Here is a 57,671-nt window from a genome sequence, read left to right as displayed (position 1 = left end):
GTACGGCGCGAGGTGTCCGTGCTGCCGCTCGGCGCTCCCCTGCTGCTCGCGCTGCCGCCCGTCTGGGACTTCGCGACCTCGGGCCTCGAGACGGGGCTCGCCACGTGCTGGCTCGCGGGCGGCTGGCTGCTGCTCGTGGTGCGGCCCGCGTCCGTGGGGACCAGTGCGGTGCTCGGACTCGGGCCGCTGGTCAGGCCGGATCTGGGCCTGGTGTCCGCGGTGTTCCTCGGCGCGCAGTGGCTGATGGTGCGCCCGTCCTGGCGCCGGGCGCTCGCGGGGCTGGGCGCGGCGGTCGCGCTGCCGGCGGCGTACGAGGTGTTCCGCGCCGGGTACTACGGGCATCTCGTGCCGCTGCCCGCCGTCACGAAGGAGGCCTCGCAGAGCCTGTGGGGGCGCGGGTTCACGTATCTCGGGGACTTCGCAGGACCGTATCTGCTGTGGGTGCCCGCGCTGTTCGTGCTCGCGGCCGTGCTGCCGGTGCGGGCCGGGCGGTCCGGCGCGCTGGTGCCGGTGCTCGCGCCGGTGGTCGCCGGGGCGCTGTGCTGGGCGTATGTCATCAAGGTGGGCGGGGACTTCATGCACGGGCGGATGCTGCTGCCCGGTCTGTTCCTGATGCTGCTTCCGGTGTTCCTCGTGCCCGCGCGGCGCGCCACCGCGCTGGCCTCCGTCGGGATCGCGGTGTGGGCGGCGCTGTGCGCGGGCGCGCTGCGCACCGACTACGAGGGGCAGGTCGGGCCCGGCGGGATCGCCGACGAGCGGGGCGTGTACGTGCAGCAGAACGCCGATCCGCACCCGCTGCACCACACCTTCGCGGGCGCCGACTGGCATGCACGGTACGGGAGTTCGGCACGCTCGGCCGAGCCACCGGCGCTGCTGCTCGGCGGTCCGCGGCGGCTCGGGGCCTCGGCTCCGGTCGTGACCGGGGTGTATCCGGTACTCGGGCACAACGGCACGGTGATCCCGCTGGACGGGGCCGCGCTGGACCCGATCGGGCTCGCGTATCCGCTGGCCGCCCACTCGGAGCGGGTCGAGGGCGGGCGGGTCGGTCACGACAAGCACCTGCCGGACGCGTGGGTGCTTGCGGACCGGGGCGCCGGTGAACTGCCGGAAGGGGTCGATCCGTTGCAGGTCGCGGCCGCGCGGCGGGCGCTGGAGTGCGGGCCGCTCGCCGAGCTGCGCGCGGCCACGCGGGAGCCGCTCACCGTCCGCCGGTTTCTCGCCAATCTCGCCGGGTCCGTGGAGCGCACTTCGTTCCGGTTTCCCACCGATCCGGCCGTTGCGGCACGGGAGTTGTGCGCCAAGCCCTGACCTCTGAGAGGTGGGCGCGGACCCGGACTGTATGTTTGGCATGCACAGGGCCACGCCATGAATACCTCGGGCAGCCCCGCACCGCTCCGGGGCGGTCCCGACGCACCACGCACACCTCATTGCCCGTCCCCACCCGGGCTCATACGTACGCCGCCATCCCAGGCGTACGTGGCTCCGGTCGGTCAACGAAAGGTCAGGTGCTCCACTCATGAGATCCACTTCGCGCCGGCTCGGCGTGCTCTTCGTGCCCGTGCTGCTCGCCGCCGGAATCCAGTTCGCGGGTGCGCCCGCGAGCGCCGCCGAAGGCGATGTCCGCTACGCGCCCGCGTCGACGGCCGTCGAGGGCAGCTGGATCGTCGTGCTCAAGGACGGCACGGCCACGCGCGCCGAGACGGCTTCGGCCGCGCGGTCCCTCGCCGGTGAGTACGAGGGCAGCCTCACGCATGTGTACGGCAGCGCGGTGAAGGGCTTCGCCGCGAAGCTCTCGGAGGCCGAGGCGAAGTCGCTGGCCAAGGATCCGGCCGTCGCGTACGTGGAGCAGAACGCGCGGGTGCGGATCAGTGAGACGCAGCCGAACGCCACCTGGGGCATCGACCGGATAGACCAGCGGGACCTCCCGCTCTCCACGACGTACACGTACAACACGAGCGCCTCGAACGTCACCGCGTACATCATCGACACCGGGATCCGCACCTCGCACGCGGACTTCGGCGGGCGCGCGAGCATCGGCACGGACACCGTGGGCGGCGGCCAGAACGGGCAGGACTGCAACGGGCACGGCACGCATGTGGCGGGCACGGTCGGCGGCAAGAACCACGGCGTGGCCAAGGGCGTCAAGCTGGTGGGCGTCCGGGTCCTGGACTGCAACGGCTCCGGTACGAACGCCGGGGTGATCGCGGGTGTGGACTGGGTGACGGCCAACGCCGTGAAGCCCGCGGTGGCCAACATGAGCCTGGGCGGCGGCGCGAACACCTCGCTGGACAACGCCGTGAAGCGCTCCATCGCCTCCGGCGTGACCTACGCGGTCGCGGCCGGCAACGGCAACTTCCTCGGCTGGCCGCAGAACGCCTGCAACTACTCGCCGGCCCGGGTGCCCGAGGCGATCACGGTGGGCGCGACCGACCGCAACGACCGGCGCGGGTCCTTCTCGAACTTCGGCACGTGCCTCGATGTGTTCGCGCCGGGTGTCTCGGTGACGTCGGCATGGATCACGAACGACACCGCGACGAACACGATCAGCGGCACGTCGATGGCCTCCCCGCACGCCGCGGGCGTGGCGGCCCTGTACCTCGCTTCGAACCCGGGGGCGGCGCCTGCGCAGGTGCGCGATGCGCTGGTGAACGGGGCGACGAGCGGGAAGGTGCAGGATCCTCGGACTGGGTCGCCGAACAAGTTGTTGTACTCGCTGTTCTGACAGCCGGGCGATTGCATGATCCACAGAGCCCGGGACGGCTGCCGTCCCGGGCTCTGATCTGCGACGATGTCCCGAGTATGGCGGCCGCAGGGGGCGGCCGCACGATCACGGGGGACCTACGTGGAAATCGCCTTCTTCTCCGGCCTGCTCGCGCTCGTCGTCTTCGGCCTGGTGTGCATCGTGTGGGCCCAGCTCGGCGGCCCGCGCTGGGTGCGGGTCATCGCAGCCATCACCCAGGGCGCGGGCGCGATGGCACGGGCGGCGAGCAAGAGCGGCAGGAGCGGCGGCAACGGATCGAGCAGCAGCACGAGCGACGACTGACCCCGCCGGCCGCATCCCTACAGCTCGCCCTCCGGCTCCCCCGGCCCGTCGCCCTTCTCAGGCGCCGCTTCGAGGCCCAGGAGGCGGCAGGCCTGGGTGAGGGAGTTCGCGAGGTCACGTACTGCCGAGTCGCCGGTGGATGTGGCCAACCGGTGCGCCTGGGTGCGTAGTTGCGGGAGGGACGGGGCGCCCGGAAGCGTGCCGTCCGGGGTGGCCGGCTGCGTACCTTCGTCGCCCTCCGTGCAGGTGTACTCGGACTCGCAGGGCCGGTAGCCGGACTCGGTGCGCAGGCCGTCGGCGAAGTATCCGGCCACGGCGGCGACTTGGAGCGACTCGTCGGTGTCGCTCCCCCACAGCGGCCTGTTCAGGGCGGAGGCCTCGATCCGTGCCGACTCCTCGTGCGGAGCGCGGTTGTCGGGGTCGAGCCAGCGGACGCTCGCGGTGGCCACGTGCCCGAGGTCGCCGCCGTCGCGCAGCCGTACGGCATAGAGCGCCGTCACGGTGTGGCCGGGGCCGACTTCGCCGCCGTCCACGCTGTCGTCGCGGAAGTCCTCGTCGGCGACCTTGCGGTTCTCGTAGCCGATGAGCTTGAACTGCTTGACCGTGTTCGGGTCGAAGGCCACCTGCGCCTTGGCGTCGCGGGCGCGCAGCTCGATGTGGGCGGGCAGGTCCTCGCAGAACACCCGCTCGGCCTCGGCGAGTTCGGAGACGTAGGTGGTGTGGCCGTCGCCCTTGTTGGTGAGCCGCTCCATCAGCTGGTCGCCGTAGTCGCTGCCCACGCCCACCCCGAACAGGGTGATGCCGTGTTCCTTGCGTGCGTCCTCGATGCGCTCGAGGATCGCGTCCGCGTCGGTCTCGCCGGTGTTGGCGAGGGCGTCCGAGAGCAGGACGACGCGGTTGGTGGAGCCGGGCACCTTGCCGTCGACCGCGGTGTCGTAGCCCTCCTGCACCCCGGCCGCGACGTTCGTCGAGTCGGTGGGCTCCAGGTCGTCGATCACGTCGTGGATGCGGTCCTCGTTGCCGCCGATCCGGGTCATCTCCAGTACGGTCTCGGCCTCGTCGCTGAAGGTCACGATGGCCACGCGGTCGTCGGAGCGCAGCCGGTCGGTCATGAGATCGAGCGAGTCGCGGACGAGGTCGAGCCGGCCGGGCTCGGACATGGAGCCGGAGATGTCCACGACGAAGGTGAGGGCCGCGGGCGGGCGGCGCTCCTCGTCGCTGCCGCGGGTGGCGAGGCCGACCCGCAGCAGCGACCAGTCGGGGTCGCTGGTGCGTGCGCCGTCCACGGTCACCGAGAAGCCGTCCCCGTCCGGGCGTTCGTAGTCCTGGCGGAAGCTGTTGACGAACTCCTCGGGCCGCACGTTCGCCGGGTCCGGGATCCGGCCCTCTTCGAGCGAGCGGCGGGCATAGCCGTACGAGGCGGTGTCCACGTCGAGCGCGAAGGTGGACAGGTAGTCCGGCTCGGGCGCGATCTCGCGGCTCTCGTCGTCCTTCTGCGCCCCTTCGGTGCCGCGCGGCTGGTCGGGCGCGGGCATGGGCGCGCTGTCCGCCTTGCCACCGCCCTCCCGCGCGCGGTTGCCGTCGCTGCTGCCCCCGGCTCCGCATCCGGTGGCGAGCATCGCCCCGGCCATCACCAGGGCCAGCGCCCCGGTCCGTATCCCTGCGCGTCCCATCAAGTACCCCCTCGGTCAGCGGTCTTGTGACTGTGACGCGGGAGGTCCCGGGAACGTGCGGCCCAGGTGGTTGCGGAAGGGTTGCGATGCGGCAACGCCGGTCGCGGGGCGATAACAGCGGTCGCGAGGCGGTCACGGGCCGGGTTCGGGGTGATCAACGCGGTCGCGGAACCATAACGTCCGGGCCCCGGTGGGGACTTGAGGTCGGCCGGGCCGACCAGGCCGCGCGGGCCTCAGGGCACCGTGCCCCTGCCAGGCAAGCTCGCCTCAGGACACGATGTCCTTCCGCGAGAACGCCCGGAACGCCAGCGCGATGAGCACCACGCCGTACGTCACCGACACCGCCGCCCCCTGCACCATCCCGCCCCACTCCAGGTTCGGCTGGAGAGCGTCCACCCAGGCGAACTGCCAGTGCGCGGGCAGCACGTCGCGCCAGTCGCCGAGGGCGGTGACGGCGTCGAGGACATTGCCCACGATGGTCAGGCCCACCGCGCCGCCGACCGCGCCGAGCGGTGCGTCGGTCTTCACGGAGAGCCAGAACGCGAGGCCGGCGGTGACCAGTTGGGAGAGGAAGACGTAGGCCGTGACGATCAGGAGGCGGCCCGCCGCGTCGGCCGCGCCGAGTCCGCCGCCGGTCGGCAGCTGCAAGGGGCCCCAGCCGTACGCCGCCGTGCCCACGACCAGTGCGACCAGCGGGAGCAGCACCATGGCCGCCGCGCTGAACGCGAGCGCCACCGCCAGTTTCGACCACAGCAGCCGGGCACGCGGCACGGGCGCGGCGAGCAGATAGCGCAGCGAGGACCAACTGGCCTCGGAGGCCACGGTGTCGCCGTGGAAGAGGGCGACGGGCACGACGAGCAGGAATCCGGCCGAGACGAACAGGCAGGTCGCCGCGAAGTTCGCGCCGGATTCTGTGGCCGTCTGCATCAGGGTCGGGCCGCGGTCGCCGTCCCCGTCGGGGGTGCCGCCGATCGCGAAGGCCGCGACCAGGATGAACGGCAGGGCGGTCAGGATCCCGGCCATCACCATCGTGCGGCGCCGCTTGAGCTGGCGCAGCGCCTCCACGCGGAAGGGCAGGGTGCGCCGGGCGCGGTAGCCGGGGGCCGCGGCGCTCGCGTCGGCCGCCGCGGTGCGGGGCGCGTCCGTCTTCGTGATCACGCCGAGCCTCCGATCAGGTTCAGGAACGCGTCCTCGAGGCGGCGGTGCGGGCCCACCCCGGTCACCGGCACTTCGAGGCGCAGGAGTTCGGCCAGCAGGCCGGGCACGCTCGCGCCGTCGAGCCGGACGAGCAGACCGCCCTCGGTGAGCGCCGCGGAGCCGATGCCGGGCAGGGCGTCGATCTTCTCGGCGACCGCTTCGGTGACGGGCTCCTCGGTGGACACGAGCAGCGTCTCGCCCGAGCCGACGATCTCCCCGACGGGCCCGGCCTGCACGAGCTGTCCGCGGTCCATCACTACGAGATGGGTGCAGGACTGCTCGACCTCGGCGAGGAGATGGCTGGAGACGATGACGGTGCGCCCGCCCGCCGCGTACCGGATCATCACCTCGCGCATCTCGCGGATCTGCGGCGGGTCGAGTCCGTTGGTCGGCTCGTCGAGGATCAGCAGGTCCGGCAGGCCGAGCATGGCCTGGGCGATGGCCAGGCGCTGGCGCATGCCCTGGGAGTAGGTGCGCACGGCGCGGGCGAGGGCGTCGCCGAGGCCGGCGATCTCCAGCGCCTCGTCGATGTGGGCGTCCTCGGCGGGGCGGCCGGTCGCGGCCCAGTACAGCTCCAGGTTCTCCCGGCCGCTCAGGTGCGGCAGGAACCCGGCGCCCTCGACGAACGCGCCCACGCGGGACAGGACCGGGGCGCCCGGCCGGATGGCGTGGCCGAAGACGCGGATCTCGCCGCCGTCGGGGGTGATGAGGCCCATGAGCATGCGCAGGGTGGTGGTCTTGCCCGCGCCGTTGGGCCCGAGCAGGCCGAGCACCTGGCCCTTCTCGACGCGGAAGCTGAGGTCCCGTACGGAATAGCGGTCGGACTTGCCGTACTTCTTGCTCAAGTCCGTGATCTGGAGCGGCACTTCGGCCAGCGCGGGGTCCGCGGGCGGTGCGGCCGCGCGGCGCCGCGCGGTGAACAGCAGGCCCGCGGCGAGCAGCACGCCCGCGAGCGGCAGCGCCCAGACCCAGGCGGGGAGCGAGGCGGCCTGCGTCCGCACGCCGGGGGCGGTGGGCACGCTCAGGTCGTCGAGCAGCGTCACCTTGTACGTGGCCGGCTCGACCGGTGAGGCGTAGCCGAGGTCGGTGGAGGAGAGCGCGAGGCGCAGCTTGTGGCCGGAGCGCACCTCGTAGTCGATGGCGGGCAGCGTGAGGTCGACCTCCCGGCCGTCCTTCGCGTCGGTCACCCGGACCGGCGTGACCAGCTGGGAGGGCAGCACCTCGCGCCGCCCGTCGGGCCCGACGTCGTACACCTTCGCGAAGAGCACCGCCTCGCCGCTGTCGGACTGCACCCGGACGCGGGCCGTGGGCGAGCCGGTGATGCGCAGGTCCTCGGTGAGCGGCTTCGAGTCGAAGCGCGCGAACTGGCCGGGGAAGTCCACGGAGAGTCCGCCGACGCCGAGCGAGGAGAGCTGGGTGAGGCCGCCGCCGATCCCCGGCACGTTGGAGATCGCGGGCGGGTTCGCACCCGCCGGGTTCTCCACGGACTTGGTGCCCTTGGTCAGCTCGATCCTCTTCAGGCCGCTCTCCAGGCCGGGGTAGGTGCCGTCGGTGGCGCCGCGCAGCTGCGCGCGGCCGTCGGTGGAGTCCACTCCCCCGGTGCGCGTGACGCGGAAGGCGGGGCCAGTGTCGGCACCCTCGTCCTCCTTGAGGTAGCGGTCGAACCAGTCCTCCACGCGGGCCTGCGCGCGGCCCGCCTCCATGTCGCCGCCGTCGTGGCCGCCCGCGATCCAGTCCACGGAGACCGGCGCCCCGTTGTCCCCGATGGCCTTGGCCATCGCGTCGGCGTGGCCGAGCGGGAAGAGCGAGTCGGTCTGCCCCTGGAGGATCAGCGCGGGCACCTTGATCTTGTCGCCGACCGCGGCCGGGCTGCGCTCCGCGAGCAGCTTGCGCGCGGCCTCGTCCGGCTTCCCGGCGACCGCGACCCGGTTGTACATCTCGCACACGGTGGGCTCGAAGCGGTCGCAGCCGCCGCCGGTGGACAGGAAGTAGCCCGCCCACAGCTTCTTGAACACCCCGTTCGGGAACAGGGCGTCCGCGAGGTTCCAATACGTGATCATCGGCGCGATCGCGTCCACGCGCGCGTCATGGCCCGCCGCGAGCAGCGAGACCGCGCCCCCGTACGAGGCGCCGGTGACGCCCACGCGCGGGTCACCCTTCTTGTCGAGCCGCACCTCGGGCCGGTCCGCGAGCCAGTCGATCAGATACGAGACATCGCCGACCTCGGTCTGCGGATTGTTCAGCCCGATCTTGCCGGTGGACTTGCCGAAGCCGCGCGCGGACCAGGTCAGGACCGCGTACCCGTCGCGGGCCAGGTCCTCGGCCTGGGCCCGTACGTCGTTCTTGCTGCCGCCGAAGCCGTGGCCGATGAGCACGGCGGGGCGCTTCTTCGCGGGGTCGCCCGCGGTGAAGTACGAGGTGTCGATCCGCGCCCCGTTCGTGGCGATCACGCGGTCGCTGCGGTGCACGGCGGGTCCGTCGTCGGCGGCCACCGCCGTCCAAGTGCCGGCGCCCGCGAGCACCGCGAGCGCGGCCACGGCGGCGGCGAGGCGGCGCCGGCGCGGCCGGGTGCGGGCACGCGTCAGCCGGGGCAGTCGAAGATCCATGCCTACGAGCGTAAGCGGGCGGTGTGACAACCGCGGCCCCCGCCGGACGGAAACCCCCGGCCTCCCGGAGAGGTACGGAACGTGCCCGGCGTACCGCAGACGCAGTACGTGTCCCTCCTGCGGATACAGGCCGGGTTAAGCGCACCTTACTGCCGACATCACGGACGTATCCGACTACTGACGCTTTCTGACCTGACGGGTCGTCATATGCACTCTGCAGCCGTCTTCACATGTCATTGACATCTCGTGCACCTGGCGCGCTAATGCGACCACCGCACCACAGCAAGCGAAGCGCACACGAAAACCGGCCACCCTTTCCCGCGCCAACAGGTCAAGGGTGGCCGGTCCGTCGGCACAGGAGTGCCGGTTCCAATGTAAGCGCCATCGCCTTGGGCCGACACCTCCTGTGATCACTTACGGCTGCCCAACTGCCGTATCGCATCAGAGGATCACGACCCGAGGGGGCACCACCCAGTGAGAACCACCCGTAAGCGAAGTCTGGCCTGCGTGGGAGCGCTGGCCCTTGCCGTGGGGGCGGGAGTCGTGGGGCTCGCGGCCCCCGCGAGCGCCGTGACGGGCACCGCCACGGCCAGCATGCACTGCACCTTGCCGCCGGGATCACCGGCGCCGAACCCGCGTGACATGAACGCCACGTACACGGTCGAGGTGCCGGACGAGGTGCAGCCCGGTGACGTGCTGCCGGCCGGTTCGGTCAAGGTGACGCCCACCGCGACGGGCATCACGGTGCCGCTGGCCCTGACCCTGACCATGACACCCTCGCTCACGTTCGAGCTCGACAACGCGGGCATCCCGGACGGGACGAAGGTCACGGTCCAGGGCGACGTACAGGCCTCGCAGAACGTCCCGGCGAACGGCGAGCCGAAGATCGACCCCTGGACCAACAACGCGCCGATCACCATCCCGGCGAGCGCGACCCCGGGCGCGATCAACTGGCTGATCGACTCGTCGAAGACGGTCACCACGATCACCAACCCGCCGCTCGGCGCGCAGGAGACCGTCTGCACGGCGAACGCGCCCAAGGTCTCCGCGGTGGCCAACCAGATCCCCGTGCCGACCGTGCCGACCACGACCAAGCTGACCCCGAACAACGGCGGTCCGGGCACGGCCGTGACGGTGTCGGGCGTCAACTTCGCGCCCGGACCGGTGACCTGCACGGCCTCGCTCGCGGGCGTGGACACCGACACCGGGACCGGTACGGCGGACGCGGCGGGCAACGCGACCTGCACGCTGACCGTGACGACGAAGGCGGACAGCATCCGCATCGGCAGTACGCCGGGCAAGGCCTTCGTGTGGGTGACGCCCATCGAGGGCGTGCCGCACCCCGTCGACATCGAGGTGCTGCCGGGCGCCCTGGCGATCGGACCCGCGGGCGGTCTGCCGACCCTCGACCTGGGCTCGGTCACCATCAACGGCAAGTCCCAGACGGTGACCGGCACGTTCAACGCGGCCGCCGTGCAGGACTTCCGCGGCGGCAGCCTCGGCTGGGACGTCACCGTGACGAGGACGCCGTTCCTCAACGCGGAGACCGGCCACGCCATGAACACGGCGGCGCTCTCCATCGCGCCGACCTGCACCGTGACCAACCCGGACAGCCCGAGCGCCTGCGCGGTGGGTGCGGCCGGCGCGATCACGGACACGCCCAAGCAGGTCGCCTCCCAGGCGCCCGGTGGTGAGGAGCTGACCGGTGGCGAGTTCGCGGTCGGCGGCGGAGCGTCCCTGAAGCTCCCGCCGTTCATGTTCGCGGACGCCTACCAGTCGGTCGTCACGTTCTCGATGGCGTAACCGGCACGGGAGCGGGGTGCGCCCCGGCTCGCTCGGCGGGCGCACCCTGCTCCGACACACCTTCCCCGTACATGACTTGGAGCAGGCATGCCCAGACCGTACGCGTTGATCGTGGCCGCCGTGGTCGGCCTGCTCGTGACCCTCGCCGGGCCTCTCCCGGCCGCCCGCGCGGCGGACAACGGCACCTGGGCCGTCTTCCCCACCCCGCCCGTGGGTTCGGAGAAGAACACCCGCGAGTACTTCGCGCACGAGGCGGACCCGGGCGCGGAGATCGAGGACAGCGCGACCATCGCGAACACCTCGGACGAGGCCCTCACCTTCCGGGTGTTCGCGACGGACGCCGTGAACACCCCGCAGGGCGGCGCCTTCGCGCTGCTTCCGGTGGAGCGCGAGCCGAAGGACGTCGGTACGTGGATCCGCCTGGGCAGGAAGGACGCGGCCCGCGACACCACGCTCACGGTCGAGGCCCGGCAGCGCGTCGACATCCCGTTCCGTATGAAGGTGCCCGCCGACGCGAGCCCGGGCGACCACATCGGCGGCATCGTGGCGCTCAACACCAAGGTGGAAAGCGTCCGCAAGAAGGACAAGGTGCAGGTGGGCGTGCAGCGTTCGGTGGGCGCGCGGATGTATCTGCGGGTCAACGGGCCGGTGGCGCCCGACCTCGCCGTCGAGTCCGTGTCCGTGGCCCGCAGCGCGCCCCTGATCCCCTGGATCTCCGACGCACGGGCCGACGTGACGTACGTCCTGGTCAACCGCGGCAACGTGCGGCTGCGCCCGACCGTCCAGCTGTCCGCCGAAGGGCTCTTCGGGCGCGACGTCCTGACGCAGCGGCCGCGCGCGCTGAAGCTGGAGCTGCTGCCGGGCCAGCGGGTGGAGTTCACCGAACGCTGGGCGGACGCGCCCCAGTTGGACTGGGTCACGCTCAAGGCGACCGCGGGCGCCTTCGACGAGCCGAAGGTGGCGCGGAGCACCGCCGAGACCTCCTTCGTGGCGGCGCCCTGGCGCGTGCTGCTCGCCCTGCTCGGGCTCCTCGTCCTGGTGTTCACCGCGCGAAGGATCCGCCGCGGGGGCGGTCTGCGCGCCCTCGGACGCCGCCTGCGCACGCGCCTGAAAAGAGGGACCGTTCCGCCCAACTCCCGTGATACGGATGAGGAATGGACATCCGCCGCGCAACCGACGCCGACCAGGTGACAGCCGCCGCCCACCTCTTCGACGGGCCGCCCCGCGAGGAGGCCACGCGCCGCTTCCTCGCCGCCGGCGGCCACCACATGTTCTTCGCGTACGAGGACGGCGCGCCCGTCGGGTTCATCACCGGCGTGGAGATCCACCACCCGGACAAGGGCGTCGAGATGTGCCTGTACGAGCTGGCCGTCGACGCCCCGTACCGCCGCCGGGGCATCGCCTCCGCCCTGATCGCCGAACTGTCTCGGCTCGCACGGGAGTTGGGCTGCTACGACATGTGGGTGCCGGTGGACACGGACAACGAGGGGGCGCTCGCCACGTACCGCTGGACGGGGGCGAAGGACGACGGGGTGTGTGCGGTGCTGTTGTGGGAGTTCGACGCGTAAGGCATCGCGCGGAGCTCACAGGGTGCGCAGCAGGAGCATCCCGCCGAGCGAGAGCATCGTGACGGCCACTGCCCCGTCGAGCACCCGCCAGGCGGTCGGCCGGGCCAGCGCGCCGCTGAGCAGCCGCGCCCCGTAGCCGAGCGCCGCGAACCACACGAGGCTGCCCAGCATCGCGCCGATCCCGAACACCCAGCGCAGATCGCCGCGTTGGGACGCCACCGAGCCGAGGAGCAGCACGGTGTCGAGGTAGACATGCGGGTTGAGCCAGGTGAGCGCCAGGCAGGTGAGCACCGCGGCGCGTACGGACCGGGTGCCCGCGCCCTCGGCCCGCAGCCCCTCGCCCTCGGCCGGGCGCAGCACGCGGCGCGCGGCCAGGGCGCCGTAGCCGAGCAGGAACGCGCCGCCCGCGAGGCCCACCACCGTCATCGCCGCCGGCCAGGCGGTAACCACCGCGCCCAGGCCCGCCACCCCAAGGGCGATGAGCACGGCGTCGGAGGCGGCGCAGATCGCGACCACCGGGAGCACCGCCTGTCCGCGCACTCCCTGGCGCAGCACGAAGGCGTTCTGCGCGCCGATCGCGACGATCAGGGAGAGTCCGGTGCCGAAGCCGGCACCGAGGGCCGGCAGGAGTGCGCTGTTCATGCCCTCGACGCTACGGATCACCGCGCCATCAGTACAGCTAAGGTTTCTTACGTACCTTTAGCACTCCTGTCGAAAGAGGTCCGGCCGTGGAACTGCCGCACGACCTGGTCCGCACGCTGCTGGCCGCCGTGGACGAGGGCACCTTCGACGCTGCCGCCGCGTCCCTGCACGTGACCCCCTCGGCGGTCAGCCAGCGCATCAAGGCGCTCGAACAGCGCACCGGACGGGTCCTGTTGATGCGTACGAAGCCCGTCAGGCCCACCGAGTCGGGCGAGGTCGTGGTCCGGTTCGCGCGCCAGCTGAGCGCCCTGGAGCAGGCGGCGCGACTCGATCTAGGGATCGCGCAGGACGAGGCGGACGGCACCGGCGCCACCGGGCCGCGCGCGGCGGCCCGGCTGACCCTCGTCGTGAACGCGGACTCCCTCGCGACCTGGTTCCTGCCCGCCCTGACCCGGGTGCCCCAGGACCCGCCGGTCTGCTTCGAGCTGCTGCGCGAGGACGAGGGGCACTCGGCGGCGCTGCTGCGCGAGGGGCGGGTGATGGCGGCGGTGACCAGCGCGGCGGAGCCGGTGGCGGGGTGCACGGTCCGGCCGCTCGGGCGTGCGCGGTATCTGCCCGCGGCGACACCGGAGTTCACGGAGCGGTTCCTCAGCGGGGGTCCGCTCTCGCGCCTGCTGCCGCACGCACCGGTGGTGGTGTACGACCGGCGCGACGAACTCCAGGACCGCTTCGTCCGCACCCTGACCCGTGGCCGCGCCGGCGCGAGCCCGCTGCGCCACCACGTCCCCACCTCCGAGGGTTTCCGGGACGCGGTCGCCGCCGGGCTCGGCTGGGGCCTGGTCCCGGACATCCAGGCGGCGCCGCTGCTGAGCGCCGGCACCCTCGTCGAACTGGCCCCCGGCAAGCATCTCGACGTCCCGCTGTACTGGCAGCAGTGGAAGCTGGACACCCCCTCCCTCGCCGCGGTGGCGGAGGCGGTGGCCGGGGCGGCGGCGGAGTTCCTGCACACCCGGGCCTGAACCCCCGCGCGCCTGCTTCACCGCCCCCGGCTACGTCCCCGCGCACCTGCCTCACCGCCCCCGGCGGCTACGTCCCCGCGCACCTGCCTCACCGCCCGCGACCGTTACGCCCCCGCACCCAGCCGCTCCGCCAGCACACGCGCCGGGCCCTCCGGAAGGCGGCCGTGCACCACCTCCACCCGGTGCACCAGGTGCGGCGCCGAGAGACCGGTCAGGGCCACGCCCTCGACGAGCCGCGCGGCGGAGGCCGGCAGCAGCGTCAGGCCGTGTCCCGCCGCGACCAGCGCGCCGAGCATGAGCACATCCGTGCCCTCGTACGTGGTCCGGGCGCGGAAGCCGTCCGAGCCCGCGGCCACGCGCAGCCGGGGCAGCGGGATGCCCGTGTCGGGGGCGTCGATCCAGTGGGCCTCCGAGAGGTCGGCCAGGCGGACGGCGGAGCGCCGGGCCAGGGGGTGGCCGGCGGGCAGCACGAGGGCCAGCGGCTCCTCCGCCACGCGCAGCGTCGTGAGCGGTCCGATGTCCGCGAGTGCGAGCGGATCGCTGGGCGCGGCGGCGCCGTCCACCAGGGCGAGGTCCACCTCGCCCGCGGTGACGGCCTGCAAGGTCTCCTCGCGGCCGAGCACGCGCAGGTGCGGGCCCTCGCCCGGCAGGGGCGCGGTGAGCAGGGCGGTACGGGACAGCGGCGTACAGGCGAGGGAAAGGCCCTGTGCGGGTGCTTGGTCGAGGCGGGCCAGATCCGCGCGGGCCGCGTCCAGGCGCAGCAGCAGCGGGCGTGCGTGCTCCATGAGGCGGGCACCGCCCGGGGTGGGCGCCACGGGGCGGCGGGTCAACAGGGTTGTCCCCAGGTCGGTTTCGAGGGCCGCGATGTGTTGCGAGACCGCCGACTGCGTATAGCCGAGGGCGCTCGCCGCGACGGAGAACGAGCCGTGGTCGACCACGGCGACGAAGGTGCGCAGGAGATGGGGATCCACGCCCGCCAGTGTGCATCAGCGCACATCAGCGATGCTGATGCGTCCTCCAGGAATCATCGTTGGACCTGATGCCGGGGGCCGGTTCACGATGGGCGCATGACGACCGCAGCCCGCACACCGCACGCCCACGACAGGCAGATGTCACGGGGGACCGCCCGGATCGCCCTGGTCGGCGACCGCTCCCCCAACGTCCGTTCCCACACCCGGATCCCGGGCCTCCTCGACGCCCTGCGCGAGCGCGAGCAGCTCGGCCTCGAGGCCTACTGGATTCCGACCGAGGAGGCGGCGGCCGAAGGGGTCGAGGGCTTCGACGGGGTCTGGGTGCTGCCCGGCAGCCCGTACCGCAGCGAGGCGGGGGCCGTCAGGGCGGTGCGCACCGCACGCGAACAAGGCATCCCGTTCCTCGGCACCTGCGGCGGGTTCCAGCACGCGGTCCTGGAGTTCGCACGGACCGTGTGCGGCCTCACGGACGCGGCCCACGCCGAGAACGACCCGGGCGCCGAGCGCCAGTTGATCGCACCCCTCGCCTGCTCCCTGGTCGGCCACGAGGGAACGGTCCACCTGCGGCCGGGCTCCCTGGCGCAGCAACTCCTGGGCGCCGAGCGGTCGTTGGAGCGCTACCACTGCGCGTACGCGCTCGTGGAGGACTACCTGGACACCCTGACCGCACACGGCCTGCGCTTCAGCGGTACGGACGACGAAGGCGCCGTCCGCGTCGCCGAGCTCCCTGACCATCCGTTCTTTCTCGCGACCCTGTTCCAGCCGGAGCTGGCGGGCGACGGGACCCGTCCGCATCCGGTGATCCGCGGGTTCGCGGCGGCAGCGGTGCGACGGGCCGCGGCGGCGAAGAGCGCGGTCTGAGGCGGGGTTCGTTCCGCGCGTCACGGCTCGCGCCCAGTCGACCCGAAGACGCCACGGCTCGCGCCCAGTCGACCCGAAGACGCCACGGCTCGCGCCCAGTCGACCCGAAGACGCCACGGCTCGCGCTCAGTTGGACCCGCGCGCCTCGGCGCCCGTCTCGCCCGCGTCCCCGGGGTCCTCGCCGGCCACCCGGCCGACCTGGCGGCCGCTGGGTCCGGTGCCGGTGGTCGAGGGGGCGGTACGGCCGTGCGCGTGCGGATCACCGCCGGTGGGGCGGGAGGCCGCCGTTGCGGCGTCCTGCGCCACATCGCTCTCGCGGGGCGTACCGGCGGGGCGCCGGCCCGAGCCCCAGCCCTCGCGGAGCCTGCCGAGCCAGGCGCGCACCTTGGTCGATGGCTTCATGGGCGCGCGGGTACCCGGCTCCGGGCCTGCGACACGCTGCCCGAAGGAGCGTGCCGCAGACCCGGGACCGGAACCTCGCGCCGCGCTCAGTGGTTGCGCGGGAAGCCCAGGTCCACCCCGGACGGCGCTTCCGACGGGTCCGGCCAGCGGGTCGTGACGACCTTGCCGCGGGTGTAGAAGTGCGTGCCGTCGTTGCCGTAGATGTGGTGGTCGCCGAAGAGCGAGTCCTTCCAGCCGCCGAAGCTGTGGTAGCCGACGGGGACCGGGATCGGCACGTTGACGCCGACCATGCCGGCCTCGACCTCCAGCTGGAAGCGGCGGGCCGCGCCGCCGTCGCGGGTGAAGATCGCGGTGCCGTTGCCGAACGGCGAGGCGTTGATGAGGGCCAGGCCCTCCTCGTACGTCTCGGCGCGAAGCACGCACAGGACCGGGCCGAAGATCTCGTCCTTGTACGCGTCGGCCGTGACCGGGACGCGGTCGAGCAGCGAGAGGCCGATCCAGTGGCCGTTCTCGAAGCCCTCCACGGTGTAGCCGGTGCCGTCGAGGACGACCTCGGCACCCTGGTCGGCGGCGCCGTGCACGTACGAGGCCACCTTGTCGCGGTGGGCCGCGGTGATCAGCGGGCCCATCTCGGAGGTCGGGTCGTTGCCCGGGCCGATCTTGATCTTCTCGGCGCGCTCGCGGATCTTCGCGACCAGCTCGTCACCGGTCGAACCGACCGCCACCACCGCGGAGATGGCCATGCAGCGCTCACCGGCCGAGCCGTACGCGGCGGACACGGCGGCGTCGGCGGCCGCGTCCAGGTCGGCGTCGGGAAGGACCAGCATGTGGTTCTTGGCGCCGCCGAGCGCCTGCACCCGCTTGCCGTTGGCCGAGGCGGTGGTGTGGATGTAGCGGGCGATCGGGGTCGAGCCGACGAACGAGACGGCCGCGACGTCCGGGTGCTCGAGGAGGCGGTCCACGGCAACCTTGTCGCCGTGCACGACGTTGAAGACGCCGTCGGGCAGACCCGCCTCGGCGAGCAGCTCGGCGATCTTCATCGACGCCGACGGGTCCTTCTCGGACGGCTTGAGCACGAAGGTGTTGCCGCAGGCGATGGCCAGCGGGAACATCCACATCGGCACCATGGCCGGGAAGTTGAAGGGCGTGATGCCCGCGACCACACCGAGCGGCTGGCGGATCGAGGCCACGTCCACGCGGCTCGACACGGAGGTGGACAGCTCGCCCTTGAGCTGCACGGTGATCCCGCACGCCAGGTCCACGATCTCCAGACCGCGCGCGACCTCGCCGAGCGCGTCCGAGTGCACCTTGCCGTGCTCGGCGGTGATCAGCTCGGCGATCGCGTCACGGTTGGCGTCGAGCAGCGCGCGGAACTTGAAGAGGATCGACGTGCGCTGGGCGAGCGAGGACTGGCCCCAGGTCGCCCAGGCCTCCTTGGCGGAGGCGACGGCCGCGTCCACCTCCTCGACGGAGGCGAAGTCCACCTGCGTGGTCACGGCGCCGGTCGCCGGGTCGGTGACCGGGCCCGAGCGGCCCGAGGCGCCCTCGACGGTCTTGCCACCGATCCAGTGGTGCACGGTCTTGGTCACGGCGTTCGTCATGGGTACTCCTCGAACTCCTGCTGGTTGTCACAGACGGGGCCGGGCGCCGGTCACAGGTGCCGCCGGCGGTCCCGTACCCGCCGTTCATAGGCCCGGCGCGCCTCGACCGCCGCCTTGCGGCTCGCGGTCTCGGCCACGGGAACATCCCACCACGCCTGCGCGGGCCCCGCGCCCGACACTGTGTCTGCGGATTCGGTCTCCACATAGACACATGTGGGAACGGTGGCCGCGCGGGCCTCGCGCAGGGCTTCCCGCAGCTCACCGACGGTCTTCGCGCGCACCACGCGCATCCCCAGGCTCTCCGCGTTCGCCGCGAGATCCACGGGCAGCGGGTCGCCGGTGTACGTCCCGTCCGCGGCCTTCATCCGGTACGCGGTGGCGAACCGCTCGGCCCCCACGGACTCGCTCAGACCGCCGATGGACGCGTACCCGTGGTTCTGGAGGATCACGACCTTGATCGCGATCCCTTCCTGCACGGCGGTGACGAGCTCGGTGGGCATCATCAGATACGTGCCGTCCCCGACCAGCGCCCAGACCTCGCGCTCGGGCTCGGCGAGCTTCACGCCGATCGCCGCCGGGATCTCGTATCCCATGCAGGAGTAGCCGTATTCGACGTGGTACTGGTCGTGGGACCGGGTGCGCCACAGCTTGTGGAGGTCGCCGGGGAGCGATCCGGCGGCGTTGATCAGGACGTCGCGGTGGTCCACCAACTCGTCCAGGACGCCGAGGACTTGGATCTGGGTGGGGCGGGCGTCGTCGGGGGCGGTGTAGGCGCGGGTGACCAGGGATTCCCAGTCGGCCTTGGCCCGGGTGTACTCCTCCTCGTACGCCTGCGGCACCCGCTCCCCGATCAGGGACCGCAGCTGTGCCATCCCCTCGTGCGCGTCCCCGACCAGCGACACCGCACCCATCTTGTGGGAGTCGAACCCGGAGATGTTGAGGTTCACGAACCGCACATCCGGGTTCTCGAAGAGCGTGCCCGACGCCGTGGTGAAGTCCGTGTACCGGGTGCCGATCCCGATCACCACGTCGGCCGTGCGGGCGAGCCGGTCGGCGGCGGCCGTCCCGGTGTGCCCGATGGCGCCGACGTCCGCGGGATGGTCGTACGGCAGCGACCCCTTGCCCGCCTGCGTGCAGGCCACCGGGATACCCGTGCTCTCGACGAGGGCCCGGAGGGCGGGCTCGGCCCCGGCGTGCCGCACCCCGCCGCCCGCCACGATGAGCGGCCGCCGGGCGGCGCGGATCAGGCCGGCCGCCTCGTGCAGGGAGCGGTCGTCCACCTCGGGCCGCCGCACCCGCCACACCCGCTCACGGAAGAACTCCTCCGGCCAGTCGTACGCCTCCGCCTGCACGTCCTGCGGAAGCGCCAGCGTCACCGCACCCGTCTCGACGGGATCCGCGAGCACCCGCATCGCGCTCAGGGCCGCCGGGATCAGCGCCTCGGGGCGCGTCACGCGGTCGAAGAACTTCGACACCGGCCGCAGGCAGTCGTTCACCGACACATCGCCCGCATGCGGGACTTCGAGCTGCTGGAGCACGGGGTCGGCGGGGCGGGCCGCGAACACGTCGCCGGGCAGCAGGAGTACGGGGAGGTGGTTGATGGTGGCGAGCGCGGCGCCGGTGACCAGGTTCGTCGCGCCCGGGCCGATCGAGGTCGTCACCGCGTGCGTGGACAGGCGCCGCGCGTGCCGCGCGTAGCCGACCGCCGCGTGCACCATCGCCTGCTCGTTGCGCCCCTGGTGGAAGGGCATCTCGTCGGCGTACTCGACGAGCGCCTGGCCGAGCCCGGCCACATTGCCGTGCCCGAAGATGCCCCAGGTCGCGGTGATCAGCCGCTGCCGGCTGCCGTCGCGCTCGGTGTACTGCCGTGCCAGGAACCGGACGAGCGCCTGGGCCGTGGTGAGCCTCATCGGTAACCCTCCGCATGGTCGGGGTGGAACCGGATCCGCCACTCGCGCCCCTCCCCCGGCCCCGCCATCACATTCAGGTAGTACATGTCGTGTCCGGGCTGGGCGATCGACGGCCCGTGCCACCCGTCCGGCACCAGGACCGCGTCCCGCGTACGGACTTCGGCGAGCACATCCGTGCCGCCTGCGCGCGACGGGCTCACGCGCTGGTAGCCGAGCCCTTCCGGGCCGCCGTCGATCTCGAAGTAGTAGATCTCCTCCAACTCGCTTTCTTCACCGGGCACTTGCTCGTCGTGCTTGTGCGGCGGATACGAGGACCAGTTGCCGCCCGGGGTGAGGACCTCCACGGCGATGAGGCGGTCGCAGGCGAAGGCGTCGGCGGCGGCGAGCCCGCGCACCTCGCGCGCGCACCGTCCGCTGCCGCGCGCTTCGAGCGGAACCTCCGCCGCGGGGCCGTAGCGAGCCGGGAGTCTCCGCTCGCATTTCGCTCCTGCCAAAGCGAACCGGCCTCCCACGGCGGAGGCGATCTGGGCGTGGGAGTCACGCGGCACATAGGCGAAATCGGTGGCTCCCGCGTAGACGTCCTTGCGGCCGTCGAGTTCGAACAGCGATCCGTCCACGAAGACGGTGCAGCCGCCGGTGAGCGGCAGCACGATCCACTCGCTGTCCCCGGCGGCGAGGGTGTGCGAGCCGCCGGGCGGCAGGTCGAGGACGCGCAGGGCCGCAAAGGACCAGCCGGCCGTCTCCGGACCGATGTCCAGGGCGTACGGCCCGTGCGCCGTTGTGCCGGCGGGTAGGTGCATCACAGCCCTCCAGAGGGGTCGAGCAGATCAGAGCAGTCCGACGGCCGTGTCCACGGCGGCCGCGACATCGTCATCGGGCGGATAGAGCAGCGAACGGCCCACGACGAGCCCCTGCACGGTGGGCAGTTGCAGGGCGCCGCGCCATTTCTCGTACGCGGCCTCCTGGTCGCCCTGCGTGTCCCCGCCGAGGATCACCGTGGGCAGCGTGGAGGCGGCCATGACGCGCTCCATGTCGTCGGGGTTCTCGGTGACGGGCACCTTCAGCCAGGTGTACGCGGAGGTCCCGGCGAGTCCGGAGGCGACGGCGATCGAGGTGGTCACGGCCTCGGCGGAGAGGTCGTTGTGCAGCAGCCCCTCGGTGCGCCGGGACACGAAGGGCTCGACGAACACCGGGAGCCGGCGCTCGGCCATCTCGTCGATCACGCGCGCGCTGGAGTGCAGGGTGGCGAGCGAGCCCGGGTCGTCGTAGTCGATACGCAGCAGCAGCTTGCCGCCGTCCAGGCCGGAGCGCTGGAGGTCGGCGGGCCGGTAGCCGGTGAAACGGTCGTCGAGCTCGAAGGCGGAGCCCGCGAGGCCGCCGCGGTTCATCGAGCCGAGCGCCACCTTGTCGTCGAGCGCACCGAGCAGCAGCAGGTCGTCGAGGATGTCTGCCGTGGCCAACACCCCGTCCACGCCCGGGTGTTCGAGGGCCAGGCAGAGCCGCTCCAGCAGGTCGAGGCGGTTGGCCATGGCGAGCGGGCGGCCGCCGACGGCGAGCGCGCCGCGCGCCGGATGGTCCGCGGCGACGATCATCAGGCGGCCGGAGTCGCCGATCAGCCTCCCGCGCCGGCGCCGCGCCGCGGCCGCCTCCGCCACGGCTTCGGGGCGCCGGGCCCGCGTACGGGCGAGCTCGGCGGGGCTGATCACCGGGACGCTCATCTCCGGCCGCCGTCCGCAGAGCCGCCCGCACCGGGTCCGTCCTCACCGCGACCGCCGTCCGCCGGGCCGCCCTCACCGTGGCCGTCCGCCACCCGGCCGCCGGCCAGGACCGCCTCGACCTCGTGCGCGTACGGCATCGCGGAGGAGCAGGCGAGGCGTGCGGCGACGATCGCCCCCGCCGCGTTCGCATACTGCATCACGCGCTCCAGGTCCCAGCCGGACAGGAGCCCGTGGCACAGCGCGCCGCCGAAGGCGTCCCCGGCTCCCAGCCCGTTGACCACCTCGACCGGCACGGGCGGCACCTCGGCGCTCTCGCCCTTGCTGTTCATGGCGAGCACCCCCTTGGGGCCCTGCTTGACCACCGCGAGCTCGACCCCGTACCCGAGCAACTCCCGTGCGGCGTCCAGAGGTTCCCGTACGCCCGTGGCGATCTCGCACTCCTCCAGGTTGCCCACGGCGACCGTGGCGTGGGTGAGGGCCTGCGCGTAGTACGGGCGCGGCTCCTCGTGCCAGAACATGGGCCGCCAGTCCAGGTCGAAGACGGTGAGGCCGGCGCGGGAGCGCGCGGCGAGGGCGGCGAGGGTGGCGTCACGGCTGGGCTGTGCGCTCAGGCCGGTGCCCGTCATCCAGAACACCCGTGCCGCACGCACCGCTTCGAGGTCCAGCTCGCCCGGGTGGATCTCCAGGTCGGGCGCCTTCGGCTGCCGGTAGAAGTAGAGCGGGAAGTCGTCGGGCGGGAAGATCTCGCAGAACGTGACGGGCGTGGGCAGTCCGTCGACCGGCGTGACCCAGCGGTCGTCGATGCCGAACTCCCGCAGCGCCTGGTGGAGATACGCGCCGAAGGGGTCCGCTCCCGTGCGGGTGATCACCGCCGTGCGCCGCCCGAGCCGGGCCGCGGCCACCGCGACGTTGGAGGCGGAGCCGCCGAGGAACTTGCCGAAGGTCTCCACCTCGGCGAGCGGCACCCCGGTCTGCAGCGGGTAGAGGTCCACGCCGATCCGGCCCATGGTGAGGACGTCGAACGCACGGAACTGGCCTTGCGGTTCGGACACCGGCCACGCCCCTTCGGATCGCCTTCGTCCCCAAGTGGTACCGCCGACTCCAGGTCTAATGCCGCCCGCGCCACACTGTCAACGGATTGTCCTTACATTCGGACCATGACCCGCACGGGGCATACCGCCTCCTTGACACCCCTCTCGAACCGCCGGAAAGCTGACGTTCATGACGGCGGCACCCGGGCTCTCCCGCATCCGTATCGGCTCCGCCCCCGACTCCTGGGGCGTGTGGTTCCCCGACGACCCGCATCAGGTGCCGTGGCGTCAGTTCCTGGACGAGGTGAGCGAGTCGGGGTACGAGTGGATCGAGCTCGGGCCGTACGGCTATCTGCCCACCGACCCCGACGTGCTGCGCGCGGAGACGGAGCGGCGGGGCCTCAAGGTGTCGGCGGGCACGGTCTTCACCGGCCTCCACCACGGACCTTCCGTCTGGGACTCCACCTGGGAGCAGGTCGCGAAGGTGGCCGCGCTCGCGCGCTCGCAGGGCGCGGAGCACCTGGTCGTCATTCCGTCCTTCTGGCGGGACGACAAGACGGGTGCGGTCCTGGAGGACCGCGAGCTGACCGCGGAACAATGGCGTGAACTGGCCCGTGGATACGAGCGGTTGGCGCGCGAGGTGCGCGAGACGTACGGCCTGAGGATCGTCGTGCACCCGCACGCGGACACGCACATCGACACCGAGGACAATGTCACGCGTTTCCTGGACGCGACCGACCCCGACCTGGTCTCGCTCTGCCTCGACACGGGGCACTACGCGTACTGCGGCGGCGACAACGTGAAGCTGATCGAGACCTACGGCTCGCGCATCGGCTATCTGCACCTCAAGCAGGTCGACCCCGAGGTGCTCGCCGCCGTGCGCGCCGAGGACCTGCCGTTCGGTCCGGCCGTCGGGCGCGGCGTGATGTGCGAGCCGCCGGCCGGAGTCCCGGCCCTGCAACCGGTCCTGACGGCCGCTCAGGGGCTCGGGATCGAGCTCTTCGCGATCGTCGAGCAGGACATGTACCCCTGCGAGCCGGACCGTCCCCTGCCCATCGCGCGCCGCACCCGCGCCTATCTGCGCTCCTGCGGGGCGTGACCGAGGAGGCCGTGCGGTGCGCATCAAGGCGACGGTTCCCGCCGGGGCACAGCGCTGCCCGTCGGGCACCTGGGAGCGCGTGCTGGGGGTGCCGCATCCGCGGCTGCGGCCCGGAATCCTCGCGTACCGGGGCTTCCGCTTCGCGCTGCCGGGTCCGCGGCGCCGGCTCGAAACCCCGGTGCCCGCGGTCACATTGCTGCTCGGCTTCGACCGTCCGCTGCGGGTGCACCACGCCCGGCGGCCCTCGGTCAGCCGTGTCTGCGCGGTGTCCGGGCTCGCCACCACGCCGGTGGTCGGCGAGCACGACGGGCGGCTGTCCGGCATCGAGGTTCTGATCGCGCCCTGGGCTGCGTTCACGCTCTTCGGCCTCGACCAGTACGAACTCGCCGACCAGGTGGCCGATCCGGCGGAGGCCCTGCCCGGGGTGTTCGGCGGCCGCAGCACCGTGGCGGACCTCGCGGGCGCACTGAGCTCCCTGCCGACCTGGGGCATGCGCTTCGCGCTGCTCGACGAGGTGTTCACGCGCTGGTCCGAGCAGGGCGCCCCCTGCTCGGCGCGGACGGTCGCGGCGTGGAACGAGCTGGTGCGCACCTCCGGGGCCGTGCCCGTGAGCGCGCTCGCCGATCAGGTCGGCTGGAGCATCCGCCAGTTGGAGAACCGCTTCCGCGAGCAGATCGGGCTCAGCCCGAAGGCGGCCGCGCGGGTGCTGCGGCTTCAGCGGGCCCGGCGGATGCTGGCCGCGGGCCGCAGCCAGGCGGAGACGGCGGCGGCCTGCGGGTTCTACGACCAGTCGCATCTCAGCGGCGAGTTCCGCGCGATGACGGGCTGTACGCCGGGTGAGTTCGCCGCGGCCCGCCGCTCGCCCGCCGTCACGGCCGGGCCGCCGGTGCCGGACCGGTTGCAGGGCGAGGCGACGAGTCTGCTGCTGCCCGCAAGCGGAAGTGCGCCTTTCTCCAAGACCCTTCCCGCCCCCTGAGGCACCCTGATGCAGTCGACCTTCGCCGGGGGAACGGGGGTCGCCAAGGGCCGGGTTCCCGTGCAGTGAACCCGGCCCTTTGTCTGCCCGGAACCCCGGGGTGTACCCACCTCCGCGCACGGCCAATCCGGGACAAACACGCACGGTTCTGTTGCAAACTTTCCCCTTCCGTCACAGACGTCTCACTCACGCGGGTTTCCCGTCACGCGCCTTCAACAGCCACTTCCCTCTCGTCACTGCCCGTCGTTCACGGGGCAAAGGCTGAGTGATCGACAGCACACGCTGCGTGATCGCCGTGACAGACGCACCCGGCTCCCCCGCCGGCCTCCCCCGGGCCGCCGCCGCGGTGCGCACAGGGAGGTGCCACACATGACCGACCGCGAACTCTGGTCGTACAAGGACATCGCCGCACACATCCGGGTCCAGCCGGACACCGTGCGCTCGTACCGCAAGCATGGGCTGCTCCCCCCGCCGGACCGGGTCGAGAACGGCAAGCCGTACTGGTACGCGGACACCATCCGCCGCTGGGTGGCCTCGCGGCCGGGCAACAGAGGACGCAAGGAGTAGCCGTACGCCCACCGAGGCCCCCGCCCCGAACAGGGGTGGGGGCCTTGCGGGTTCAGGCGTCGGCGCCGACCTTCTCGCGCGAGGCGGCCGTCGTCGCCGCGGCCTCGGGTGCCGTCTCGCGTGCCGCCTCGGCCGGTGCCTCGCCCTCGCGCAGCCCGAACCGCTCGTGCAGCCGGCGCAGCGGGCCCGGCGCCCACCAGGTCCAGCGGCCGGTCAGCTTGAGGACGGCGGGGACCAGGAGGCTGCGTACGACCATCGCGTCCATCAGGACGGCGAGCGCGATTCCGAGGCCGAGCATCTTCGTGTTGGTGACGCGCGAGGTGCCGATGGCCACCATCACCACAGCAAGGATCACCGCGGCCGCCGTGATGAGCCCGCCGGTGTGCTGGAGCCCGAACTTCACGGCGTGCTCGTGCCGGCCGGTGCGGTCGTACTCCTCCTTGATCCGCGAGAGCAGGAACACCCCGTAGTCCATGGAGAGTCCGAAGGCCACGCAGAACATGAGGACGGGCAGGGTGGTCTCGATGTCGCCGGTCGAGGTGAAGCCCAGCAGGCCGGACAGATGGCCTTCCTGGAACACCCACACCATGGCGCCGAACATCGCGGTGAGGCTGAGGCCGTTGAGCAGCACCGCCTGGAGTGGGATCAGGACGCTGCCGGTGAGCAGGAAGACCAGGAGCAGCGTGACCACCGCGATGATCGCGAGAGCCCACGGCAGCTGCTCGCCGATCGCCGCCTTGGAGTCCTCCAGCTGGGCGGCGCGCCCGGTCACCGAGGTCTCGAACGGGGCGTCCTGGGCGCGCAGTTCATGGACGAGCTGCTGCGCCTCGGGCCCGACGGCCTCGCCCTTCGGCAGCACGGTGAAGTACGCGGCCTCGCCCGAGGCGGAAGGCACGGGGCCCTCGACCCGCAGCACGTCGGGAAGGCCCGCGACCCGGGCGCGGTACGCCCCGTACTCCTCGGGCGTGCCCTGCTCCGCGAGCACCTTGAGCGCGCCGTCGGGGCTGCCGGGGAACCCCTCGCGGATGTGCTGCTGCACGACGTGGGACTCGGCGCTCGCGGGGAGCTGACGGTCGTCCGGGGTGCCGAACTTGACGCCCAGGAACGGCAGTCCGAGCAGCAGCAGACCGGCGGTGGTGGCGAGGGCGAAGACGGGCGCGCGGCGCATCACGAGCGCGGCCGCCCTGCCCCAGCCGGCGCCCTGCTCCTTCTTCGGCGCGCGGTCGCGGCGCCAGAGCCTGCGCAGGTCGAGGGAGTTGACCCGGTACCCGAGCAGCATGAGGGCGGCGGGCAGCAGGATCAGGGCAGCCGCGGCGGCAAGCAGCACCACGGCGATTCCGGCGTACGCGAACGAGCGCAGGAAGTACTGCGGGAAGAGCAGCATCGCCGCCAGCGACACCGCGACCGTCAGCGCCGAGAACAGCACGGTCCGTCCGGCGGTGCGCAGGGTCGTGCCCACCGCGGCCCGCACGTCGGCACCCGCGGCCAGCTCCTCGCGGTAGCGGCGGACGATGAACAGGGCGTAGTCGATGGCGAGTCCGAGCCCCAGCGCGGTGGTGAGGTTCATCGCGAACACGGAGACGTCGGTGAACTCGGTGAGGCCGCGCAGCACCGCGTTCGTGCCGAGGATGGCCACGATGCCGACGAGCAGCGGAAGCAGGGCCGCGACCGCGCTGCCGAACACCATCACGAGCAGCACCAGCGTGATCGGCAGGGCGATCATCTCGGCCCGGAGCAGGTCGTCCTGGATGGTCTCGGTCATCTCGTGCTGGACGGCGACGGGGCCGCCGATCGACACCTCGACAGGACCGTGCTCACCGCGCAGCCCCGGCGCGATCCGCTCCAGGGTCTCGGCGGCGGTCTTCTCATCGCCCTCGATGCGGGCGGAGATCAGGGCCTGCCGGCCGTCCTCGGCACGCAGCGCGGGCCGCGCCCGTTCCGGTGCCTGCCAGTACGAGCCGACGCCGGTCACCCCGTCCTCGGCGGCCAGCTCCCCGGCGAGGCGGCGGCCTTCCGCGGCCACGGCGGGATCGTCCACGCCCGCGCTCCCCGCGTCGACGAGCAGCAGCACATTGGGCTCGGAGTCGGGGAACTCCCGCTCCAACGCCTCGGCGGCATACGTGGATTCGGCGGCCGGGTCCTCCCAGCCGCCGCTGCCCATCCGGTCCGCGACCCCGCTGCCGGCGAACACCGCGAGCGCGGTGACGACCAACGCGATCAGGAGCGAGAGCCGGGGGCGGGCGGTCACGAGGCGGGTGAAACCGCCGGGCTCGGGCGCGGCGTCGCGGCCGGGCGCCGTCGCGGGGCCGGGCTCGGGCGGGCGTGCGGGTGCGGTGGGCATAGCGGTGTCCCCTTCACCGTGCTAAACACGAGCAATCGCTCGTGTTTTTCAAGAATGCGAGCGACCGCTCGCATTTGTCAATCGGGACCTCGGGCGGTTCCCCATGTACGCAGAGGCCCGTCCTGGCCGGTTCCCCATGTACGCAAGGGCCGCCCCGGCCGGTTCCCCTCGCACACAGGGGCCCGCCCGGGCCGCTCGCATAGGCTCGTCCCACAGGGACCAGGGAGTTGGAGAGATCGATGCCCGAGCAGGAGCCACCGCCCGCCGCACCGAAGCCGCGCCGCCGCCAGGCCCGCGGCGAGCGCCGGGCCGCGCAGCTTCTGGACGCGGCGGCCGTGGTGTTCAGCCGGGTCGGGTACACGGCCGCGAGCACGAACGCGATCGCACGCGAGGCGGAGGTGTCCCCCGGGACGCTCTACCAGTTCTTCCCGAACAAGGAGGCCATCGCCGTCGAGCTGGGCAACCGGCTCCTGGAGCAGTGGCGTGAGTCGTACGGTCAGGCGCTGTCCGCCGCGAACCTCGACCTGCCGCTGGCCGAGCTGCTGGACGCGGTGGTCGACCCGCTGCTCGAGTTCAACGCGCAGAACCCGGCGTTCCACGTCCTGATGCACGGACCGGACGCCCCGGGCCAGGTGACGGCCGCGTTCGAGGCCTTCCACAGCGTGGTGCTGCACCGGATCGAGGAGATACTCGCGACCTATCTCCCCGAGGCGCCCAAGGCCGAGACCACCCGCGTGACCACCACCACGCTCGCCCTGTTCAAGGCCGGTCTGGACCTGATCGCCGCACATCCGGACGAGCGTGAGGAGTACCAGGAGGAGCTGAAGAAGGTGCTCTTCCGCTACCTCGACCCGATGCTCTGCGAGGAGCCCCCGGCACCCGGCGCCGCCGCGCAGCAGCCGGAGGCCTGAGCGGCACCCCGCGCCCCCGCCCCCGGCACGGCGCGCCCCCTCACCACGCCTCCGCCCCCTGCCGCGGCCCGCCGGGCAGGGCCTTGCGCCCGGCCCCCGCCCGCAGCTTCATCGCGACCAGCGGGAACACGAGCACCGACACCATCGCGGCGCCGACCAGCGCGGCCGCCTCGCTGCTCTTCAGGAGGTGCTCCTCGAGGCCGATCGTCGTGATCGCCACGACCAGCGGCAGCGCGGTGGACGCGTACACGCTGAGCGCCGTCCGGTCCCGGCGGCCGAGATCGCGCGGCGCGAGCAGCCATACGGGGACGCCCCGCACGCACAGGAACAGGACCAGGAAGAGCGGGAGCAGCAGCAGCGCACGCCCGCCTTCGAGCAGGGCGGCGAGGTCGAAGCTGATCCCGGTGACCACGTAGAAGAGCGGCACGAGGAAGCCGAAGCCCATCGCCTCCACCTTGGAGACGACCTCGTGCGCGCTGTCGGGCGCCGCCCGGTGCAGCACGATCCGGGTGATCATCCCGGCGGCGAACGCGCCGAGCAGCACATCGAGCCCGAGCCAGGTGGCCAGGCCCAGCATCAGCGCGAGCAGCAGCACGACCAGCCGGACCGCGAACTGCCCGCTGCTGTGCAGGGTCTTGGCGATCACATGCGCGAACCAGGGCTGGTGCGGGCGCATGGCCCACCACACCGCGCCCGCGGTCAGAAGCCCGAACAGGACGAGCACGACGGTGGACTGTCCGGCGCTGCGTCCGCTCAGCAGGATCGCCATCGCGATGATCGGCCCGAACTCGCCGCAGGCGCCGACCGCCTGCATGACGGAGCCGAAGCGGCTGCGCAGGTCGCCGGCGTCCTTCAGGAGGGGCAGGACGGTGCCGAGGGCCGTGGAGGTGAGGGCCGTGCCGATGCAGACGGCCTTGCTGAAGCCGCCGGACGCGAGCAGCAGCCCGACCCCGAGGCCGAGCACCAGCGCGCAGACCCAGGCCCAGGCCGCCCGGGTGAGGGTGTCGCCGCGGATCCGGTCGAACTCGATCTCGTATCCCGCGAGGAAGATCAGCATCGCGAGCCCGAGATGCGAGAGCCCGTCGACCAGCTCGCCCTCGGTGGCCCAGCCCAGCACGTCGGGTCCGATGACGATGCCGAGCAGGATCTCGAAGATGACCAGCGGGACCGGCAGCCAGCGGCCCACGCCGTAGGCGAGCAGGGGCGCGAGGACCGCGATGGACATGATCAGGATCAGCGTCCCGGACTGCGACATAACGGCTGTTTACCATAAACTCCGGACAAACCGCTCCCGCAGTCCGCCCAGCTCCGACCGGCCGGCCCTCCCCGCTCACGACCGGTCAAATCCGCTGAATCCGGAGGTACTTGCCATGCCCACCACGCCCGTGAGCAGCCCTCCGGAGGTCACCCCCGGCTTGTGGAAACGCTGCCTGTGGGGCGGCCTGGCCCTGTGGCTCCTGACCGCGGTGGTCACGTACGCCACGAAGAACACCACGCTCCTGCCGACCCTGATCCTGCTCGGCAGCTTCCTGGTGCCGGCCGTCTTCGTCATGTGGGCCTACGAGCGGCACGGCCGCGACCTCGGCGTGGGCGTGATCCTCGGCTGCTTCGTGACCGGCGGCATCCTCGGGGTGCTCGGCGCCTCGGTGATGGAGTACTACCTGCTTCACCCCTCCCTGTGGATGTTCGTCGGGGTCGGCCTGATCGAGGAGGCGGTCAAGCTCGCGGCCCTGATGTGGGCGGTCCGCCGCCGCCCGCGCCTGCACGGCATCCGGACCGGCCTGGTGCTCGGCGCCGCGGTGGGCTTCGGCTTCGCGGCCTTCGAGAGTGCGGGGTACGCCTTCAACGCGGCCGTCACCACCAAGGGCATCGATCTGCGCGCCCTCCTGGAGACGGAACTCCTGCGCGGGGTACTCGCCCCCTTCGGACACGGCCTGTGGACGGCGATCGCGGGCGCGGTGCTCTTCGCCTTCCGCCGCCCCGACGGCCGCTTCCGTTTCGCCGGGCCGGTGATCGGCGCGTACCTGGGGGTGTCGCTGCTGCACGCTCTGTGGGACTCGATGCACGGCATCGCGATCTGGCTGGTCGCGCGGCTCACCACCTCCGGCCTCGACCGCTCGCTCTTCGCCCAGGGCTACATCCCCGACCCGACCGACCAGCAGAAACACCTCTTCACGCTGTTCTCGGTCGGCGGGCTCGTACTGATCTCGCTGATCGGCATCCAGTGGCTGCGCTCGCTCGCGCGTCGCGACAGCACTTGGAAAAGTACCCCCTAGGGGTATACGGTGGAGAGCGTGAGGGAGGCCCCGGCAGAACCGGCCTCCCCATGGGGCACCCTGGTGCCACCCCCGCAAACGCACTCCCTCGACAGGAGAACGACATGACCGCCCAGACCGAGCTCCCCCAGGCCGAGACCACCGGTTCCTGCTGCGGCGGCAGCAGCTGCGGCACGACGCAGGCCGCCGACACGCAGGCCGGCGTGACCACCGTCTACCAGGTCAAGGGCATGACCTGCGGCCACTGCGAGGGTGCGGTCTCCAGCGAGATCTCCGAGCTGCCCGGTGTCACCTCGGTCAAGGCCGTGACCTCCACCGGCCAGGTCACCGTGATCTCCGAGGCGCCCCTCGACGACGAGGCCGTGCGCGCCGCGGTGGACGAGGCCGGTTACGAGCTGACCGGCCGCGCCTGAGCCGTCGAAGCGACAGGGGGTGTGCGGCCGTCGGCCGTACGCCCCCTCGGCCGTTGCCGGCGCTCCCGCTTCACCCCACGGCGCCCACCCCTCGTATCCCTGGAAGAACCCCATGCCCCAGACGGCCTCCGACACCGCTGCCATAACCCCTGACGCCGCGCCGCTGCCGACCTCCGAGGTCGAGCTGGCCATCGGCGGGATGACCTGCGCCTCCTGCTCCTCGCGCATCGAGCGCAAGCTCAACCGGATCGAGGGCGTCACGGCCTCGGTCAACCTCGCGACCGAGAAGGCGCGGGTGGCGTACGGGGGCGAGGTCGCGGTCGGCGATCTGATCGCGACCGTGGAGAAGCTCGGGTACTCGGCGCACGAGATCGTGCCGGCCGCGCCCGCTTCGTCCGCCTCGTCCGCCTCGTCCGATGAGGCCGGTGCGGGCGCCGCGGCGCCCGAGGACCGCGAGGCGGACGGGCTGCGGCAGCGGTTCACCGTCAGCGCCGCGCTCGCGCTGCCCGTGATCCTCATGGCGATGGTGCCGGCACTGCAGTTCGACAACTGGCAGTGGCTCTCGCTCACGCTGGCCGCGCCCGTGGTGGTGTGGGGCGGGCTGCCGTTCCACCGGGCCGCGTGGACCAACGCGCGGCACGGCTCGGCCGCCATGGACACCCTGGTCTCGGTCGGCACGCTCGCCGCCTTCGGCTGGTCGCTGTGGGCGCTGTTCCTCGGCGACGCGGGGATGCCGGGGATGCGGCACGGTTTCGACTTCTCCGTGTCGCGTACGGACGGCTCCTCCACGATCTACCTCGAAGTGGCCGCCGGAGTCGTCACGTTCATCCTGCTCGGGCGCTGGCTCGAGGCGCGCGCGAAGCGCAAGGCGGGAGCCGCGCTGCGGGCGCTCCTGGAGCTGGGCGCGCGCGACGCGGCCGTGCTGCGCGGCGGGGTGGAGGTGCGGGTGCCGGTGGAGGCGCTGCGGGTGGGCGACCGTTTCGTCGTACGGCCCGGCGAGAAGGTCGCCACGGACGGCACCGTCGTCGAGGGCACGTCGGCCGTCGACGCCTCGCTCCTGACCGGCGAGTCGGCGCCGGTGGACGTCTCCCCCGGCTCGGCGGTGACGGGCGCGACGGTGAACGCGGGCGGGCGCCTGGTCGTCGAGGCCACGCGCGTGGGCGCCGACACCCAGCTCGCCCACATGGCGAAGCTGGTCGAGGACGCGCAGACCGGCAAGGCCGAGGTGCAGCGGCTCGCGGACCGGATCGCCGCGGTGTTCGTGCCCGTGGTGCTGCTGATCGCGGTGGCCACGCTCGGGTTCTGGCTCGGGTCGACGGGCGACGCGAGCGCGGCGTTCACGGCGGCGGTCGCGGTGCTGATCATCGCCTGCCCGTGCGCGCTCGGCCTCGCGACGCCCACCGCCCTGATGGTCGGTACGGGACGCGGCGCCCAGCTCGGCATCCTCATCAAGGGCCCCGAGGTCCTGGAGTCCACGCGCCGCGTGGACACGGTCGTGCTCGACAAGACGGGGACGGTGACGAGCGGGCGGATGGAGCTCGTGTCGACGGTGACCGCTCCCGGCACCGGGGAAAAGCAGGCGCTGCGGTACGCGGCGGCGGTCGAGCACGCCTCGGAGCATCCGGTGGGGCGGGCCGTGGCGGCCGGGTACGAAGCCGAGCCGTCGGACGGCGAGGGTTCCTCCGGTGAACTGCCGCCGGTCACGGACTTCTCCAACGTGCCCGGACTCGGCGTGCGGGGCACGGTCGAGGGCCGCGAGGTCCTGGTGGGGCGGGCCGCCCTGCTGGCGGCCGAGGGCATCTCCGTACCGGACGAACTCGCCGCCGCACAGCGCGCGGCCGCCGGGCGCGGGCAGACCGCGGTCCTGGTCGCCTGGGAGGGCGCTGCGCGGGCCGTGCTCGCCGTCGCCGACGCGGTGAAGCCCACGAGCGCCGAGGCGGTGACGCGGCTGAAGGCGCTGGGTCTGGAGCCGGTCCTGCTCACCGGCGACAACACCGCCGTGGCGCGGACCGTGGCCGCCGAGGTCGGGATCCCCGCCGAGCAGGTGATCGCCGAGGTGCTGCCGCAGGCCAAGGTGGACGTGGTCCGAAGGCTGCAGCGCGAGGGCCGTACGGTCGCCATGGTCGGCGACGGTGTGAACGACGCCGCCGCCCTCGCCACCGCCGACCTGGGCCTGGCGATGGGCACGGGCACCGACGCGGCGATCCAGGCCGGCGACCTCACGCTCGTACGGGGTGATCTGCGCGTGGCCGCCGACGCGATCCGCCTCGCGCGGCGCACGCTCGCCACGATCAAGGGCAACCTGTTCTGGGCCTTCGGCTACAACGTCGCGGCGCTTCCGCTGGCCGCGGCGGGCCTGCTGAACCCGATGATCGCGGGCGCGGCCATGGCCTTCTCCTCGGTGTTCGTGGTGAGCAACAGCCTGCGCCTGCGCCGATTCTCCTGACCGCCCGGGTTTCACCTGGGGCTTCACATACTCACCACAACTCCCTTACGCTATGGATCGATTCGGCACATCAGGTTCGATGCACCGATTCGGCACGGTTTCAGGACACAGCCGAGAGACGTAGATCACAGAGATTCCAACGTAACCATTCGGTGGGCTCGAAGGTCTAAGAGGCGATGACAGAAACGTCTTGGGGGGCGTTTCGGTCGTCAGGGGATGTCTTGGGGGACGTTCCCAGTCCGCGTTGGCCGGGGCACGTGCACGGAGAGCTTTGAGCGGCCCTCCCGTTACGCGTCCCGGCAGACCGCTGGACACCGCAGTACCGAAGACTTGTGAAGGCTCGACCGCATCACAGACGCCCGGCCGGATCCCGTGGGGGGAATCCGCACCGGGGCTAGGGAAGCGCTCCACCAGCCGGCCCGTGGGGGGACCGGCGGGTGGGGCGCTTCTCCATGTGCGGGGTGTGGCGGGCCGGGGCCCTGGGTGCGGGCCGGGCCCTCGAAGCCCTCGGCGTGGGCCGGGCCCTCAAGGTGGACCTCGAAAACGCGTGAGCCGCGCGGCCCCTGCGGGGGCCACGCGGCTCAGGTGAGGTTCAGGCGGCGCTCAGCGGCGCGCCGGAGCGGTCAGCGCGCCTCGACCGGCACGAAGTCGCGCTCGACGACACCGGTGTAGATCTGGCGCGGGCGGCCGATGCGGGAACCCGGCTCCTTGATCATCTCGTGCCACTGCGCGATCCAGCCCGGCAGCCGGCCGAGCGCGAAGAGCACGGTGAACATCTCGGTCGGGAAGCCCATCGCGCGGTAGATGAGGCCCGTGTAGAAGTCCACGTTCGGGTAGAGCTTGCGCTCGACGAAGTAGTCGTCCGAGAGCGCGTGCTCCTCCAGCTTGAGGGCGATGTCGAGCAGCTCGTCGGACTTGCCGAGGGCCGAGAGGACATCGTGCGCGGCGGCCTTGATGATCTTCGCGCGCGGGTCGAAGTTCTTGTAGACCCGGTGGCCGAAGCCCATCAGGCGGACGCCGTCCTCCTTGTCCTTCACCTTGCGGATGAAGGTGTCGACATCGTTGCCCGAGTCGCGGATGCCCTCGAGCATCTCCAGAACGGACTGGTTGGCGCCGCCGTGCAGCGGGCCCCACAGGGCGTTGATGCCGGCGGAGATCGAGGCGAACATGTTGGCCTGCGAGGAGCCGACCAGGCGGACGGTCGAGGTCGAACAGTTCTGCTCGTGGTCCGCGTGCAGGATGAGCAGCTTGTCGAGCGCGGCGACGACGACCGGGTCGAGGTCGTACTCGGCGGCGGGCACCGAGAAGGTCATCCGCAGGAAGTTCTCGACGTAGCCGAGGTCGTTGCGCGGGTACACGACCGGGTGGCCGACCGACTTCTTGTACGCGTACGCGGCGATCGTCGGGAGCTTCGCAAGGAGGCGGATCGTCGAGAGGTGGCGCTGCTTCTCGTCGAACGGGTTGTGGCTGTCCTGGTAGAAGGTGGACAGCGCGGAGACCACCGAGGACAGCATCGCCATCGGGTGGGCGTCACGCGGGAAGCCGTCGTAGAAGCGCTTGACGTCCTCGTGCAGGAGGGTGTGCCGGGTGATCTCGTCGCGGAACGTCGCGAGCTCGTCCACGGTCGGCAGCTCACCGTTGATCAGCAGGTACGCGACCTCGATGAAGGTGGAGCGCTCGGCCAGCTGCTCGATCGGGTAGCCCCGGTAGCGCAGGATGCCGTTCTCACCGTCGAGATAGGTGATCGCCGATTTGTACGCGGCGGTGTTGCCGTAGCCGCTGTCCAGGGTCACCAGACCGGTCTGGGCGCGCAGCTTCCCGATATCGAAGCCCTTGTCCCCGACGGTGCTGTCGATCACCGGGTAGGTGTACTCGCCATCGCCGTACTGGACTACTACAGCGTTGTTCGCGTTGTCGCTCACGTCATCCCTCACCGACGTAGTGCCTCTTCTTCGAGGTGCCCTGACTGCTGTCCACCATCCCCCATTTGGCCCTGGGCAGTGCACTCGGGGTCGACCATTAGGTCTATTGACGGCACTCAGTGCCGTCAGCCTGCTCATCCTGCCCCCTTCGCCCTGGTTGCGGAAGCCCTCCGTGATGTTTGCCACCGGGATGATCGATCAACGATCACCTCCGTGGCTCGTCCGATCCACCGAGCCGATGAGCCAGGGCGGTGCACCTCCTGCCCGCGGAAACCGTACGCACCGCCTGACCTAGCGCTTTGCGCGACCCGACGAGTACCACCAGCTTCTTCGCCCGCGTGACGGCGGTGTAGAGCAAATTGCGTTGGAGCATCATCCAGGCTCCGGTGGTGACCGGGATCACCACCGCGGGGTACTCGCTGCCCTGCGACCGGTGGATGGTCACCGCATACGCGTGGGCCAGTTCGTCGAGTTCGTCGAAGTCGTAATCGACCTCTTCGTCCTCATCTGTCAGGACCTTCAGCTTCTGGTCGACGACATCGAGTGCCGTGACCACGCCGACGGTCCCGTTGAACACCCCGTTGGCGCCCTTCTCGTAATTGTTGCGAATCTGGGTGACCTTGTCGCCGACGCGGAACGTACGGCCGCCGAACCTTTTCTCGGCGAGGTCGGGGCGGGCCGGGGTGATGGCCTGCTGGAGCAGCCCGTTGAGCGTGCCCGCGCCGGCCGGGCCGCGGTGCATCGGGGCGAGCACCTGCACGTCACGGCGCGGGTCGAGCCCGAATTTCGCCGGGATGCGCCGGGCCGCCACGTCCACGGTGACCCGGCCCGCGTCCTCCGTCTCCTCCTCGACGAACAGGAAGAAGTCGCCGAGGCCCTGGGTGAGCGGCGGTATCCCGGAGTTGATCCGGTGCGCGTTGGTGACCACGCCCGACTGCTGCGCCTGGCGGAAGATGCGCGTGAGCCGCACGGCCGGCACCGGGGACCGCTCGGCGAGCAGATCCCTGAGCACCTCACCCGCGCCCACGCTGGGCAGCTGGTCCACATCCCCCACGAACAGCAGGTGGGCCCCCTGCGGCACTGCTTTCACCAGCTTGTTGGCGAGCAGCAGGTCGAGCATCGAGGCCTCGTCGACCACGACCAGGTCGGCATCCAGCGGCCGGTCCTGGTCGTAGGCCGCGTCCCCGCCGGGCTTCAATTCCAGGAGCCGGTGCACGGTCGAGGCCTCGGCCCCGGTGAGCTCGGCGAGGCGTTTCGCGGCCCGTCCCGTGGGCGCGGCCAGCACCACCTTGGCCTTCTTGGCGCGGGCCAGCTCCACGATGGACCGGACCGTGAAGGACTTGCCGCAGCCCGGCCCTCCGGTGAGCACGGCGACCTTGCGGGTGAGCGCGAGCCGCACGGCCTCCTCCTGCTCGGGCGCGAGCGAGGCGCCGGTGCGCTCCCTGAGCCAGCCGAGCGCCTTGCCCCAGTCGACGTCCTGGAAGCCGGGCATACGGTCGCCCTCTCCGTTCAGGAGCCGTTTGAGCCGGCCCGCGAGGGAGAGCTCGGCCCGATGGAAGGGCACGAGGTAGACCCCGGTGACCGGGCTGCCGTCCGGTCCGGGCACCTGCTCCCGTACGACCCCCTCCGGATCCTCGGCGAGCTCGCCGAGGCACTCGATCACCAGGCCCGTGTCCACCTGGAGCAGCTTCACCGCGTCCGCGATCAGCTGGTCCTCGGGCAGGAAGCAGTGCCCTTGGTCGGTGGACTGCGACAGGGCGTACTGCAAGCCGGACTTGACCCGCTCCGGGCTGTCGTGGGGTATGCCCACGGACTGGGCGATGCGGTCCGCCGTGAGGAACCCGATGCCCCACACGTCGGCGGCCAGCCGGTACGGCTCGTTCTTCACTATGGAGATGGAGGCGTCCGCGTACTTCTTGTAGATCCTGACCGCGATCGACGTGGAGACGCCGACGCCCTGGAGGAAGACCATGACCTCCTTGATGGCCTTCTGCTCCTCCCAGGCGTCCGCGATCTTCTTGGTGCGCTTGGGCCCGAGCCCGGGTACTTCGATCAGCCGCTTCGGATCCTCCTCGATGATCTTCAGGGTGTCGATGCCGAAGTGCTGCGTGATGCGGTCCGCGAACACCGGGCCGATGCCCTTGACCAGGCCTGATCCCAGGTAGCGGCGGATGCCCTGGATCGTGGCCGGCAGCAGCGTCGTGTAGTTCTCGACGGTGAACTGCTTGCCGTACTGCGGATGCGAGCCCCAGCGGCCCTCCATCCGCAGCGACTCCCCCACCTGCGCGCCGAGCAGGGAGCCGACGACGGTGAGCAGGTCGCCGCCGCCGCGTCCGGTGTCCACGCGCGCGACCGTGTACCCGTTCTCCTCATTGGCATAGGTGATCCGCTCGAGGACTCCTTCGAGCACCGCGAGCCGGGGCTGGGGAAGCCCTGCGCTGTGGCCGGTCCGGCTGGTCATGAGGCGACGTTAGCGGGCGGCACCGACAGCGCGCGGGGCCTGTGGATAACTCCGCCCCGATGCCCGGCTGCCGCGTGGCCCGACCTGCGTCAGACCAGTGCCCGGACATGTTCGAGGGGGCCCGGCCCCCCGGCCGAACCCCCTCGGGTCCCCCTCCAACAGGTCTCCCTGATCCCCCCCGGATCCCCTCCCGGAAGTCCTGATGCCTAATACGACCCACGTCACCCAGGAAGGGTTGTACGGCTGCGGGCAGTAATTTTCGTGAAAGTCGGAGCTCCACTTCAGGGTGCCGACAAACCTGGGCAGTCGTAGCGTTTCAGGCATGAGCGAAGATGCGAATGTTCCGCTTGAGAAAGCTGTGATCGATGAGCTCGGCGACGAGAAGCTGCACGAGTTCGCGGGTCTGCTCGGCACGGACGAGGCGGGCGCCCAGGACGTGATCAGCGAGACGGTCTCCGCGCTCTCCGGCGGCCTGCAGGACAAGGCGCAGGGTGCTCCCGAGGACGTGGACGAGGTACGCCAGGCCTTCGCCGAGGTCGGCGAGGCCGCGAACGCCGCGCCGTTGCAGGGCGTCGCCACCCTCGGCGGCGGGCTCGGCGGAATGCTGAGCGGCGGGATGATGGCCGGTGTGCTCGCCAAGGTGAGCAAGCCGGTGGCCCAGGCCGTCTCCAAGAAGACCGGCATTCCCGCGGCGACGGTCTCGCGCGGGATCGAGCTCCTGATCCCCGTGCTGCTCGCGGTGCTCACCAAGCGTGCGGCGGCGAGCAAGGCCGGAGGCGGCTCCGCGCCCAAGGCTTCCGGAGCTTCCGGCGACCCGATCCCCAGCCCCGGCGCCGTGCCCGGTACGGCCACCGGCGGTACGGCCACGGGTGCGGCTCCGGCCGGCGGCCAGGCGTCGGGGGGCGGCCTGGATCTCGGCGACCTTCTGGGCAGCATTCTGGGCGGCGGCAAGAAGCAGTAGGTGTGCCGGGAGGTAAGGAGGCCGACGGCCGCCCTTACCTCCCGTACCCCCTTGGCAGCGCGCTCAGGTCGCCGCAGTCGCTTCCGCGGCGACGGCCGCGAAGCTCTCCGCCGTCTCACGCAGCACCTCCGCGCCGTCCTCCCGCGCCCACAGGCCGGAGTTGAAGAGCTCGACCTCCACGGAGCCCGAGTAGCCCGCCGCGTCGACGAGGCGCCACCAGTACGCGAGGTCGATGGCCCCGTCCCCGAGCTGGCCGCGGCCCGTCAGGACGCCTTCGGGCAACGGCGTGGTCCAGTCGGCCAGTTGGAAGGTGTGCAGGCGCCCGCCCGCGCCCGCGCGCGCGATCTGGGCGGGCGCGTGGTCGTCCCACCAGATGTGATACGTGTCCACGCAGACCCCGACCTGTTCGGCGGGGAAGCGTTCCGCGAGGTCCAGGGCCTGGCCCAGGGTCGAGACCACGCAGCGGTCGGACGCGTACATGGGGTGCAGCGGTTCGATCGCCAGGCGCACCCCTCGTTCCTGTGCGTACGGGCCGAGTTCGGCGAGGGCGTCCGCGATGCGCTCGCGGGCGCCGGGCAGGTCCTTGTCCCCTGCGGGCAGTCCGCCCGACACGAGGACGAGGGTGTCGGTGCCGAGGGTCGCGGCCTCGTCGATCGCGGTCCGGTTGTCGTCGAGGGCGCGGCGGCGTTCGGCCGGGTCGACCGCCGTGAAGAAGCCGCCGCGGCAGAGCGTGGTGACGGTCAGGCCGGCGTCCCTGACCAGCTTCGCGGCCGCCTCCACGCCGTATTCCCGGACCGGTTCGCGCCAGAGTCCGACGGCGGGAACTCCGCGATGCCCACAAGCGTTGGCAAGTTCAGGCAGCGAGAGCTGGCGGACCGTCATCTGATTGATGCTGAAGCGCGAAAGGGGGCTCACTGGGCGACTCCGTACACCTGAAGAAGTGACGTCATACGGGTCTGGGCGAGCGCCGGGTCCGGGAACAGGCCGAGCTGGTCGGCCAGTTGGTACGCGCGCGCCAGATGCGGGAGCGAGCGCGCCGACTGCAGGCCGCCCACCATCGAGAAGTGGGACTGGTGGCCGGCGAGCCAGGCGAGGAAGACGACTCCGGTTTTGTAGAAGCGGGTGGGTGTCTGGAACAAGTGCCTCGACAACTCAACAGTGGGATCCAGGAGTTCCCGGAAGCCCTTGGTGTCACCCGTGTCCAGGACGCGGACCGCCTCGGCCGCGAGCGGGCCGAGCGGGTCGAAGATGCCGAGCAGGGCGTGGCTGAAGCCGTGGTCGTCGCCTGCGATGAGTTCGGGGTAGTTGAAGTCGTCGCCGGTGTAGCACCGCACGACGCCTCCGGCAATCCGGGACAGGCGGCGGCGCAGCGCGACCTCGCGGTTCGCGTCGAGCAGCGAGACCTTGATGCCGTCCACCTTGTCGGAGTGGGCGGCGATCACCTCGAGGAAGGTCTCGGTGGCGGCGTCCAGATCCGTCGAGCCCCAGTAGCCCTCGAGGGCCGGGTCGAACATGGGACCCAGCCAGTGCAGGATCACGGGCTCGGAGGCCTGGCGGAGCAGACCGCCGTAGACGGCGAGGTAGTCCTCGGGGCCGCGCGCGACGGCCGCGAGGGCGCGGGACGCCATGAGGATCGCCTGCGCGCCCGTCCCCTCCACGAGCGCGAGCTGCTGCTCGTACGCGGCCGTCACCTCGGCGAGCGTCGGCAGCCCGGCCGGTCCGGTGAGCTGGTCGGTGCCGACCCCGCACGCGATCCGTCCGCCCACCGCCGCGGCCTCGGCGGCGGAGCGGCGGATCAGCTCGGCCGCGCCCGCCCAGTCCAGGCCCATGCCCCGCTGCGCGGTGTCCATGGCCTCGGCGACCCCGAGGCCGTGCGACCAGAGGTGGCGGCGGAAGGCGAGCGTCGCGTCCCAGTCGACGGCGGCCGGGGCGTCCGGCGAGACATCGGCGTACGGGTCGGCGACCACGTGGGCGGCGGAGAACACCGTGCGCGAGACCAGGGGTGCGGTGCCGGACACGGTGAGCGGTTCGGTGCGCGGGGTGTAGGCGAAGGTGCCGCCGCCGGCGCGCGGCAGGTGGATCGTCATGGTGCGGGCTCCGTCAGGTCGCGGCTGCGGGTCACGGGAGCGCTGGGTGCGCAGCCGCGGGTCACAGGGTCAGCTCGGGTACGTCGTAACGGCGGCCTTCCGCCGAGGACTTGAGGCCGAGTTCCGCGAGCTGGACGCCGCGGGCGCCGGCGAGCAGGTCCCAGTGGTAGGGCTCGTCCAGGGCGACGTGGCGCAGGAAGAGCTCCCACTGCACCTTGAACCCGTTGTCGAACTCGCCGTTGTCGGGCACCTCCTGCCACTGCTCGCGGAAGGACTCGGTGACCGGGATGTCCGGGTTCCAGACGGGCTTCGGGGTGGCGGAGCGGTGCTGGGCGCGGCAGTTGCGCAGGCCCGCGACCGCCGAGCCCTCGGTGCCGTCGACCTGGAACTCGACGAGTTCGTCGCGGTTCACACGCACCGCCCAGGAGGAGTTGATCTGCGCGATGGCGCCGGACTCCAGCTCGAAGATGCCGTAGGCGGCGTCGTCGGCGGTGGCGTCGTACGGCTTGGACTGCTCGTCCCAGCGCTGCGGGATGTGGGTCGCGGCGAGCGCGGTCACGGACTTCACGCGGCCGAACAGCTCGTGCAGCACGTACTCCCAGTGCGGGAACATGTCGACGACGATGCCGCCGCCGTCCTCGGCGCGGTAGTTCCAGCTGGGGCGCTGGGCCTCCTGCCAGTCGCCCTCGAAGACCCAGTAGCCGAACTCGCCGCGCACGGACAGGATCCGGCCGAAGAAGCCGCCGTCGATCAGGCGCTTCAGCTTGAGCAGACCCGGCAGGAAGATCTTGTCCTGGACGACGCCGTGCTTGATGCCGGCGGCGTTCGCGAGGCGGGCGAGCTCCAGGGCGCCGTCGAGCGAGGTGGCGCTGGGCTTCTCGGTGTAGATGTGCTTGCCGGCGGCGATGGCCTTCTTGAGGAGGTCCTCGCGGGTGGAGGTCATCGCGGCGTCGAAGAAGATGTCGATGCTGTCGTCGGCGAGGACGGCGTCCACATCGGTGGAGACGTTCGCCTGGTCGAGGCCGTGCCGGTCGGCGAGTTCGCGCAGGGCGTGCTCGCGGCGGCCGACGAGGACGGGCTCCGGCCACAGGACCGTGCCGTCGCCGAGGTCGAGGCCGCCCTGTTCGCGCAGCGCGAGGATCGAGCGGACCAGGTGCTGGCGGTAACCCATGCGTCCCGTCACGCCGTTCATGGCGATACGCACCGTTTTGCGTGTCACGTATGTCCCTCCGTTGTGCAGGCGCGCGCCGGTCGGCCTCGACGCCGGGTCGTTTGACGGTGCGGTGGGCGGCGGCCGTCGCCCGGAGCGGATCCGGGCAGGGTCCACCGCTTGCCGGACCCTCGATAGCAAGCGCTTTCTATCTCCGTCTGCGGGAAAGCTAGCCTGGAGGGTGATGCCCGGACAAGGGGGCGGCTCAAATCCCTGGGAATGCTTGGGGGTTCGATGACGCACCGGGGACCCGGCGGCCGGGGTGAGGTGGGGCGAGAGCGCGTGCCGTGGTGGTGGGCGCGAGGGGCTCGGTGAGGGCGGGCGCGGGCGCCTGCGGGCGTCCGGGGTGCTGCGGGCGCGGGCGGGCGCGGGTACCTGCGAGGGTCCGGAATGCCGGGCAGCGGCGAGTGCGCGGGCGTCCGAGGGTTCGGGGCGGTGGCGGGTGGCGGTGCGGGGGGCCGGAGCGTGGTCGGGTGGCTCTGGGAACATGGGGCCAGGTCGTGGCCATCTCGTGGCCGGAAAACGTCCCCATAACGGGTGTTCAGCCGGTATCACTGTCTGCAACGGTGCAGTGCGCAGCGCAGACGGCGTCCGCACCCGGACCGCCGGTTCCCGAGCGGCGATCGACCACCCAGCTCCCGGCGCCCCGGAGGACGAGATGACCGTGACCCTGGCGGATGTGGCGGCCCGCGCGCAGGTCTCCCCCGCGACCGTCTCCCGTGTCCTGAACGGGAATTACCCGGTCGCCGCGGCCACCCGCGAGCGTGTGCTGCGTGCCGTGGACGAGCTTGACTATGTGCTCAACGGTCCCGCGAGCGCGCTCGCCGCCGCCACGTCCGACCTGGTCGGCGTGCTGGTCAACGACATCGCGGACCCGTTCTTCGGCATCATGGCCGGCGCCGTGCAGTCCGAGTTCGGCGGACCGGGCGGGCGGGCCGGGGGCGAGCGGCTCGCCGTGGTGTGCAACACCGGGGGCTCCCCCGAGCGCGAGCTCACCTACCTCACCCTGCTCCAGCGCCAGCGCGCCGCGGCCGTGGTGATCACCGGCGGCGCGGTCGAGGACCCCGCACACGCCGAGGCGATGGCCGGAAAGCTGCGCCGGCTCGGCGAGGCGGGCACCCGGATCATCCTGTGCGGCCGCCCGCCCGTGCCCGACACCGGCTCGATCGCCCTCACCTTCGACAACCGCGGCGGCGGGCGCCGACTGACCGAGCACCTGCTCGACCTGGGCCATCGCTGTATCGGCTACATTGCGGGCCCCGAGGAGCGCACCACCACGCGGCACCGACTCGAAGGGCACCGCGACGCGCTCAAGGCGGCGGGCGTGGACGAGAGCGAGACGGTGCACGGGCCGTACGACCGGCAGTCCGGGTACGAGGCCGCGCGTGAACTGCTGCGCAGGGACCCGGACGTGACGGCGATCGTGGCGGCGAACGACACGGTCGCGCTGGGCGCGTGTGCCGCGCTGCGCGAGGCGGGACTGCGGATTCCCGAGGACGTGTCGGTGGCGGGCTTCGACGATCTGCCGTTCAGCGTCGACGTGGTGCCCGCGCTCACCACCGTACGACTGCCGCTGCACGAGGCGGGGGCGCGCGCCGGACGGATCGCCATGGGCCGGGAGGCCGAGCCGCCCGGGAAGGTCGCGGTGATCCCGGGTGAGTTGATGGTGCGGGGGTCCACGGCGCGGCCGCGCGCCTGAGGGGGCTGTACACCTGATGCGGGCGGGCGCCGGGCCCGCACCCGTGCCGCCTCCGGTGGGCCCCGGCGCCGTGCCCGTACCTCACACCCGTTCCCCGTCCCCAAGCACCGCGCTACCTTTGACTCAGTCAACGGTTTCCTCGATGTACCGAGGTGCGCCATGCCCCAGCAGTTCATCCATGAGATCCGGGCCTTCAACCGCTTCTACACGAACCTGATCGGCGCGCTGGACTACAGCCGCCACCTCTACCTGCCGTACACGCTCACCGAGTCCCGCGTCCTGTACGAGCTGGCCCACCGCGACGAGCCCGAGGCCGCGGATCTGCGGGCCGAACTCGGCATCGACGCCGGGTACTTGAGCCGGCTGCTCGCCAAGTTCGAGAAGGACGGCCTGGTCGAGCGGGGTCCCTCGCCGCGTGATCCGCGCCGCCAGCGCATCACGCTCACACCGCGCGGCCGCGAGGCGGCGGAGCTTCAGGAGGAGCGCTCGCGCGAGGCCGTGGGCGTGCTGCTCAGCAAGGTGCCGGCCGCAGAGCGCCCGCGGCTGACCGAGGCGATGCGCACGGTGCGTACGGTCCTCGCCGACGCCCGCCCCACCAAACCGGCGGAGGTGCGGCTGCGCGAGCCGGGGCCCGGGGACCTGGGCTGGATGGTCATGCGCAATGCGGCGCTGTACGCGGCCGAGTACGGGTGGAACGCCGACTACGAGGGCCTCGTCGCGCGGATCGTCGCCGACTTCGCCGAGGACCACGACCCGCACCTGGAGCGGGTGTGGATCGCCGAGCTCGACGGGATCCCCGTCGGTTCGGTGATGTGCGTACGCGACGACGCCCCCGCCACGGCGCGGTTGCGGCTCCTGCTGGTGGAACCCGACGCGCGCGGGCACGGGATCGGGGACCGGCTGGTCTCGGCGGTGATCGCGTTCGCGCGGGAGCAGGGCTACCGGGAGCTGGTGCTGTGGACCAACGACGTGCTGGACGCGGCCCGCCGGATCTACCAACGGCACGGGTTCGTGCTCACCGCGGAGAAGCCGCACCGCTCCTTCGGGCGCGATCTGGTCGGGCAGGACTGGCGGCTCTCGCTCCACGCCGAGCCTGCGTGAGGGCCGGGTTCCGGAACAGGCGCATGCGCTCGCCGAGCGGGTAGGCGACTTCCGAACACCGACGGCCCGAACACCGACGGCCCGACCGAGCCGGCCCACCGACCAGCCAGCCCGAAGCGAAAGGAACCCCATGAAGTTCGCGTTCTCCACCCTCGGCACCCCAGGCCTGCCCGTCCGGGACGTCCTGTGGCTGGCCCGCACCCACGGCTACCAGGGGGTCGAGCTGCGGGCCCACCCCGAGGAGCCCGTGCACACCGGCCTCGGGATCACCGAACGGGCCGATGTCGTGGCCGAGTTCAAGGAGGCCGGGATCGAAGTGCTCGGGATCGCCGGGTACGCGCGCGTGGCCGAGCCCGGCGAGGACACCCCCGTCCTCACCGAGATACGGGCGCTCCTGGAGCTGGCGCGCGATCTCGGGGCGCCCTTCATCCGGGTGTTCCCCGGCGGCGGCACCGAGCAGAGCGCCGAGGAGGCCGACGCCACCGCCGAGCGCCGGCTCGCGGCCGCGGCCGAGACGGCCGCCGACCTCGGCGTGCGGATCCTCCTGGAGACCCATGACTCCCACCGCGAGGCCACGGCGGTCAGCCGGGTGCTCGGGACCGTGGGCCACCGCAACGCCGGTGCGCTCTGGGACGTGATGCACACCTGGCTCGGCGGCGAGCAGCCGAGTACGTCGTTCGCCGCGCTCGCCCCGTATCTGGGCTACGTCCAGGTGAAGGACATCGCCTCCGCCGAAGACACCACTCCGCTCCCGCTCGGTGCAGGAGTGCTGCCCCTGGCCGACTGCGTGGAGGAACTCAGCCGTCAGGGGTGGGACGGATGGCTGTGCTGGGAGTACGAGAAGCGGTGGTATCCGCAGGCCGCCGAGCTGCCGACGCTGCTCACGGCCGGCCGCGAGCACCTCTGCCGGCTACTGAACGAGGCCGCCTGAGCCCTTGCGCGGACCGCACCCGGACCACCCCCGGGCTTCGGCGCGCCCCCGCCCGGACCTCGCGTCGGCCCCCGTACGAACCCGGCAGCAGGCCGCCCCTGAGCGGCGAATCGGCGCGGAAAAGGGGCCGTCACCGGCGCATTCGGAGGGGGGCGCGCCGGTGACGGCATGCTGCCGGCCGCGTGCGGTGGAGAGGGTGGTCAGCGTTCGCAGCCAGCAGCGAGGCCGACAGCGCAGCGCGGAGACTCTCCGGCAGCTGGAGATGGGACGGAGGAGGGCCCGGACGGGTTCCCCTCGGGTTCCTCTTCCCGTGGTCGTTCTCGTTCCCGATCGAGTCCGCGATGCGCTCCCGGCGTCTTGACCGGCAGAAATTTTCCGGCTATCCGTGATCCCTGGAAGTTTCCTTCAGCCAGGACATGTCAGGGAGTTCCGAGGGTGCGCCACGGGTCCTGTGCCCAACACCCCGGTGCCCACGGACAGTTGGGAGTGCTCGTGCAGCAACGCCCGCTCCGCACCTCCAGACGTACGCTTCTGACCGCCACCGCGACCGCCGCCGCGGCGGCCGCGATCGGCGTGACCCCCGCACTCGCCCAGGCCCCCCACCAGAGCAAGGACCGCGAACTGCGCCGCATCATCGCCCGGATGTCCCTGGAGGAGAAGGTCGGCCAGGTCTTCGTCTCACGGGTCTACGGGGAGACCGCCACGAACCCCGCCCAGGCCGACATCGACCTCAACCTCGCCCAGCTCGGCGTCCGCGACGCCGCCGAGCTGATAGCGAAGTACCACGTCGGCGGCATCATCTACTTCGGCTGGGCGCACAACGTGCGCGAGCCGCATCAGATAGCCGGCCTGTCCAACGGCATCCAGCAGGCCGCGCTCCGCCAGGACACCCCCATACCCCTGTTGATATCCACCGACCAGGAGCACGGCATCGTCTGCCGGGTGGGCAAGCCCGCCACCCTGATGCCCGGCGCGATGGCGCTCGGCGCGGCCGGTTCGCGCGCGGACGCCCGCCGCGCGGCCCGGATCGCCGGCCGGGAGCTGGCCGCCCTCGGCATCCGCCAGAACTACGCCCCGGTGGCGGACGTCAACGTCAATCCGGGCAACATCGTGATCGGCGTACGGTCCTTCGGCGCCGACCCCGAGGCCGTGGCCCGTATGGTCGCCGCGCAGGTGGACGGCTACCAGGGCGGCGGGGTCGCCGCCACGTCCAAGCACTTCCCCGGGCACGGCGACACCGAGGACGACAGCCACTTCGAGCTGCCGTACATCCACCACACCCGCGAGGAGTTCGAGCGGCTCGACCTGCCGCCGTTCAAGGCCGCGGTGCGGGCCGGGATCGACTCGATCATGACCGCGCACATCGTGGTCCCCGCCCTCGACCCCAGCGAGGACCCCGCCACGCTCTCGCACCCGATCCTCACGGGCGTGCTGCGCGAACAGCTCGGCTACGACGGCGTGGTGGTCACCGACTCGCTCGGCATGGAGGGCGTGCGGACGAAGTACGGCGACGACCGCGTCCCCGTGCTCGCGCTCAAGGCGGGCGTGGACCAGTTGCTCAACCCGCCCTCCCTGGAGGTCGCCTGGAACGCGGTGCTCAAGGCCGTGCAGGACGGCGAGCTCACCGAGGAGCGGCTCGACGAGTCGATTCTGCGCGTGCTGCGTCTGAAGGCGAAGCTGGGCCTGTTCCGCGATCCGTACACCTCCGACCGCGAGGTGGACCGCACCGTCGGGATCCCCCAGCACCTGCGGGCGGCCGAGGAGATCGCGGACGGGACAACGACCCTGCTGGTGAACGCGGACAAGCTGCTGCCGCTGTCCAGACTGAGCACGCCCGACGTCCTTGTGGTGGGCGCCGATCCGTCCTCGCCCTCGGGGACGACGGGTCCGCCGACGAAGGTGTTCGCGGGCGCCCTGACCGAACTCGGCTTCACGGCCACGGCGTTGTCCACCGGGACCGCGCCCGGTGCCGCGAAGATCGACGAGGCGGTGGCGGCGGCCGCGGGCAAGGACGTGGTGGCGGTGCTCACGTACAACGTGTCGGCGACCAGCTCGCAGCGCACGCTCGTGAGCCGGCTCGCGGCGACGGGCGTCCCGGTGGTGGCGATCGCCGTGAACCGTCCGTACGACGTGGCCCGGCTGCCCGAGGCGAAGGCCGTCCTCGCGGCCTACTCCTGGACCGACACCGAACTGCGGGCCGCGGCCCGGGTGATCGCCGGCCGGGCGCGTCCGCAGGGCCGGCTGCCCGTGCCCGTGCAGCGGGCGGACGACCCGGCCACCACGCTGTATCCGATCGGTTACGGACTGTCGTACTAGCCGGACACCGGGTGTGCGGCGTACCCGGAGTACGCCGCACACCCGGCCCGCACCCCCCAACTGACGCAAAGCACCTTGGACATCTGGCGAGCGGCCGCCGCGAGCGGTCACGCTGGTGGGACGTCTCGGGGTGGGACGTTTCGGGGGGTTCAGCATGCGCAAGGCACGATGCTCACGGGTGATGTGTGCGCCGTTACGGGTGGGGGCCCTGGCGCTGGCGGGGGTGCTGGCGCTGGCGGGCTGCCAGAAGTCGCCCGGTGCGAGCGGCAGTCTCAACGACACATCCGCTTCCCAGTCCCCGGCCGGACACGGCCGGATCTTCCTCGGCGTCGACGACTGCGCCTCGCGCGGCAAGGGGTTCACCGAGGTCCCCTGCACCAGCGAGAAGGCACGGGCGAGAGTGATCGCCCGCTACGACGGAAGGCAGTCGGAGGGACCGGCATGCCCGGGCCCCACCGACTTCGTGCTGCACATCAGCGAGTCGCGCCCCGCCTTCGACGAGGACGGGGACGGCTCCGTGCCCAAGGGCTATGCGTGCATGCGCAACCTGGAGTCCCCGCATCCGGGCGACCCGGGCGGGGGCGGCGGCCCGCGCACCGTCGTCGGCGACTGCGTCTACACGGCCGGCAAGGGCGAGGTGCGCGAGGCGGCCTGCGACGGCTCGGGGAAGAACAAGCCGGAGTTCAAGGTGCGTTCGGCCGTCAAGGACCGCGCCAAGTGCCCGGCGAGCACCGAGCTGTACGTGCAGCTGGGCGGGGGCAAGCCGGTCGGGTGCGCCGAGCCGGTGTAGCGCGGGGACATGCGCGTGGCGCCCGCTGCCTGAGCAACGGGCGCCACTTGAACGGTACTTCGGGAATGCGGGTATTACGGCCGCAGCGTCCGCGGTCCGTCCTGTCCGTCGAGCCGTGCGTCGTACGCCGTGAGCGCCTTCGCCGTGCCCGGGTCGGCCTTGACCGTGGCCGGCGCGACGCCCGCCCAGTCCAGGATGCGCGCGGTCGCGAGCGCCTTGTCCTCGGCCTTCAGACCGGCCACGTTCGCCCCGTGGTTGGCCCCCGGCGCGGTGAACACGTAGCTGTCGTGCGTGCCCCTGCCCGGACGGAAGCGCTCGGCGCCCCACGGGTCGTTCTCGCCGTAGACGTACATCATGCGCGTGGCGTTCTTGCGCACCCAGCTGTCCACGTCGCGCATGACCCAGGGCTTGAACTTCATCTCGATGTCACGCGGCACGAAGTTCCGCGGCGGCTGGTAGCCGTAGCGCGACAGGCCTTTGAGGTGCGGCTGCTCGATGTCCGGGGAGCCGAGCTCGGTGCCCGCCTGGTAGTAGTACGGCGTGTACGGCGCCAGGCCCTGGTCGGTGTAGAAGGAGAAGCCGGAGATCGCGTCGACGGTGTTCCAGATCTCCTCGTCCGTGGCGGTCTTCGCGACCGGGATCGAGGCGCAGTCCGCGAGCAGGCTGTACTGCCAGAACGCCCAGGTGAAGTCGAGCACGACGGCCTCGTACGCCTTGTCCAGGGAACCCACCGTATGGAAGGTGTAGTTGTTCTCCTTCGCGTACGCGGCGTAGCGCTCCTCCAGGGGACCGCGCCGGATCAGCGCCTCGCGCTGGATGTTGTTGAGCCGGTCGCGGCACTCCTGCGTGCCGACGGTGGCGAGGAAGCGGTCGTACGCGGAGTCCTCGTGGTTGACGACGTCGTTGGGCGCGACGTACGCCACGACACCGTCCATGTCCTTGGGGTAGAAGCGCTCGTAGTACGTGGCGGTCATGCCGCCCTTCGAACCGCCGGTGGACAGCCAGCGCTTGGGGTAGATCGCGTCGAGCGCCTGGAAGATGCGGTGCTGGTCGCTGGCCGCCTGCCAGATGTCCAGCTTGGACCAGTCGGCGGGCTGGGGCCGGGACGGCGTGAAGAAGCGGTACTCCATGGAGACCTGGTTGCCGTCGATGATCCGCGTGGGCTCGCTGCGGCCCGGGTTGGTGGAGACGCCGTAGCCCGAGGTGTGGAAGACGGTCGGGCGGTCGGTTTCCTTGTGCAGCACGGTCAGGCGCTGCTGGAAGGTGCCCTTGGACGGGTGGCGGTGGTCCACGGGCTGGGTGTAGTTGAGGACGAAGTAGCGGTAGCCGGCGTAGGGCTTCTCCTCGATCAGGCTCATGCCCTTGACAGCCAGCAGCCGGTCCTTGATGTCGGTCGGCTGCGGCGAGGCCGCGGCGGTCGCCGTGGCCGTGCCCGCCAGCATCGTGGCTATCAGCACCACGAGTGTGAGCAGCCATCTGAGCGCTGTGCGCATTCAGGTCCCTCCCCTGTGGTCACGGATAGCACCGGAACCTAGTGCAGCAACTTGCCCCGCACCAGGGGGAGTTCACCGCCCGTAATGATGGTTTACGGGGATACGCGGTCAGGGGCGGAGGTGAACCGGTCAGGGCCGTCAGGCACGGAAGTGAACCGGTCAGGCCCGTCAGCCGCCGAAGGCGGACCAGGCCTTGCTCACCTTGCCGCGGCCCACCGCCCCCTTGATCCACACCTTGCGGTGGCCGACATGGGTGCGCACCGGTCCGACGGACGCGCGGTGCAGGCCCGACTTCACCACGGGCCGGCTGCCGCGCGCCTGGATGCTGACGGCCATCGGACGGAGCGGGCCGCGGTGCTTGGCGTACGTCATCGCGCACAGGTAGCCGCCGCTGCGGTACACCTGCACGTTTCCGGTCGAGAACCTCAGGTCGGCGACCTTCCGTCCCGTGCAGCGGCTCGCGGCGTGCGCGTCACCGGAGAAGGGGCCGGCCAGCGTGAGCACCAGGGCGAGGGCGAGCAGCACGAGTACGGCGCGCGCCTTGCGTATCGCCCCAGCTGCCACGTGCATCCCTCCAACCCCTGCAGCGTACGAAGGTACGGACGCGCCGCTGCCACCGGGTGGTTCCGGAGCTGGCCGAAACCTTCTGCTTCTGTGAGGGCTTTGGCGGGTTCGGGGCACTCTTGTGACAGACGCGAAAGGCAGAGCCATGACCCATACGCGTAATTCCTCCCCGCGCGCCGGCCGCGCCTTCCTCGTGGCCGTCACCTTCGCCGGACTCGCCGCGGTGCCCGCGTCGGCGATGGACTACGGGAGCACCACGGGCACACCGGCACCGGCACCCGAAGCGGCGGCAGCACCGCGCCCTGCCGGTGAGCGGCCGCCGGGTCCTGTCCTGGACGGCGACCCCGGCACTCCGGCCACGCGCGTGGCGCACTTCTACGCCGCGTACACCGATGTGGCCGCCGCCCCGGGCTCGAACGAGACCGCGAAGGCGCTGCGCTCCTTCTACCTCACGCCGGCGCTGCAACAGCGCCTCGCCGACTGGGAGCGGCGCAACGAGGCCGACGGGGTGCTGCGCGCCCAGAACTCCCCCACCGCCTGGCGCGTGACCCCCGAGGGCAGCGGCATGGGCAGCACCTGGGCGACGGTCCGGCTCACCTGGGGCGAGGGCCAGGACCGCAGGTACACCTATCTGAAGGTGACCACGCAGCTGGAGAGCGGCAAGATCTCCGACATCACCGAGAAGTACTGAACCGGTCAGCACTGCCCTGGGACGTACTGCCTTAAGACGTACTGACCGCCGCCTCGGGGTCCGGCTCGCCGATGAAGGTGCGCCACAGCCGCGCGTACGTGCCGTCCAGGGCGAGCAGTTCGTCGTGCGTGCCGTCCTCCGCGACCCGGCCGTGGTCCATCACGACCACCCGGTCCGCGCGGGCCGCGGTGCTCAGGCGGTGTGCGACGACCAGCGTGGTGCGGCGCGCGCCGAGCCGGTCGGCGGCCTGGTTGACCTGGGCCTCGGTGGCGAGGTCGAGGGCGGCGGTGGCCTCGTCGAGCAACAGGACGTCGGGGTCGACCAGTTCGGCCCGCGCGAGCGCGATCAGCTGGCGCTGGCCGGCCGAGAGGTTGCGGCCGCGCTCGCTGACCTCGTGCAGATAGCCGCCGTCGAGCGTGGCGATCATCTCGTGCGCGCCGACCGCGCGGGCCGCCGCCTCGACCTGGGCGTCGGTGGCGTCGGGCCGTCCGTAGGCGATGGCGTCGCGGACCGTGCCCGCGAAGAGATAGGCCTCCTGCGGTACGACGCCGAGGCGGTGGCGGTACGAGGTGAGGTCGAGCCCGCGCAGGTCCTCGCCGTCGACGGTGACCCGGCCGCCGGTCGGGTCGTAGAACCGGGCCACCAGCTTGACCAGCGTGGACTTGCCGGCGCCGGTCTCGCCGACGAACGCGACGGTCTGTCCGGCCGGGATCCTCAGGTCGATGTGGTGGAGTGCGTCCTCGCCGTCCCCGTAGGCGAACTGCACGTCCTCGAAGGCGATCTCGCCGCGCAGCGAGAGCACCTCGCGCGGCGCGGCGGCCGCCTCGGTGGAGGTGGGCTCCTGGAGCAGCTCCTGGATGCGGCCGAGCGAGACGGTCGCCTGCTGGTAGCCGTCGAACACCTGCGAGAGCTGCTGCACGGGCGCGAAGAACAGGTCGATGTAGAGCAGATACGCGACCAGGGCGCCGGTGGTGAGCGTGCCCGCGTCCACCCGGTGGGCGCCGACGATCAGGACGGCCGCGGCGGCCACCGACGACAGGAGCTGCACGAACGGGAAGTACACCGAGATCAGCCACTGGCCCTTGATCCGGGCCTGGCGGTAACTGTGGCTGCGCTCGGCGAACCGCTCGGCACCGGAGCGCTCGCGCCGGAAGGCCTGGACGATGCGGAGGCCGGAGACGGACTCCTGGAGGTCGGCGTTGACGACCGAGACGCGTTCACGGGCGAGTTCGTACGCCTTCACGCTGGACTTGCGGAAGAAGTACGTGCCGACGACCAGGACCGGCAGGGTGGCGAAGACGACCAGGGCGAGCTGGAGGTCGATCACGAGCAGCGCGACCATGATGCCGAAGAAGGTGACGACCGAGACGAAGGCCGTGACGAGGCCGGTCTGGAGGAACGTGGACAGCGCGTCCACGTCCGTGGTCATGCGGGTCATGATGCGGCCGGTCAGCTCGCGCTCGTAGTAGTCGAGGCCGAGGCGCTGGAGCTGGGCGAAGATCTTCAACCGCAGTGCGTACAGGACCTGTTCACCGGTGCGGCCCGTCTTGCGGATCTCGCCGGTCTGCGCGGCCCACTGCACGAGGACGGCGAGCAGCGCGAGTCCGGCGGCGGCCCAGACGGCGCCGAGCGCGGCCTGCGTCACGCCTTCGTCGATGCCGTGCCGGATGAGGACGGGAAGCAGCAGGCCCATGCCCGCGTCGACCGCCACCAGGGCGAGCGCGACCGTGAGCGGCTTACCGAAGCCCTTGAGGAGGCGGCGCAGTCCGTACGAGGTCTCCGGCGCGACCGCCTTGGCCTCGTCGATGCCGGGGGTGTCGGTGGCCGGGGGCAACGCGTCGACCTGGGCGAGCAGTTCGGGCGTGGCGGGGGTTTCGGCGAGTGCGGTGTCCTTGGGTGTGCGGTCGCCCGCCCACAGCTGCGGGGTGATCCCGCGCTCGGCGTCGAACTCGGCGTCCAGTTCGGCCCGTACGGAGGTGTCCTCGGGGGCGTCCTTGGCCATCAGGTGGCCGGGCGAGACGGCGCCGAGCTCGTCGGGGTCGGTGAGCAGGCGCCGGTAGAGGGCCGAGCGCTGCTCCAGCTCCTCGTGGGTGCCGATGTCGGCGAGGGTGCCCTCGTCGAGCACCGCGATGCGGTCGGCGAGGCCGAGGGTGGAGCGGCGGTGGGCGATGAGCAGGGTGGTGCGCCCGGCCATCACGTGCTTGAGGGCCTCGTGGATCTCGTGCTCGACACGGGCGTCGACGGCGGAGGTGGCGTCGTCGAGGACGAGGAGGCGCGGGTCGGTGAGGATCGCGCGGGCCAGGGCGAGGCGCTGGCGCTGGCCGCCGGAGAGGGTGAGGCCGTGCTCGCCGACCTTGGTGTCGTAGCCCTCGGGCAGCTCGTCGATGAAACGGTCGGCCTGGGCGGCGCGGGCGGCCGTCTCGATCTGCTCCTGGGTCGCGTCCGGGACGCCGTACGCGATGTTGGCGCGGACCGTGTCCGAGAAGAGGAAGGAGTCCTCGGGGACCAGGCCGATCGCGGCCCTCAGCGAGTCGAGGGTCAGCTCGCGCACGTCGTGGCCGCCGACCAGGACGGCGCCGTGGGTGGCGTCGTAGTAGCGGGGCAGCAGCAGCGAGACGGTGGACTTGCCGCTGCCGGAGGAGCCGACGACGGCCACGGTCTCGCCGGGCTCGATGGTGAGCGAGAAGTTCTTCAGGACGGGGCGGCCGTCCTCGTACGCGAACGAGACGTCGTCGAACTCGACGGTCGCGGGCGCGTCGGCGGGCAGGTCCTTGGTGCCGTCCTGGATGACGGGCTTCGTGTCGATCAGTTCGAGGACGCGCTCCACACCGGCGCGGGCCTGCTGGCCGACGGTGAGGACCATGGCGAGCATGCGGACGGGTCCGACGAGCTGGGCGAGGTAGGTCGAGAACGCGACGAAGGTGCCGAGGGTGATCTCGCCGCGGACCGCCAGCCAGCCGCCGAGGGCGAGCATCGCGACCTGGCCGAGGGCCGGGACGGACTGGAGGGCCGGGGTGTAGCGGGAGTTCAGCCTGATGGTCCGCAGCCGGCCCGCGAACAGCCGGCGGCCGACCTCCCTGAGCTTCCCGGTCTCCTGCTCCTCCTGCCCGAAGCCCTTGACCACACGCACGCCGGAGACGGCCCCGTCGACCACGCCCGCCACGGCGGCGGCCTGCGCCTGCGCGTACCAGGTGGCCGGGTGCAGCCGGGTCTTGCTGCGCTTGGCGATGAACCACAGGGCGGGGGCGACCGCGAGGGCGACGAGGGTGAGCGGCAGCGACAGCCAGGCCATGACGGCCAGCGAGATCAGGAAGAGCAGGATGTTGCCGATGGTCATCGGCAGCATGAAGAGCAGGCCCTGGATCAGCTGGAGGTCGCTGGTGGCGCGGCCGACGACCTGCCCGGTGGACAGCTCGTCCTGCCGGCGCCCGTCGAGCCGCGTGATCGCGCCGTACATGTCGGTGCGCAGGTCGTGCTGCACGTCGAGGGCGAGGCGGCCGCCGTAGTAGCGGCGGATGTACGTGAGCACGTAGACGACCAGGGCGGCCGCTATCAGCAGGCCCGTCCAGGTGGCGAGGGACCGCTCCTTGGTGGTGATCACGTCGTCGATGACGACCTTGGTGATCAGCGGCACGACCGCCATGACGGCCATGCCGCCCAGGGAGGACCCGAGCGCGAGGACGACGTCCTTCGGGTACCGCCACGCGTACCCGGTCAGCCTCCTGGCCCACCCCTGCTGTCCCGCCGCCACGTGCTGCCTCCCGCTGGTCGTCACGGAGAGGTGAACGCGGACGCGGGGCGGTTTTCATCCCGCTGCAACATTTCGGGGCGGGAAGGGGGTGGCCGGAAGGGGGTGGGGCGGACGGCGGGGTGGCCGGAAGGCGGTGGGGCGGGCCGGGTGGCGCCCGAGGGACGCGACCGGGCCGGGTGGCGCCCGAGGGGGCGCCACCCGTGGGTCAGCCGAGGTGCGCGGGCCCGCTCACCCCAGATGCGTCGGCGCGAACAGCCGCAGCACCGCGGGCAGCACCACGACCGAGGGCCCGGGAGCCGCGAGGGCCTTGGACAGGTCCTCGGTGAGGGTCTCCGGGGAGGTGCGCACCCCCGGCACCCCGAAGGACTCCGCGAGGGCCACGAAGTCCGGCCGGGACAGCTCCGTGCCCGTGGCCTCGCCGAACGCGTCGGTCATGTACTCGCGCAGGATGCCGTAGCCGCCGTCGTCGACGATCAGCCAGGTGACGGGCAGGTCGTACTGCCTGGCCGTGGCCAGCTCCGCGATCGAGTACATCGCGCCGCCGTCGCCCGAGACCGCGAGCACCGGCTTCGTCGGGTCGGCCGCCGCCGCGCCGAGCGCCGCCGGATAGGCGTAGCCGAGGCCGCCGGCGCCCTGGGCCGAGTGCATGGTGTTGGGCCGGCGGGCGTCGAAGGCGGACCAGGCCCAGTACGACAGGATCGTCATGTCCCAGAAGCTGGGCGAGGCGTCGGGCAGGGCGGCGCGGACCGAGGCGAGGAGCTGCTGCTCCGCGCCCAGGTCCTGCGCGTCGATCCGCTCCCGTACGCGCGTGAGGACCTCCCGTACGCGATCGGCCGCCGCCGGGTCCTCGCGCGGTCCTTCGAGGGTCTCGAGCAGCGCCGTGAGCGCGATCCTGGCGTCCGCGTGGATGCCGAGCGCCGGGACGTTGGACTCCAGCTTGCCCGCGTCGGCCTCGATCTGGATGACCCGGCCGCGGGGCGTGAACGTGTGATAGTTCGAGGAGAGTTCGCCCAGGCCCGAGCCGACGACCAGCAGGACGTCCGCGTCCTCCAGGAAGTCGGTGGTGTGCCGGTCCTCCAGCCAGGACTGGAGGGACAGCGGGTGCTCCCAGGGGAAGGCGCCCTTGCCGCCGAAGGTGGTGACCACCGGCGCGTTCAGCTGCTCGGCGAGCGCGCGCAGCTTGCCCGAGGCGTCCGAGCGGACCACGCCGCCGCCCGCGATGATCGCCGGCCGCTCGGCACGGGCCAGCAGGTCGGCCGCGACCGCGGTCAGCTCCGGGCGCGGCAGCAGGTCGTGCGGGAAGGCGTCCACCGGGGCGACCTGCGGGAGCGTGGTCTCGGCGAGCAGCACGTCCTGCGGGATCTCCACCCACACCGGGCCGTGCGGCGCGGTGAGCGCGGACTCCCAGGCCGCGGCGATCGCGGACGGGATCTGCGACTGCGTACGGACCGTGTGCACGGACTTCACGATGTCGCGGAACGAGGCCTGCTGGTCCCGCAGTTCATGCAGGTAGCCGTGGCGTCCGCCGCCGAGCCCGGCCGTCGGGATCTGGCTGGAGATCGCGAGCACCGGCGCGGAGGCGGCGGCCGCTTCCTGGAGCGCGGCCAGCGAGGTCAGCGCACCCGGTCCGGTGGACAGCAGCAGCGGGGCCGCCTCGCCCGTGATCCGGCCGTACGCGTCGGCCGCGAAGCCCGCGTTGTTCTCCACGCGCAGGCCCACATAGCGCAGGTCGGAGCGGCGCAGCGCGTCGAACATGCCCAGCGCGTGCTGCCCGGGCAGGCCGAAGACCGTGGTGGCGCCGAGGCCTTGCAGGGTCTCGACGACCAGGTCCCCGCCGTTGCGCCCGGCCGGCGGGTTCAGGGCCGCGGCCGTCTGGGCCGGGGTGGGCCGCAGGTCGATGTCGTGGTCGTGGGTCACTTCGGGCTCCGGGCCTGGGGGCTGTGTCCGGTGCGCCGGCCGCGGGTCACTCGGCACCCCGGCGGCTCTCGGCGATCTGCCGGCTCATGATCGTCGTCAGCTCGTACGCCGTGTGCGAGGCGGCAACGGCGGTGATCTCGGCGTGGTCGTACGCGGGCGCCACCTCGACCACGTCCGCCGAGACCAGGTTGCAGGAGGCGAGCCCGCGCAGGATCTCCAGGAGCTCGCGGGAGGTCATGCCGCCGGCCTCGGGCGTACCCGTGCCCGGGGCGTGCGCCGGGTCCAGGCAGTCGATGTCGATGGAGATGTACAGCGGGCGGTCGCCGATGCGCTGGCGCAGCTGGTCCGCGACCTCGTCGGCGCCGCGCCGGTAGACATCGGCGGAGGTGACGATGCCGAAGCCCATCTTCTCGTCGTCGGTCAGGTCCTGCTTGCCGTAGAGCGGGCCGCGGATGCCCACGTGGGACAGCGCCTCGGTGTCGAGGATGCCCTCCTCGACCGCGCGCCGGAACGGGGTGCCGTGGGTGTACTCCGCGCCGAAGTAGGTGTCCCAGGTGTCGAGGTGGGCGTCGAAGTGGAGGAGCGCGACCGGGCCGTGCTTCTTCGCCACCGACCGCAGCAGCGGCAGCGCGATGGTGTGGTCACCGCCGAGGGTCATCAGACGGGCGCCCGTGCCGAGCAGCTCGTCGGCGGCGGCCTCTAC

45 protein-coding genes (2 of these 45 running past the window's edge) are annotated in these 57,671 nt (G+C 72.0%); 22 read left to right on the top strand and 23 right to left on the bottom strand.

The features are described from left to right. The 3 genes from BLT97_RS29030 to BLT97_RS29020 form a co-directional block, all read left to right on the top strand. A protein-coding gene (locus BLT97_RS29030) for an arabinofuranosyltransferase AftB family protein (RefSeq protein ID WP_093615419.1) crosses the window boundary here: on the top strand, positions 1-1,308 show its 3' portion. Its footprint begins 399 nt before the window's first position; only the last 1,308 of its 1,707 coding nucleotides appear in the window; its start codon lies off the left edge, out of view; it ends in the stop codon at positions 1,306-1,308. A 208-nt stretch (positions 1,309-1,516) separates the two neighbouring features. Continuing rightward, positions 1,517-2,722, top strand: coding sequence for a S8 family peptidase (locus tag BLT97_RS29025; RefSeq protein WP_093615417.1), 1,206 nt, complete (start codon positions 1,517-1,519; stop codon positions 2,720-2,722). A 120-nt stretch (positions 2,723-2,842) separates the two neighbouring features. Further along, positions 2,843-3,043, top strand: coding sequence for a hypothetical protein (locus tag BLT97_RS29020; protein ID WP_093615415.1), 201 nt, complete (start codon positions 2,843-2,845; stop codon positions 3,041-3,043). A gap of 17 nt (positions 3,044-3,060) precedes the next feature. Here the strand turns inward: BLT97_RS29020 and BLT97_RS29015 are convergent, their stop codons facing one another. The 3 genes from BLT97_RS29015 to BLT97_RS29005 all read right to left on the bottom strand — a co-directional run bounded on the left by BLT97_RS29015 (position 3,061) and on the right by BLT97_RS29005 (position 8,519). Further along, positions 3,061-4,716 (bottom strand): vWA domain-containing protein, encoded by a 1,656-nt coding sequence (locus BLT97_RS29015; RefSeq protein WP_245769597.1) that lies wholly within the window; start codon positions 4,714-4,716, stop codon positions 3,061-3,063. A 267-nt stretch (positions 4,717-4,983) separates the two neighbouring features. After that, complete coding sequence (locus tag BLT97_RS29010; protein WP_245769596.1) at positions 4,984-5,874, bottom strand: ABC transporter permease; 891 nt, start codon at positions 5,872-5,874, stop codon at positions 4,984-4,986. Further along, positions 5,871-8,519 carry an alpha/beta fold hydrolase gene (locus BLT97_RS29005; protein WP_093615413.1) on the bottom strand — a complete coding sequence of 883 codons (2,649 nt, stop codon included), beginning with the start codon at positions 8,517-8,519 and terminating at the stop codon, positions 5,871-5,873. Before BLT97_RS29005 ends, BLT97_RS29010 begins: the two co-directional genes overlap by 4 nt. A 642-nt stretch (positions 8,520-9,161) precedes the next feature. Between BLT97_RS29005 and BLT97_RS29000 the strand changes: the two genes are divergently transcribed. The 3 genes from BLT97_RS29000 to BLT97_RS28990 all read left to right on the top strand — a co-directional run bounded on the left by BLT97_RS29000 (position 9,162) and on the right by BLT97_RS28990 (position 11,890). After that, the gene (locus tag BLT97_RS29000; protein ID WP_143041397.1) at positions 9,162-10,322 is read left to right on the top strand and encodes a hypothetical protein; all 1,161 of its coding nucleotides are present in this window, start codon (positions 9,162-9,164) and stop codon (positions 10,320-10,322) included. An 87-nt stretch (positions 10,323-10,409) separates the two neighbouring features. Continuing rightward, positions 10,410-11,513, top strand: coding sequence for a WxL protein peptidoglycan domain-containing protein (locus tag BLT97_RS28995; RefSeq protein WP_093615411.1), 1,104 nt, complete (start codon positions 10,410-10,412; stop codon positions 11,511-11,513). Continuing rightward, complete coding sequence (locus BLT97_RS28990) at positions 11,477-11,890, top strand: GNAT family N-acetyltransferase (protein WP_093615409.1); 414 nt, start codon at positions 11,477-11,479, stop codon at positions 11,888-11,890. The genes BLT97_RS28995 and BLT97_RS28990 overlap by 37 nt, the downstream gene beginning before the upstream one ends. Before the next feature lie 15 nt (positions 11,891-11,905). Here the strand turns inward: BLT97_RS28990 and BLT97_RS28985 are convergent, their stop codons facing one another. Further along, a complete protein-coding gene (locus BLT97_RS28985; RefSeq protein WP_093615578.1) occupies positions 11,906-12,532 on the bottom strand; it encodes a LysE/ArgO family amino acid transporter in 627 nt (208 codons plus the stop codon). Positions 12,533-12,618: 86 nt separating this feature from the next. On the opposite strand from BLT97_RS28985, the gene BLT97_RS28980 reads away from it, so the two are divergent. Then, positions 12,619-13,551: a LysR family transcriptional regulator ArgP gene (locus BLT97_RS28980; RefSeq protein ID WP_093615407.1), complete on the top strand. Its 933-nt coding sequence runs from the start codon at positions 12,619-12,621 to the stop codon at positions 13,549-13,551. 104 nt (positions 13,552-13,655) lie between these two features. On the opposite strand, the gene BLT97_RS28975 is transcribed toward BLT97_RS28980, so the two are convergent. Then, positions 13,656-14,522 carry a LysR family transcriptional regulator gene (locus tag BLT97_RS28975; protein ID WP_093615405.1) on the bottom strand — a complete coding sequence of 289 codons (867 nt, stop codon included), beginning with the start codon at positions 14,520-14,522 and terminating at the stop codon, positions 13,656-13,658. A 96-nt stretch (positions 14,523-14,618) separates the two neighbouring features. On the opposite strand from BLT97_RS28975, the gene BLT97_RS28970 reads away from it, so the two are divergent. Then, positions 14,619-15,383: a CTP synthase C-terminal region-related (seleno)protein gene (locus tag BLT97_RS28970; protein ID WP_093615403.1), complete on the top strand. Its 765-nt coding sequence runs from the start codon at positions 14,619-14,621 to the stop codon at positions 15,381-15,383. A gap of 126 nt (positions 15,384-15,509) precedes the next feature. On the opposite strand, the gene BLT97_RS28965 is transcribed toward BLT97_RS28970, so the two are convergent. From BLT97_RS28965 to iolC, 6 genes are all read right to left on the bottom strand, one after another. After that, positions 15,510-15,785 carry a hypothetical protein gene (locus BLT97_RS28965; RefSeq protein WP_093615401.1) on the bottom strand — a complete coding sequence of 92 codons (276 nt, stop codon included), beginning with the start codon at positions 15,783-15,785 and terminating at the stop codon, positions 15,510-15,512. A gap of 86 nt (positions 15,786-15,871) precedes the next feature. Further along, complete coding sequence (gene mmsA, locus BLT97_RS28960; RefSeq protein WP_093615576.1) at positions 15,872-17,374, bottom strand: CoA-acylating methylmalonate-semialdehyde dehydrogenase; 1,503 nt, start codon at positions 17,372-17,374, stop codon at positions 15,872-15,874. A 62-nt stretch (positions 17,375-17,436) separates the two neighbouring features. After that, positions 17,437-19,296, bottom strand: a complete 1,860-nt coding sequence (gene iolD / locus BLT97_RS28955) for a 3D-(3,5/4)-trihydroxycyclohexane-1,2-dione acylhydrolase (decyclizing) (protein WP_093615399.1) — start codon at positions 19,294-19,296, stop codon at positions 17,437-17,439. Then, positions 19,293-20,096: a 5-deoxy-glucuronate isomerase gene (iolB, locus tag BLT97_RS28950; protein ID WP_093615397.1), complete on the bottom strand. Its 804-nt coding sequence runs from the start codon at positions 20,094-20,096 to the stop codon at positions 19,293-19,295. Before iolB ends, iolD begins: the two co-directional genes overlap by 4 nt. 27 nt (positions 20,097-20,123) lie before the next feature. Continuing rightward, a complete protein-coding gene (locus tag BLT97_RS28945) occupies positions 20,124-21,014 on the bottom strand; it encodes a Cgl0159 family (beta/alpha)8-fold protein (RefSeq protein ID WP_093615395.1) in 891 nt (296 codons plus the stop codon). After that, positions 21,011-22,021 (bottom strand): 5-dehydro-2-deoxygluconokinase, encoded by a 1,011-nt coding sequence (iolC, locus tag BLT97_RS28940; RefSeq protein ID WP_093615574.1) that lies wholly within the window; start codon positions 22,019-22,021, stop codon positions 21,011-21,013. The genes BLT97_RS28945 and iolC overlap by 4 nt, the downstream gene beginning before the upstream one ends. Positions 22,022-22,235: 214 nt before the next feature. On the opposite strand from iolC, the gene BLT97_RS28935 reads away from it, so the two are divergent. The 3 genes from BLT97_RS28935 to BLT97_RS28925 all read left to right on the top strand — a co-directional run bounded on the left by BLT97_RS28935 (position 22,236) and on the right by BLT97_RS28925 (position 24,687). Next, positions 22,236-23,144: a sugar phosphate isomerase/epimerase family protein gene (locus tag BLT97_RS28935; RefSeq protein ID WP_093615393.1), complete on the top strand. Its 909-nt coding sequence runs from the start codon at positions 22,236-22,238 to the stop codon at positions 23,142-23,144. A 22-nt stretch (positions 23,145-23,166) separates the two neighbouring features. Next, a complete protein-coding gene (locus BLT97_RS28930) occupies positions 23,167-24,120 on the top strand; it encodes a helix-turn-helix domain-containing protein (RefSeq protein WP_245769605.1) in 954 nt (317 codons plus the stop codon). A gap of 369 nt (positions 24,121-24,489) precedes the next feature. Beyond that, positions 24,490-24,687, top strand: coding sequence for a helix-turn-helix transcriptional regulator (locus BLT97_RS28925; protein ID WP_093615391.1), 198 nt, complete (start codon positions 24,490-24,492; stop codon positions 24,685-24,687). Positions 24,688-24,739: 52 nt separating this feature from the next. Here BLT97_RS28925 and BLT97_RS28920 read toward each other — a convergent pair whose 3' ends face one another. Further along, positions 24,740-27,028 carry an MMPL family transporter gene (locus BLT97_RS28920; RefSeq protein WP_093615389.1) on the bottom strand — a complete coding sequence of 763 codons (2,289 nt, stop codon included), beginning with the start codon at positions 27,026-27,028 and terminating at the stop codon, positions 24,740-24,742. A gap of 239 nt (positions 27,029-27,267) precedes the next feature. Between BLT97_RS28920 and BLT97_RS28915 the strand changes: the two genes are divergently transcribed. Continuing rightward, the gene (locus tag BLT97_RS28915) at positions 27,268-27,939 is read left to right on the top strand and encodes a TetR/AcrR family transcriptional regulator (protein ID WP_093615387.1); all 672 of its coding nucleotides are present in this window, start codon (positions 27,268-27,270) and stop codon (positions 27,937-27,939) included. Positions 27,940-27,979: 40 nt separating this feature from the next. On the opposite strand, the gene BLT97_RS28910 is transcribed toward BLT97_RS28915, so the two are convergent. Beyond that, positions 27,980-29,194, bottom strand: a complete 1,215-nt coding sequence (locus BLT97_RS28910; protein ID WP_093615385.1) for a cation:proton antiporter — start codon at positions 29,192-29,194, stop codon at positions 27,980-27,982. A gap of 115 nt (positions 29,195-29,309) precedes the next feature. Here BLT97_RS28910 and BLT97_RS28905 point away from each other — a divergent pair, with 115 nt between their 5' ends. The 3 genes from BLT97_RS28905 to BLT97_RS28895 all read left to right on the top strand — a co-directional run bounded on the left by BLT97_RS28905 (position 29,310) and on the right by BLT97_RS28895 (position 33,074). Then, positions 29,310-30,215 (top strand): PrsW family intramembrane metalloprotease, encoded by a 906-nt coding sequence (locus tag BLT97_RS28905; RefSeq protein WP_093615383.1) that lies wholly within the window; start codon positions 29,310-29,312, stop codon positions 30,213-30,215. A gap of 104 nt (positions 30,216-30,319) precedes the next feature. Continuing rightward, positions 30,320-30,628, top strand: a complete 309-nt coding sequence (locus BLT97_RS28900) for a heavy-metal-associated domain-containing protein (RefSeq protein WP_093615381.1) — start codon at positions 30,320-30,322, stop codon at positions 30,626-30,628. A gap of 112 nt (positions 30,629-30,740) precedes the next feature. Then, positions 30,741-33,074, top strand: a complete 2,334-nt coding sequence (locus BLT97_RS28895; protein WP_093615379.1) for a heavy metal translocating P-type ATPase — start codon at positions 30,741-30,743, stop codon at positions 33,072-33,074. A gap of 623 nt (positions 33,075-33,697) precedes the next feature. Here BLT97_RS28895 and BLT97_RS28890 read toward each other — a convergent pair. Further along, a complete protein-coding gene (locus BLT97_RS28890) occupies positions 33,698-35,008 on the bottom strand; it encodes a citrate synthase (RefSeq protein ID WP_176953924.1) in 1,311 nt (436 codons plus the stop codon). A 193-nt stretch (positions 35,009-35,201) separates the two neighbouring features. Then, positions 35,202-37,457 carry an SF1B family DNA helicase RecD2 gene (recD2, locus tag BLT97_RS28885; protein WP_093615375.1) on the bottom strand — a complete coding sequence of 752 codons (2,256 nt, stop codon included), beginning with the start codon at positions 37,455-37,457 and terminating at the stop codon, positions 35,202-35,204. A 322-nt stretch (positions 37,458-37,779) separates the two neighbouring features. Between recD2 and BLT97_RS28880 the strand changes: the two genes are divergently transcribed. Further along, positions 37,780-38,418, top strand: a complete 639-nt coding sequence (locus BLT97_RS28880; RefSeq protein WP_093615373.1) for a DUF937 domain-containing protein — start codon at positions 37,780-37,782, stop codon at positions 38,416-38,418. 63 nt (positions 38,419-38,481) lie between these two features. Here the strand turns inward: BLT97_RS28880 and BLT97_RS28875 are convergent, their stop codons facing one another. The 3 genes from BLT97_RS28875 to BLT97_RS28865 form a co-directional block, all read right to left on the bottom strand. Beyond that, positions 38,482-39,300 (bottom strand): sugar phosphate isomerase/epimerase family protein, encoded by an 819-nt coding sequence (locus BLT97_RS28875; RefSeq protein WP_093615570.1) that lies wholly within the window; start codon positions 39,298-39,300, stop codon positions 38,482-38,484. A gap of 29 nt (positions 39,301-39,329) precedes the next feature. After that, the gene (locus BLT97_RS28870) at positions 39,330-40,505 is read right to left on the bottom strand and encodes a dihydrodipicolinate synthase family protein (protein ID WP_093615371.1); all 1,176 of its coding nucleotides are present in this window, start codon (positions 40,503-40,505) and stop codon (positions 39,330-39,332) included. Positions 40,506-40,566: 61 nt separating this feature from the next. Then, positions 40,567-41,724 carry a Gfo/Idh/MocA family protein gene (locus BLT97_RS28865; RefSeq protein ID WP_093615369.1) on the bottom strand — a complete coding sequence of 386 codons (1,158 nt, stop codon included), beginning with the start codon at positions 41,722-41,724 and terminating at the stop codon, positions 40,567-40,569. 649 nt (positions 41,725-42,373) lie between these two features. Between BLT97_RS28865 and BLT97_RS28860 the strand changes: the two genes are divergently transcribed. The 5 genes from BLT97_RS28860 to BLT97_RS28840 all read left to right on the top strand — a co-directional run bounded on the left by BLT97_RS28860 (position 42,374) and on the right by BLT97_RS28840 (position 48,552). Beyond that, a complete protein-coding gene (locus BLT97_RS28860; protein ID WP_093615367.1) occupies positions 42,374-43,414 on the top strand; it encodes a LacI family DNA-binding transcriptional regulator in 1,041 nt (346 codons plus the stop codon). A gap of 159 nt (positions 43,415-43,573) precedes the next feature. Further along, the gene (locus tag BLT97_RS28855) at positions 43,574-44,515 is read left to right on the top strand and encodes a bifunctional helix-turn-helix transcriptional regulator/GNAT family N-acetyltransferase (RefSeq protein ID WP_093615365.1); all 942 of its coding nucleotides are present in this window, start codon (positions 43,574-43,576) and stop codon (positions 44,513-44,515) included. Positions 44,516-44,645: 130 nt separating this feature from the next. Next, on the top strand, positions 44,646-45,446 hold the full coding sequence (locus BLT97_RS28850; protein WP_093615363.1) for a sugar phosphate isomerase/epimerase family protein: 801 nt from the start codon (positions 44,646-44,648) through the stop codon (positions 45,444-45,446). Between the two features lie 492 nt (positions 45,447-45,938). Beyond that, the gene (locus BLT97_RS28845) at positions 45,939-47,762 is read left to right on the top strand and encodes a glycoside hydrolase family 3 protein (protein WP_245769595.1); all 1,824 of its coding nucleotides are present in this window, start codon (positions 45,939-45,941) and stop codon (positions 47,760-47,762) included. A gap of 181 nt (positions 47,763-47,943) precedes the next feature. Further along, positions 47,944-48,552 (top strand): hypothetical protein, encoded by a 609-nt coding sequence (locus BLT97_RS28840; RefSeq protein ID WP_245769594.1) that lies wholly within the window; start codon positions 47,944-47,946, stop codon positions 48,550-48,552. Positions 48,553-48,626: 74 nt separating this feature from the next. Here the strand turns inward: BLT97_RS28840 and BLT97_RS28835 are convergent, their stop codons facing one another. Continuing rightward, positions 48,627-50,045: an alpha/beta hydrolase family protein gene (locus tag BLT97_RS28835; protein ID WP_093615357.1), complete on the bottom strand. Its 1,419-nt coding sequence runs from the start codon at positions 50,043-50,045 to the stop codon at positions 48,627-48,629. Between the two features lie 168 nt (positions 50,046-50,213). Further along, positions 50,214-50,615 (bottom strand): hypothetical protein, encoded by a 402-nt coding sequence (locus BLT97_RS28830; RefSeq protein WP_342742785.1) that lies wholly within the window; start codon positions 50,613-50,615, stop codon positions 50,214-50,216. A 139-nt stretch (positions 50,616-50,754) separates the two neighbouring features. On the opposite strand from BLT97_RS28830, the gene BLT97_RS28825 reads away from it, so the two are divergent. After that, entirely contained in the window at positions 50,755-51,300 is a 546-nt protein-coding gene (locus BLT97_RS28825; RefSeq protein WP_245769593.1) for a hypothetical protein, read from the top strand. 31 nt (positions 51,301-51,331) lie between these two features. On the opposite strand, the gene BLT97_RS28820 is transcribed toward BLT97_RS28825, so the two are convergent. The 3 genes from BLT97_RS28820 to speB all read right to left on the bottom strand — a co-directional run. After that, the gene (locus BLT97_RS28820) at positions 51,332-55,051 is read right to left on the bottom strand and encodes an ABC transporter ATP-binding protein (RefSeq protein WP_093615355.1); all 3,720 of its coding nucleotides are present in this window, start codon (positions 55,049-55,051) and stop codon (positions 51,332-51,334) included. 228 nt (positions 55,052-55,279) lie between these two features. After that, positions 55,280-56,968 (bottom strand): thiamine pyrophosphate-binding protein, encoded by a 1,689-nt coding sequence (locus BLT97_RS28815; RefSeq protein ID WP_093615353.1) that lies wholly within the window; start codon positions 56,966-56,968, stop codon positions 55,280-55,282. Between the two features lie 46 nt (positions 56,969-57,014). After that, on the bottom strand, positions 57,015-57,671 hold the 3' portion of the coding sequence (gene speB / locus BLT97_RS28810; RefSeq protein WP_093615351.1) for an agmatinase. 342 nt of this gene lie beyond the right edge of the window; the window shows 657 of its 999 coding nt (coding positions 343-999); its start codon lies off the right edge, out of view; its stop codon occupies positions 57,015-57,017.

The organism is Streptomyces indicus (genome assembly GCF_900100315.1).
Taxonomy (GTDB): Bacteria; Actinomycetota; Actinomycetes; order Streptomycetales; family Streptomycetaceae; genus Streptomyces; species Streptomyces indicus.
This window is presented reverse-complemented; position numbering and strand designations above follow the sequence as displayed.

Coding starts and splice junctions, on each gene's coding strand:
- BLT97_RS28965 (WP_093615401.1), bottom strand. CDS start 15,785: ATGAAGCCATCGACCAAGGTGCGCGCCTGGCTCGGCAGGCTCCGCGAG.
- BLT97_RS28995 (WP_093615411.1), top strand. CDS start 10,410: ATGCCCAGACCGTACGCGTTGATCGTGGCCGCCGTGGTCGGCCTGCTC.
- iolD (WP_093615399.1), bottom strand. CDS start 19,296: ATGAGGCTCACCACGGCCCAGGCGCTCGTCCGGTTCCTGGCACGGCAG.
- BLT97_RS28880 (WP_093615373.1), top strand. CDS start 37,780: ATGAGCGAAGATGCGAATGTTCCGCTTGAGAAAGCTGTGATCGATGAG.
- BLT97_RS28860 (WP_093615367.1), top strand. CDS start 42,374: ATGACCGTGACCCTGGCGGATGTGGCGGCCCGCGCGCAGGTCTCCCCC.
- BLT97_RS29025 (WP_093615417.1), top strand. CDS start 1,517: ATGAGATCCACTTCGCGCCGGCTCGGCGTGCTCTTCGTGCCCGTGCTG.
- BLT97_RS28830 (WP_342742785.1), bottom strand. CDS start 50,615: ATGCACGTGGCAGCTGGGGCGATACGCAAGGCGCGCGCCGTACTCGTG.
- BLT97_RS28835 (WP_093615357.1), bottom strand. CDS start 50,045: ATGCGCACAGCGCTCAGATGGCTGCTCACACTCGTGGTGCTGATAGCC.
- BLT97_RS28915 (WP_093615387.1), top strand. CDS start 27,268: ATGCCCGAGCAGGAGCCACCGCCCGCCGCACCGAAGCCGCGCCGCCGC.
- recD2 (WP_093615375.1), bottom strand. CDS start 37,457: ATGACCAGCCGGACCGGCCACAGCGCAGGGCTTCCCCAGCCCCGGCTC.
- BLT97_RS28925 (WP_093615391.1), top strand. CDS start 24,490: ATGACCGACCGCGAACTCTGGTCGTACAAGGACATCGCCGCACACATC.
- BLT97_RS28920 (WP_093615389.1), bottom strand. CDS start 27,028: ATGCCCACCGCACCCGCACGCCCGCCCGAGCCCGGCCCCGCGACGGCG.
- BLT97_RS28855 (WP_093615365.1), top strand. CDS start 43,574: ATGCCCCAGCAGTTCATCCATGAGATCCGGGCCTTCAACCGCTTCTAC.
- BLT97_RS28825 (WP_245769593.1), top strand. CDS start 50,755: ATGACCCATACGCGTAATTCCTCCCCGCGCGCCGGCCGCGCCTTCCTC.
- BLT97_RS28840 (WP_245769594.1), top strand. CDS start 47,944: ATGTGTGCGCCGTTACGGGTGGGGGCCCTGGCGCTGGCGGGGGTGCTG.
- BLT97_RS28870 (WP_093615371.1), bottom strand. CDS start 40,505: ATGACGATCCACCTGCCGCGCGCCGGCGGCGGCACCTTCGCCTACACC.
- BLT97_RS28990 (WP_093615409.1), top strand. CDS start 11,477: ATGGACATCCGCCGCGCAACCGACGCCGACCAGGTGACAGCCGCCGCC.
- BLT97_RS28875 (WP_093615570.1), bottom strand. CDS start 39,300: ATGACGGTCCGCCAGCTCTCGCTGCCTGAACTTGCCAACGCTTGTGGG.
- BLT97_RS28900 (WP_093615381.1), top strand. CDS start 30,320: ATGACCGCCCAGACCGAGCTCCCCCAGGCCGAGACCACCGGTTCCTGC.
- BLT97_RS28850 (WP_093615363.1), top strand. CDS start 44,646: ATGAAGTTCGCGTTCTCCACCCTCGGCACCCCAGGCCTGCCCGTCCGG.
- BLT97_RS28910 (WP_093615385.1), bottom strand. CDS start 29,194: ATGTCGCAGTCCGGGACGCTGATCCTGATCATGTCCATCGCGGTCCTC.
- BLT97_RS28945 (WP_093615395.1), bottom strand. CDS start 21,014: ATGAGCGTCCCGGTGATCAGCCCCGCCGAGCTCGCCCGTACGCGGGCC.
- BLT97_RS28935 (WP_093615393.1), top strand. CDS start 22,236: ATGACGGCGGCACCCGGGCTCTCCCGCATCCGTATCGGCTCCGCCCCC.
- BLT97_RS29005 (WP_093615413.1), bottom strand. CDS start 8,519: ATGGATCTTCGACTGCCCCGGCTGACGCGTGCCCGCACCCGGCCGCGC.
- BLT97_RS29015 (WP_245769597.1), bottom strand. CDS start 4,716: ATGGGACGCGCAGGGATACGGACCGGGGCGCTGGCCCTGGTGATGGCC.
- BLT97_RS28970 (WP_093615403.1), top strand. CDS start 14,619: ATGACGACCGCAGCCCGCACACCGCACGCCCACGACAGGCAGATGTCA.
- iolC (WP_093615574.1), bottom strand. CDS start 22,021: ATGGGCCGGATCGGCGTGGACCTCTACCCGCTGCAGACCGGGGTGCCG.
- BLT97_RS29000 (WP_143041397.1), top strand. CDS start 9,162: ATGAACGCCACGTACACGGTCGAGGTGCCGGACGAGGTGCAGCCCGGT.
- BLT97_RS28985 (WP_093615578.1), bottom strand. CDS start 12,532: ATGAACAGCGCACTCCTGCCGGCCCTCGGTGCCGGCTTCGGCACCGGA.
- BLT97_RS28905 (WP_093615383.1), top strand. CDS start 29,310: ATGCCCACCACGCCCGTGAGCAGCCCTCCGGAGGTCACCCCCGGCTTG.
- BLT97_RS28895 (WP_093615379.1), top strand. CDS start 30,741: ATGCCCCAGACGGCCTCCGACACCGCTGCCATAACCCCTGACGCCGCG.
- iolB (WP_093615397.1), bottom strand. CDS start 20,096: ATGCACCTACCCGCCGGCACAACGGCGCACGGGCCGTACGCCCTGGAC.